This window comes from Novosphingobium cyanobacteriorum, from assembly GCF_029436685.1.
In the GTDB taxonomy this organism is placed as follows: domain Bacteria; phylum Pseudomonadota; class Alphaproteobacteria; order Sphingomonadales; family Sphingomonadaceae; genus Novosphingobium; species Novosphingobium cyanobacteriorum.
Window position 1 is genome coordinate 1 of record NZ_JAROCY010000019.1, and the last position, 57,671, is coordinate 57,671.

A 57,671-nucleotide genomic window follows, 5' to 3' on the forward strand; every position below is an offset into this window, starting at 1 on the left:
GTAATTGTCGCTCGACGGTTGCTCCTCGCAACAGCAAATGGTAGCCAGAATTCACCAACCGGCGCGGCCACCTATCGGCCATCAAAATTGACGCCGACCGGACACCGTAATCGTCGCGCTACACGAAATGGCAACGGCGTATTGGACCGATTGGGCCGACAAAGTTAACTCAGCCCTTGAAGGTGCCTGCTTCTACCTTGGAAAGGGACACCACAACGATGCGGCCTTCACGCTCCATCAGGCCGCAGAAAGGGCCTACATCTGCTTTCTTTTGGTGCGCAGCCAGTACGTACCGCGTTCCCATAACCTGAAGTTCCTGCGCTCGCTGGCCGAGGACAAGGAACCGGCGCTGATCGACTGCTGGCCGCGAGCGACCAAGCTCGACCGGCGACGGTTCGAACTCGTCAAGCGTGCCTATGTCGAAGCGCGATACTCTGCGAGCTTCGTGATCAGCCTTGATGATCTGCAGGCTATCCGCACCGCAGTGTGTCATCTGCGCGATACCGTGAACAGCGTGTCGCGTGCGTGGATCGATGCCCTGAAGCGCTCTGCTGAGACCTGATCCTGGGTCAGGGCCGTCATACCCGAAAGAACCGGCCCAGCCATCGCCATCGCTTGACCCATCCGGCTGCACCTGGTGCGCCTCGGACACCGCCGTCGCGTCAACAAAGAGCAGGGCGATCGTGGCGCGGCGATCCTAAGGTCGACCGTGCCGCTTATGACGGTGGCCTTGCTCGGCAAAGCCCGTGCCCTGGCCATAGGAATGGCGGTTCCCGGCCGCGAGCACCCGTCACACCGGCGCTGCGCAACAAGGCGTGTCGACGGAAGCGCAACCTGGCATAGCAAGCCCGGCCCTGGCATGTTCGGGCCGAACCGTCCTCAGTGATGGCCGACCCGCGAGAGCTGAACCCCTTCAGTGTCTACAGGAACAGCGGGTGGTCATTCCAATGCGCCGGAACGTAGGATTCTGGCGAGCTGGGGGACACTTCGAGAGCGTGCGCTGAAACATCCCCGACATCAGCCAGATGCGCCGCTTCGTGATCAGCGGATGGCCCCGACAAGTGGAGTTCACCATGGTCGCTCGGCGCTGCGGGGAAATGAAAGGCATTGCTGTGGTCGGCCCCTCCTGCATCGGGCGACGAAGCTGGCGGATCTCCGATCAGGAAGTTTCCATAGAAGCCCGATCCACTCGACGTGGTTGTGACGGTCATGCTGGCCGTGAGATTGAGTGTGTTGGCCGCAAACAGCGGTGCCGTCAGCGAACCCAGATCGACCGCATTGTTCGTGAAGTAGGACACTGCGGCCGTAGCCGAGGCGAAGTTCTGGTTCACCAGCGTCGTGCCGTTCGCACTGATCGTCAACGTTACGCCCGTAACGCCGGAGCCGAACGATTGACCGCCGTAGAAGCCGATCAGCAGGTGTTCCTTGGCCGCGAGCTGGTTGAGATCGACCACCAGATTGAAACTCTGCGTCGTCGTCTCGGTGCCGCTTGCCAACGCAGAATGTCGCGCGCCCAACTCGCCAATCGCGAAATAGCTTGGCGATGCCGTCGCGAACGCTGTCTTGATGCTCGCGTTGGCATCGAGGATTGCGGAAACATTGGCCGCAGTGGGATTGCCTGCAATATGCGAGACCGATTGCGAGGCAGTATCCATGGCACTTGTCGCAACGCCGATGCTGGTCTTGGCGACAGCAGTCACCGTGCTGAGCGTATTGCCGCCGCCATAGAGCGATGCCGAGGCCGCTGCGGAAACATCGCGAACCAGCGAGCCTGCGAGCAGGTGCGCGTCGGCATTTGCAGATGCGCTGCCCGACTTGCCGGTCGCGCTGGCGCTTGCCGTCCCAATGCTGGATCCGGTACCAGTGCCGCCATGGCCAGCTGCCGAGGCAGTAGACGAGGTTGCGGCAATGCCCGTCGCGCTGGCAGTACCAGTCGAGCCGCCACCGGCGCCGGTCGATCCGCTGCCGGCGCTGCCGCCATATGCCGTCGCGCTGATGCTCACCGATCCTGTGCCTGTCACTGTGTCGGCGGCATTGGCAGAGCCCCCTCGGCCGCCCGCTCCGTTCGAGGCCGCGCCCCCCGATCCCCCTTGCGCATAGACGGCGGTACTGATGCTGGCGCTGGCATGAGGAGAGGCCCTGTCATCGAAAACGAGCGTCGAGGTGGCGTCGCCACCAATTCCACCCTTGCCCGTGCTGGCACTGCCGCCGTTGCCGCCATAGGCAGTCTGGGAAAGGCTCAGCGCACCCGAATTGGTTGCACCGCTTACGGCATCTACCAGGCTTGAAGCCGCGCCCGAACCTGCCGAGCCGCCGTTGAAACCATTGCCACCGCTACCGCTGTACTGGTTGGCAACGACCGAGACACTGCCATTGCCCTCCGAGCTTGCCTGCGAAGTGGTGGCTTGGGCCGACCCGCCGTTTCCTGCAACCTTGCCGGCGCCGTTGGCGTTGCCTCCATTGCCGCCGGTCGATTGCGCCAGGACGCTGACCGACTGGCTGGACCCTGTCGTGCTCGTGCTCACAGCCTGGGCACTCGCTGCACCACCTGCCCCACCCTTGCCGGTACCAGCGCCATCGACGCCGCCACCCGCGCCGCCAGCGGCATAGCTGTAGACTGCCAGGGCCTTGGTCCCTGTAACGGTAATGTCAGAATCGGCGGCTCCTCCAGTCTTGCCATTCGCTCCGCCATTGGCACTGCCGCCTGCGCCACCCGCGGCGCTCGACTGTGCGAGGATGCTTGCCGACTTGTTCGTGTTCAGGTTGTCATTGAATGCGAGCGACGAACTGGCTGCACCGGCCTTGCCTGCAAGCGAGGCAGCCGTTCCGTTGCTGATGGATCCACCACTCCCAGCCCTGGAAGTCTGATAGAGAGACAGGGATCCGGCCTTGGTCGATCCCGAGACCGCATCGGTTAGTGAGCTTGCAGCGCCATTGCCCGCATTGGCGCCATTGTAGCCGGTGCCGCCATTGCCGCCGGCCTGGGTGAGATTGACCGAGGCCGAGCCATTGCCATTGCTTGATACCGAACCGCTTGATCCACTGGCGAGCCCGCCGCTGCCGGCAGTCTTGCCGTTGCCATCGGCATATCCGCCGCTGCCAGCCGCAGCAGACAAAGTGTTGCTGGCCGATTGTCCGCCCAGCGTTGTCGAGATCACCGCCCCCGTGACGCTGGCAGTTCCACCGTTGCCCCCCGCGCCTGAGCCGCTTCCGCCTACGTTGCCCCCGGCCCCGCCGTTCGCCGAAACAGTTTGGCTTACCGCCTGCGTTCCCGTGACCGACGACGAAGCCACAGCCGAACCTCCAGAGGTCGCGTTGCCGCCGGCGGTATTGCCCCCGCCATTGCCGCCGGTGGCAGAGACGGTCGCTGCGACAGTGGCACTCTTGGTGGAGTTCAGGGTGTCCTTGAAGACAAGGGTCGAACTGGCAGCACCTGCCACCCCGCTCGTGCCTCCGCTCGAAGTGCCGCCCGCACCGCCCTGCGCAGCCTGCGCCAGGTTTATCGAACCACCATTGGTCGATCCCGTAACTGCATTAGCCAGGGTGCTCGCACCACCCGCCCCCCCGTGGGCGCCATTGCTGCCCGAGCCACCGCTGCCGCCATACTGATTGGCCGTGGCATAAACCGTTCCGTTGCCGGAACTGGACGCGGATGCACTGGTGCCGGTTTCGCTCGCGCCCTTGCCAGCACTCTTGCCGACACCATCGGCGCTTCCGCCGTTGCCGCCGCTGGCGCTCGCGGTTGCCGAAATCGACTGGCTGGACAAGGTTTTGCTGGTAGCGCTGACCGAAGCCGTTGCCGTTCCCCCGGCGCCGGCAATTCCACCCCCCGTTCCCGAAACAGCGCCGCCGTTTCCGCCACTGGCACTGGCATAGGCTGTGACGGTCTTGGCGCCGGTCACGACATTGCTGCTGGTCGCGCTCCCGCCTGCACGCCCGTTTGCGCCATTGCTCGCACCTCCACCCGTTCCGCCGTTCGCGGAAACGGAGACTGAAAGACTGTTCGATTTCTGCGCATTGAGGGTGTCGTCGAAGACCAGCGACGAGGCAGCAACCCCGCCAGTCCCGGGGGTGGCAGCGGCCGTTCCGCTGCTCGTTCCACCGCCACTGCCCCCATTGGCGGTCTGCGCCAGCGACAGCGATCCATTGTTGGTCGAGCCCGAAACAGCATTAGCGAGCATGCTTGATGCCCCGTTACCGCCTTTCGCGCCATTGTAGCCAGTTCCTCCACCGCCACCGTTCTGCGTGACGCTCGCCGAAGCCGCACCATTGCCGGCAGTCGTGGCGCTCGCGCTGGCAAGGCTTGCGATACCGCCCTTGCCCCCAGACTTGCCGACCCCGTCGGCATAGCCGCCGGCCCCGCCATAGGCATTCGCGGATGCGGTCACGCTTTCGCTCGACGCTGTCGTCGAAACCGCTGTCGCGCTCGCCGTCGCCGTGCCCCCGGTGCCGCCGGTGCCGGATCCGCCTTGGGATGTCGAGCCGCCCGCTGCCCCTGTCGCGCTCGCGGTCACGCTGAGCGCATGGGTAACCGTAACTGTAGCGTTTGACAGGCCGCCTCCGCCAGTCTTGCCTGAAACGCCATTGGTGCCCGAACCGCCTGTGCCGCCGTTCCCGGTTACCGACACTTGCACGTTATTGCTCTTTTTGGCGTTCAAAGTATCGTCGAACACTAGGATCGATGTACCCTTACCGCCGGATCCGGCAACGCCGCCGGAACTGCTCCCGCCCGTGCCACCCTGCGCAAACTGGTTAAGGACCAGCGTGCCGGCATTGGTGGAGCCTGAAACGGCACTGTCCGACGTACTCGCGCCCCCATTGGCAGCCGCGGCGCCGTTGCTGCCACTACCGCCATTGCCACCATACTGCGACAAGCTTGCGGTTGCTGTTCCATTGCCTGCGCTCGTCGCTGTGGCTGCGGAACGTACTGCGACAGCGGCCTTGCCTCCAACTTTGCCCAGACCGTCGGCACTTCCGCCGCTGCCGCCATAAGCGTAGGCGGTGGCGGAGACGCTGTCATTGCCCAGGGTTGTCGAATTGGCAGTTGCCTTGGACACAGCCTTTCCGCCGACACCGCCCAGTCCTAGGCCCGAGCCGTTTACTGCCCCACCGGCCCCCCCCGACGAAGAAGCCGATACCGAGACGCCACGGGCTCCTGTGATGACATCCGTCGTGGCGCTGGCTCCGCCTGAACCGCCGTTGCCGCCGTTGGTCGCCGTGCCGCCATTTCCGCCCGTTGCGCTCGTACTGACATTGAGTGCTTTGCTCTTGGTCGCGCTGCTCGTGTCGTTGAAAGCCAGATTGGAGGTCGCGTTTCCGCCTGCCCCGGTCAACGCTCCATTCGAGCCGCCGCCGGCGCCACCACTTGCATTCTGAGTGAGTGCAAGCGTGCCAGCATTGGACGAGCCAGACACGGCATTGACGAGGACGCTTCCGCCTCCCTTTCCTCCGCTCGCGCCGTTGTATCCGTACCCGCCGCTGCCGCTACTCTGGACAACCGTAGCTTGCACAGCTCCGTTGCCTGCCGAACTGGCAAATGCGGTAGACCCCTTGGCAACGCCGCCGTCGCCAGCAATCTTGCCGACCCCGTCGCCATACCCCCCGCCGCCAGCGCTGGCTGATGCACTCGAGGTGACCGCCTCGGCGCCGCTCGCACTGCTGGAGGCGCTGCTTGTCGCTTTTGCAGCGCCACCGGCTCCGCCATGCGCGGCGCCGGATCCGGTGGCGTTGCCTCCGGTGCCTCCGCTCGCGGTGACGGTCTGGGAAAGGCCATGGACAACGCTGGTAGAGCCATTTGCGCTGGCATTGCCGGCTGCGGCGCCAGCTGCGCCATTGCTTCCCGACCCGCCGCTTCCTCCAGTGGCAATGACCTGGACATTGACCTGGTTGCTTGCCTGCGGGTTCGCCGCATCCTGAAACGTCAGGTTTGATAACGAGTTACCCCCGACACCTGCTATCGTAGTTGAACTTCCACCGCTGCCGCCAATTCCATATTGGTAAAGCTGCAGTGTGCCGCCCTTGGTAAAGCCTGAAACAGCATCAACAAGCGTGCTGCTTGCCCCTGCGCCGCCCTTTGCCCCGTTGTATCCCGTGCCACCACCGCCGCCATACTGGCTGACCGAGGCATAAACGGTACCATTGCCAAGGCTTGTTGCACGGGCCGTTGCGCCACTGGCAATGCCGCCATTTCCGGCAAGACTACCATTCGCGTCCGCCGAACCCCCGGCCCCACCATAGGCGGTCGCAGTCGCACTCACCGTCTGCGAGCTTGCGGTCAATGAGTTGGCGGTCGCGGAAGAACTTGCCGTCCCGCCATTCCCGGAGGTCAGTCCGGATCCGCTGGTGCTCCCGCCGTTTCCGCCCGCCGCCTGACTGTTGATCGCAACCGCAGCCGACCCGGTGATCGTCGCCGCCGAATTGCCCGCCCCGCCGGAACTGCCGTTGGTGCCGGTACCCGCTCCGCCAGTTCCCCCGCTGGCGTAATTGGTGAGGTTGATCGAGGCACTCTTGGTAGGGCTAAGGGTGTCGTCAAGCGTCAGTTTCGCCGTGGCCGCTCCGCTGCTGCCCACCGCGCCGCCATTGCTGCCGCCCGCACTACCACCCCGGGCATCCTGGTAGAGGTTCAGTGTGCCGCCACTGGTCTTGCCACTGGCAAAGTTGTTGATGGTGCTCGACGCCCCATTGCCGCCTGCGGCGCCGGAGTAGCCATAGCCACCCGATCCGCCGTATTGATAGACATTCGCCTGAGCCGTGCCATTGCCGGCCGTGACGGCACTGGCCTTGGCAGCGCTAGCTACCCCACCGCTGCCGGCCGTATGGCCTGCATCTACCGCATAGCCGCCATTTCCACCCGAAGTCGATGCCTGCGCGGTTACCGCGTCCGAAGTCGCCGCCGTGTTGGTGGCATTGGCGGTGCCCGAGGCAGTACCGCCGCTTCCGCCGTTGTTCCCGGTCCCGTTGGGTGTACCGCCCCCGCCCGAACCACTGCTGCCGCCTGCCCCACCATTGCTTGTGACATAGCTAGCAGCTGCACCCGCCCGTGACGTGCTGGCCGTCGCTGTTGCGCCTCCACCGGAGGCGCCGACACCGCCGTTTCCGCCTGCGCCACTGTTGTTGCCCGCGCCGCTGCCGCCCGATCCGCCCGCACCGCCGTATGCATTGGCAGTATTGTTGGCATCGGCCGGCGTCGAGGTGACTGCAGACGCCGTGCCGCCGGCAGATCCGGATCCTCCCGATGCGCCGGCGGTTGCCCCGCCGCTCCCGTTCGAGCCATTGCTGCCGTTTATCGTGACTGTGGCCATGGTCCATCTCCTGGCGGCGGGCTTGATGCGCCGCTGAGGGTCCGTTCCGACTTGGATCGAACCCATTTTGAATAAGAGAGGGATTTATTCAGACCCGATGCCCGTGCGCTTCCTCCCGGAAGAAGCGTCCGATAAGACCGCGCTCGCTTCGATGTGGCGGGTTTGGAGAGAAACTAGCCGGATTTTGGACTGGCGCAAGATCGTTCTCGCCAGCTTGGGGGACCATCTTCAAGACTTGGAAGATAGCTACCTGCTTGCTCGCAATGTCGTTGGCGATCCAAGCTCGACGTCTAGTTATTGAATTATAATACTTTTTGCGTTTTCGGCCTTCGACACAAGTTTCCAGCCTGAGACCACTCGACGAATAATGACGGTTTCACTTTTGGAGATTCCTCGCGGCGACCCCGCGTATGACCACTTGCACCCTCGATCATGTTCTCGCGACCGATGCAGCGAGGAAAGCCGCGATTGTGTGGGCCGTGCGGGGTCAAAGGTTCCCGTTGCCGCGGCAGAGCACAAGTCTTGTAGCCTGCTTCCATGCTCGAAGTGCCCGCGGCGAGAGGATGAAGACCAATGGAAATTGGCGATGTGCTCCTCGTACAGCGCCAGATATTGCTGGGCCATGTCTTGCTACAGTCACACGACAAGAGCCCGCCAGGGCCTTGTGCGGATCTTGATTCTGCCGATCGTGATGGGTCATTTGCACGCGCTGCGTTGCAGGATGAAACCAGCTGGCAAGTCGCGCTTGAAGCCGTTGCCGTCGGGGTCGTTGTCCTGGTGCCTTATCTCTATCCCGCCATTCATCTCTGGCATTGAATCCATCGGGCGGGCCCGCCGACATGATTGCCCTCGGGCAGCAAGTCGCAAGATGCGACAAGACACGCTTGCGCCCAAGGGCCAGGCGCACAAAAGGGCTTCGACGTCAGCGGTCTGCGCGAAAGCCAAGGCCCGGGATATTGTGCGAGCCCCGAGCAAGCACTGACATATCACCGGCCTTTCAGGATTTTGCGAGCAGCTTTTCCATGATGGCGCGCACTTCCGTCGCCATGTCGGGCCGCTCAAGCGCCAGCGCCAGCGTGGCCTCGACAAAGCCGGTCTTGCTGCCGCAGTCGAAGCGGCGGCCGGCAAAGGTGACCGCGTGGAACGGCTGTTGCCCGATCATCCGCGCCATTGCGTCAGTCAGCTGGATTTCTCCGCCGGCGCCCTTCCCCTGGTTTTCCAGGGTGCGCATCACTTCAGGCTGCAGGATATAGCGGCCCGAGATGATCAGGTTCGATGGCGCATCCTCGCGCTTCGGCTTTTCGACAAGGCCGGTCACTTCGGTGAGCGTATCAGACACCTTCGCGCCCGGCGCGATCACGCCATAGCTGGACACTTCCTCTTCCGGCACTTCCAGCACCGAGATCAGGTTGCCGCCCACTTCGTTGTAGGCATCGACCATCTGCTTCATGCAGCCGGGGCTGCCGACCATCATCTCGTCAGGCAGGAAAATGGCGAAGGGTTCATCCCCCACCACGGCACGGGCGCACCACACCGCATGGCCCAGGCCCATCGGCACCTGCTGGCGCACGGTGACGAGGTTGCCCGGCTGGATGCGGGTGGGATCGAGCACCGACAGGTCCTTGCCCCGGCCACCCATGGTCGCTTCGAGTTCAAAAGCGGTATCGAAATGCTCGACGATCGCGGTCTTGCCGCGGCCGGTCACGAAGATCAGCTGTTCAATGCCCGCCTCGCGCGCCTCATCGACCGCGTACTGGATCAGCGGGCGGTCGATGACGGGGAGCATTTCCTTCGGAATCGCCTTTGTGGCGGGGAGGAAGCGGGTGCCAAGGCCGGCGACGGGGAACACGGCCTTGCGGATCGGTTTGCGTGGTGATGCTGTGATCATGCCTAACCTCTAATCTGGCTATCTATACCGAACGATTAAGAGCGCATCAGACTGGCAACGATAGTTGACCTTCTCGTCTCGGGAGCAACCCTTTCACACATCAATGTGGCATTGGCCACGTAATGAGCTCTGCTATACACTCGCCACGTTTCTTTCCTAGCAGCCTTGGGGTTCTGCCATGCTTTTTGCAGTCGACGCCTCTTCCAGCAAATGGCCAGACATATTCGCAGTGATTTCGCGTGTGGCCAACCTTCGTCGCTCGCATTTGCTGCACGTTGCCTTGCGGGTTCCCCCGTCTTTGATGCGCGAAAGCCTGCGCCTTCGCGATGAACTGGACCTCGATGACTGTCTTGATCTGACTGACGCCCTGTCAGAACTCCCTGAGGGCATCCTGCCGCAAACCGCAGCCAGTTTTGTCAGAATAGTGATTTGAGCAGCCCCAATGGCATGAGTTCTATCGCCAGGCGGCCCCGCTCTGGGCCAACACCAAAAGGGGCCGCGATTGCCTCGCGACCCCATTGGCATTCCGACCGAAAAACGATCAGGCGGTCTGGTAGTAGGCCGAGTACTCGGCCGAATAGTAGGCGCCGCCAGCCGCTTCGGACTTGGGATCTACCATCGAGAAGACCCCTCCGACGATCGGCGCATTATCCTGCAGGAGGATGTCGAGCGTGTTGCGAACGGCATTGCGCGGGGTCTTGTCCCAGCGCACGACCATGAGCACTGCATCGGCAACCGAGGCAATCGCCCGGGCATCGGCCACGCCAAGGAGCGGTGGAGTGTCAAAGATGATGCGGTCGTAACTGTCGCGGATCTTGTCGAGCAGTGCGGCAAGACGGTCTCTGCTGAACACGTCGCTCTGGACAAATGCGGAGCTTGAAACCGGAAGGATGTCGAGGTTCTCGACCGTGTCCTTCTGCACCGCGCTCGCCCAGTCCGCGCCTTCGCCAAGGACTTCTACCAGACCCGTGGTCGGCTGGGTCGGCAAAAGACTGAGAAGCCCCGCACGACGCGAGTCCGCATCGATGATCAGCGTCCGGTCGCCCGACATGGCCATCATTCGCGCAAGTGACAGGGCCGTTGTGGTCTTGCCTTCGCCAGGAAGCGAAGAAACCAGCGCAACGACCTTGAAGGGCTTGCCGCTACTGATCGTCAGCGTGTTACGGATCGAGCGGAAAGCCTCGGCATAGGCCGTGAACGGAGCGTCCACGATCGAATCCGCTGGCGACTTGCGCGCGCCGGGACGACGGCTGACCGGAATCGAGGCCAGGAGAGGCAGGCCGATCCGTTCGAGCTGCTTGCGCGTGCGTACGCCGGAAGCCAGGACTTCGAGAAGTCCGACCGCCCCTGCGCCAAGCAGCAGCGCCAGCATGAACCCACCCAGAAGCAGAAGCGGCTTGTTGGGCGACGCCGGATCCATCGGCTGGATTGCAGGCTCGATCACCTGCGCCTGGGAAAGTGGGGCCGCGGCGATCTGGTTGGTGCGTTGCGCCAGCTCAGCTGCCTGGTTGTAGGCAAGGTGGGCCGCCTCGGCAGCGCGTTGGTAGCTCAGGGCCGCGACCGAGGCACGCGTTTCGGACGCCTGTGTTCCGCGCAAGCCATTGAGATCCGAGCGCAGGCTCGAAGCCCGTGCAGATGCGGCGACAGCTTCGCTGCGCAGGCTGCCGACGATGCGATTGGCTTCATCGTGGATCTGCTGGTCGATCGAGGCCAGCTGTTCCTTGATCTTGAGCGATTCCGGGTGGCGCGGACCGTACTTGGTGTTGATCTCGCCATACTGGGTCATCAGGACTGCGCGTTGCGAGCGCAGGTTCGAAATGACTTGTGAATCCAGCACGGCCGAAACCGCCGTCAAACCGCCGCGCGCAATCTGCTGCTGCGCAACGGCGAGCTTCGAACGCGCCGCCGCAGCTTCGGATTCAGCGGTCGCGACCTGACCGGCAAGCGGTGAGATCTGCTGCTGGGTTACCGAAAGGCTGCCTTCGTCGGCGATCCCGTTGGCCGCACGGTACTGGGCGAGGCGCTCGTCGGCTTGCTGGGCGACGGCGGCCAGCTCGTCGAGACGCTTCTGGATCATCGCAGACTGGCGGGTTGCAGTCCCGGTGCGGCGGCTGACACTTTGTTCGATGTAGGACGCGGCAAGCGCATTGGCGATGCGCGCAGCCTTCACAGGATCCTTCGAACGGAATTTGAGATCAACCACATAAGTTGACTTCTCTCGACCAACCGAGACGTTCGAAGCCACCTCGTCCGCGACCTCGTCGACGCGCTGGTCAATCTGGGCCTTGGTTGGATTGGCCGGCATGGGATCGAGGTGTTTGGTGAACTCCTCGTCGTTGGCAAGGCCGAGCTTGCGTACGACATCCGCCGCAAGCTCATGCGATTTCATGATGCTGGCTTCGGTCTCCACGATCGACTGGTCCGGCATGTTCGAACCTGTCGTGGGCTGCCCCACGAGCATGTTCTGCGACGGCTCGACCCGCAACCGCAAGGTCGCGTCGTACTTGGGCGGGATCAGGAATGTGGCAGTGACCGCCAGCGCCATGACCAGCAGCACGATGACGGCCAGGACAAGCCAGTGCCGCCTGAAGGCGTTCCAAATTTCCCTGATGCCAGCGCCAAGACCTTCGGTGTCTTGGGGGAGTACCTGAGAGCCTGCTGGCTCTGTTGCGAGGGTTGTCACTGTAGAATGCTCCCCGTGAAGCTTAGCGCTGGAATATGATGCCGATCGTCGCGCGGCGTTCGGAAATGTTCGAATTGATGCCCGGCACCGTGCTGCTGCGCTTGGAGTATCGCACATCGGCCGTAAGACCGATTGAACGGCCCAACATGTACTTTCCACCAGCTTGCGACCGGAAAATCTTTACAGTTCCAGGCAGGGCAAAATAATCGTCGACCTGATACTCAGCTTCCGCGCTCAGGATCAGGCTGCGCAGCAGCTCATGGTCGAGCCGAAGCGAACCTACATTGGCTAAGAAGGCGCTGCTGGTCAGGATGTTGGCATCCCTGATCTCGCGCTTGAGGTTCAAGGTAACCGTGGTCAGCTGCGTCGGAAAATATTCGATCTTGCCGGCCACCGACAGGCCCCAGACGTTCTGGTAGCGGTTCTCGGTGAAATCCCGGTGTATGTAACCGACCGCTAGACTGCCCCGAAAGGGCGCGGCCAGATCGAACGATACGCCGCCCATCGCTTTCCATTCGTGGGAATCGCGGTTCGGGATGCCAGGCCGGAGGTCGGACGCGTAGTTGATGTTGGAATAAGTCGCCTCCGCGTAGAGGCTGGTATCGGGCGTCAAGGCATGCTCGGCGTGCACGACCCCTTCGGTGATGGTCCGATCGCGGAAATCCTGGTCAATCAGTGTACCCGAGAAAAGCCGCACGTTCATGAAATTGAGGCGTGTATAATTCGCGGCAACCATTACCCGTGACTTGGCGAACTCGTACTTGCCCAACAGCCTGACGTTGCTCTGCTGAAACGGCGCAGGGGTACGCGCATCAATAATGGCGACGCTGGAGAAGCGCGATTCGTACTGGCGCGAGGTCCGGCCGCTCAGCGTTACGCTGAAATCGGGTGTCGCATCGTAGCGACCCTGCCCGGATAGATACCAGCCATCCTCATTGCGGACCTTATTGCTGAAATAGCGGATAAGGTTGGCTCCGCTATCGAGGCGAAGCTCGTGGACCGACCAGTTCGAGCGGACCGTCAGGCGCGGCCTGACCGTGACATAGCCATCATCCTTGCGCTCGGTCTGCGTGAGGAGGGCGTTGTTGGTCTCGCCGAGACCGAATTGGACCGAAGGAAGAGCGGTGAAGCCGCCTACATGGATTCCCAGGGGATCTAGCTCAGGTCGCTCACGCTCCATGACACTGATGTTGCGGCCACGGTCGTAGCTTGGCGGGATCGTGGAATCGAGGAGCGGCTCACCCACTTGCTGGGCGTGCGCGGCAACAGGAGCCAGTGCGGCACCCAGTGCTTGCCCCAAGATCACATAGCGAAGAGAAACCAAGTACCAACCCCCCAATTTGCCGGCCGCGTGATCAGAGCGGATCGCAGTTATCGGCTATTCCTGATGGTCCGCAGCGTGACGACCCGCGCCAGCCACGATGCGTCGAGCCGACCGTTGTCAGAAGTACCGCTCGAGAACACGCACCGTGTCGCCCGGATTGATCTTGAGGTCAGGAGTCAAGGGATAGACCCTTTCCTCTGTTTCTCCAGCACGCTTGATGAGCACCTTGCGCTTGTTCGCGCGATAGGTGTAGCCTTCGGCGGTCGCCACCGCCTCCATGACGGTGAGGTTGTTCGAATAGGGATAAGTGCCCGGCTTTGACACTTCGCCCAGGATGAAGAAGGGACGATAGGTCAGCACGTCGAGGCTCACGCGGGGGTCGCGCAGATAGCCATCGGCATAGCGGTTGCGCACATCCACCGCGACGTCGGCGGGAGTCCGCCCCTTGACCGGCACGGCGCCGATCAGTGGAAGCGACAGCGACCCGTCATCACTGACGAGGAATTCACCCGACAGGTTCTCCTCATTGTAGACAATGATGCGAACCTTGTCGCCAGTTCCCAGTCTGTATGCATCATCGGCAACAGCGAGAGGCGCCGGGGGCGACGACGCCGCTTCCGGCACACTCTGGGCACAGGACGGAAGGCCAGAGACTGCAACAAGGCATGCAGTGAGCAGCAAGACGGTCTTTTTCACGGTTACCTCATCTATCCTGGCTTTGGACCATAGCCCAAGAATTTCACAGCAACAATGCTACGGACATCTATCCGAGAGCAGCGATCCTTGCAGTCGGTCGCCCACAATTCCATGTCGCACGTGCGACGGCCATGCCGTGGCATCGTTAACAAGCCATGACGGCATCGGCTGCCGGCGTCGACCTGTCAGGTAAGACCAGCCCATCAGAAGAACCGTCGCCGTGCCTTGGCCGTCGCATCGGGGTCGATCACATAAGGGAAACGGACGTAGTAGAATTTGAGCCAGACCCATGAGCCGTTCGAAAGCTTCCGCGGGAACCAGGCAAAGCGGCGAACCTTGTCGCCCGACGGATACGTCGGGGATTTGACGCGCGGTCGCTGGTTTCCCGAGCCATTGCTCATGCGTTTCGTCCTTTATTGGGCCCGGCAGAACCGGAAAAATCGATCAATACAGAGTAGCACCAGTCTCGAGACACCGGAGCAATCTTCCGGCCTATGGTGGCACCAGTCTGCCGCGATTGCGAGTATGAAGTTTTATCGTATCCGGGCGCGTTGCCGGAGTGCAACACGTATTGAACTTCGGCTGCTCAACCTCGGAACACCCTGCGATAGGCTGCGATCAGATGATCGATCTGGTGCGCCCAGCTCAGTTCATTCTCGACCCTGCGCCGACCGTATTCTCCCATCGCCGTGCGTCGCTCCGGATCCTCGAGAAGCTCGATCAGCTTGTCCGCCAGATCGACTGGATCATTGGCTCGCGCATAAAGTGACGCATCCTGGGCGCTGAACCTGCCTTCGGTAACGTCAAACTGTACCATCGGCTTGCCCAGAGCCATATACTCCATGATCTTGTTCATGGTCGACTTGTCGTTCATGGCATTGACCCTGTCGGGATTGACCCCGACGTCCATGGTCGAAAGCACCTCGAAGAGGATTTGGTCGGCGGCCCTACCTGTAAAGGTAATGTAGTCCGCAAGGCCTCTACCTGCCACCAGATCCTTGAGGCTCTGCAGGCTCGGCCCGCCACCGACCAGACAGAACTGGATATCGCGCCGGCAAAGCTTGTGCACGATGTGGTCGGCCGCATCGACCAATAGGTCAATACCCTCCTGTTCACCCATGACCCCCACATAACCGACCAGGAATCTGCGTCCATTGTTCCAGGTCGGAACCGGGGCCACGGCCTTGAGGCGAGACAGGTCCGGGCCCGAGCGGACAACGAACACGTCCTTGTCTTTCATCCCGCCACGATCGAGTGCGATCTGGCGATAGGAGTGGTTCGTCGCAATTGACACCGTCGCACAGCGGAAAGTGAGCTTTTCGAAAAACACCATCAGCTTCCAAAAGAAGCCGCGACGGTTGAACTTGGCTTCGTAGAGTTCCGGGTTGATGTCGTGATGGTCGAACAGGAACTTGACGCCAAACAGGCGAAACTGCAGCGCCACGAGGAAGATCAGATCCGGCGGGTTGCAGCCATGGATTACATGGAAGCCGCGCGTGAAGAAGATCTTCCACGCCAGAACCGATTCCCAGAAGAGTGCCGCGGCATACTCGCCAAGGTATCCCAAGGCCGAGTTGGCTTCGATCGGCAGGCGGTGCCGGTAGATGTGCACGCCCTCGAGGCATTCATAGGACTTTTCATAGCCCTTGCCAGTCGGACATATGATCGACACCTGCGCCCCGGCCGCACGGAGGGTCCGCGCTTCCTGCCACACACGCCGGTCGAATGGCAGCGGCAGGTTCTCGACAATGATGAGAACCTTGCGCCCGGCAAGGGGCTGACCCTCGATATGGGTCGGGAATTCCTGGTTCACCGGTTGTCGAATCCCTGCGGAAGATGCCATTGCTGTCATGGGAATACCTCTCAGGGAATGGCGCTGACATCGATCGTCGTATCGGTGCGCAATGTCAGCGATCTTGCCAACCGGTTTGTCGCAACGACGAGATCGTAGGTATTGGCCTCGGCGACCTCCTTGGTGACAAGCAAGCTGTCAATCGTCGGGAGGAAGGCATAGGCATAGCCCAGATTCTGGCCGACGAGCTTTTCAGGCGTCAGGCATGGATCATAAATCTCAAGCTTGTAGCCGGCGTCGAGGAACTTGCGCGCCAAGTCGACCGCCGGGCTTTCACGCAAGTCATCGGTGTCCGCCTTGAAAGCAAGGCCTACCAACAGAACGCGCGCGCCCGGCGTCAGCGAACGCGTGAGCCGATCGAACTGGTAATGCTTGTGGGCCTCGTTGCTGCGCAGGAGTGAATCGACGAGCGGCGTATTGGCACCAAGATCTGAGGAGATGTACTGCAATGCCCTGACATCCTTGGGCAGGCACGAACCGCCGAAAGGACCACCCGGGCGCATGTAGTAGGGCGAGATGTTGAGTTTTGTATCGGACACGAAGATATCGTGCACGGTGGTCGCGCTGATTCCGAGCGACTGACAGACTCGCCCGACTTCGTTGGCGAAGGCGACCTTGACGGCGTGCCAGCTGTTGTCGACGAACTTGGTGATCTCTGCTTCGCGGAAGGGCACGCGAAAAACCTGTGCCTCGATCCCTTCGTGCAGCTTCTCCATGTTGGCGCTGGCCGCGCCCGACGCGGTACCGATCACGATCTTGGGTGGATTGAAGTAATCATGGACCGCGCTTGCTTCGCGCAGGAATTCCGGGTTGTAGACCAGTTCGACCTGCTCGCGCATCCTGTCTCCGAGCGCGCCAGCGAAAATCGGGGCGATCATCTGGTCCATCGTGCCGGGACGCATGGTCGAGCGGTAGGCTACTGTAAGAGGACGGTCCCGCGGATCCCCAAGGGCAGCCGCGATCTGCCTGGTTACCTGTACGATGTAACTCATGTTGTGCGCGCCATCGACGCCACTGGGGGTTCCGACGCAGACGATCGCGAGGTCGCAGTCGCCCAGCTGGCCGGTCACGTCGGTGCTCGCCTTGATTCGGCCCTCGGCATGAGCCTGAGACATCATCTCGTCGATGCCGGGCTCCCGGATTGGCGAGAGGCCTTGGCGGACTTGCGCAACCTTGCTTTCGCTGACGTCGATCCCGACGACATCGTGTCCCTGCGAAGCGATGCACGCCACAGCGGTACATCCGACGTAACCCAACCCGAGCACAGCAACCTTCATCGTTCCCCTTTCGATGCCGCCTCGCAGCGCAAGTCCTTGTGCAATGCAATATGCACGGATAATCTGCTGGTTGTAAAGCCAGCCGTCACCCTTGGAACCGGCTTTGCGGCGATCAATTCAATCTGCCACAGGTCAGCCACGCGCCAACCCAGGCTACAGCTACGCCAATTCGGTAAATTTCTGGTTTCCTGTCCTGCACCATTGGCAACAAGACATGGGGCAGCGAGCCTCGAAGGCTCCAGCGCTCCAATTGAAAGACGGTCGAAAGTCGCTCGAAGATCATAGCAGGCGAAACATTCCACCACAAAAATTGAGCGCAATCTTTCGCTGATGCGAGAGATTGCGCTCAGTAAGAGTATTTGTGCAGGCTGTGAACGCCTCCCCAAAAGGATGGTTCCATGCCAGCCAAAAGTAAAATCAGCTCAACGGAACCGTCCGAGGTAACGAGCTGGGACGCACGCTCCGCCATCCTCGATCCGCCATCAGGCGAAGATGTAGTCGCCTTTATCGAGGTTGAACACGTTATCGATCTGGATTGTCGCCATGAGCGCGCCGTTGGAGCTGTGAATCTCATAGAAATCCGAGCCATCAAGCTGCTCGAGCGTGCTCCCAGCAGCAAAGCCGACGAACTTGAGAAAATCGCCCCCCGAGAGGCCCGCGCCAGCAAAATCGGTGATCCCGTCGCCATCTGCCTCGCCGAAGCGCAGGACGAACGTGTCGTCGCCTGCTCCACCAATCAAAGTGTCCGCTCCGCCAGCCCCATCGATGATATTGTCGCCCTTGTTGCCAAGAATGACATTGCCGAGCTCATTGCCAGTGCCATCAACCGAGAAAGTGCCACTCAATGTCAGGTTCTCAACATTGTCACCGAGCGTGTAGCTGAACTTGGAACTGACGCGGTCAGTTCCCTCGCCTGCTTTCTCGATGACGACGTCGGCCGGGTCATCGAGGTAGTAGATATCGCTTCCGGCACCGCCGGCCATGATGTCGGCTCCTCCGCCGCCATAAAGCTTGTCGCTGCCTGATCCGCCGTAGAGGAAATCGTCGAGGGTTCCGCCCTTCAACGTATCATTGCCGCTTCCCCCGTCGATGACCGTCCTGACCCCGGCCTGGAACGCGTCAATCCTGTCAGAGCCACTAGTGCCACTCACCGTCAGCTCCCCCATGGCCAGCGCCGTGTCGGCCAGGCTGCCGCTAACCGTCAGGCGATTGGCCGTGATCACGGCATGTTCCACATTGGCCAGGCCGAATGCAACGTCGGGGAGCGCCAGCAGCGAAGAGCCCGTTGAAGACGCAGGCAGGCTGAACACAGCGTCGCTGCCGTCAGCGCCGAGCTCGACAGTCGTCGCAGCCAGCGTGAAAGTGTCATCGCCGGCGAGGCCATCAACCCGATCGTAAGTCAGATCGGGTTCATACGTGAAGTAGTCGGCTCCGGCCGTTCCGCTCTTGGTATCACCGACCGTGACATTGTCGATGGTGACGGTGAAACTTGCAACCAGGACATTGCCCGCCGAATCGGTCGCCTGGACCTTGATCTGGTGGCTGGCCTGCAACTCGTAGTCGACGGGCCCGACCAGCACGATATCCGATCCATCCAGCGCGAAGCGTCCGCCCGCACTGTCGAGGAGCTTGAAAGTGCTCGAATCGTTCGCATCGGGATCGACAGCTGTCAACGTGCCGACCACGGTGCCACGGGCCGCAGTCTCCTCGATGTCGAGCTGGCTGGCGAGAATGCGGGTCGGGGCGAGGTTGCCTGCAGCGGACGAATTGAATTGATAATCGCCGCTGCCCAGATTTTTGACGTTGGAAATCTGGATCGTTTCGCTGAAGCCGCCATGGGCCGCATCGGCGGTGATGGTATAGTAGTCGCTGTTATCGACCTGAGTCAGGGTCGCACTATTGCCGTAGCCGATGAAGACGAGGCGGTCCCCGCCGGCTACGCCCGCTCCAGTGAAGCCTGTCACCTTGTCGCCATGGGCCTGGCCTGCCTGGAACAAGAAGACGTCATCACCACCACCCCCGCTAAGGACATCCGCACCGGCTCCTCCATCGAGGGTGTCATTGCCACTGCCACCGCTGATCGCATTGGCCAGCGCATTGCCAGTGCCCGTAAAATTGCCGCTGCCGCCGTATGAGAGATTCTCGACATTGCCTGACAGAGCGTAGCGATCGATCAGGACGCGAACCACATCTCTGCCCTCGCCGCCATTCTCGATGACCACGTCGCCGGCGTTTTCGACGACGTAGGAATCATCGCCGGTTCCGCCCTTCATGATATCGGCGCCGGTGCCACCGTCGAGCTTGTCGTTGCCCGCGCCACCCACCAGGGTATCCTGGTCTTCCTCGCCCATCAGGAGGTCGTCACCGGCTCCGCCGTCGAGAACATCGTTGCCGATATCGCCCTTGAGCAGGTCGGCACCATCGCCCCCGAACAGGCTGTCATTGCCCTCGTGACCACGCAGAGTATCGTCTCCGGCATAGCCGTACTCGACGTCGTCCCCCTCGCCGCCGTTCAGGGTATCTTCGCCAAGGCCGGCCTTGAGCACGTCGTTGCCGGCACCGCCCGACAGGGTGTTGCCGAAATTGCCACCGGTGATCAGGTTGTCCTCGGAGTTTCCCGCGCCGTTGAAAGCGCCCGAACCCGTATAGACGAGGTTTTCGAGGTTCAGTCCGAGCGTGTAGCTGGCATTGGCCGTCTTGACGACGTCGATGCCCTTGTCGCCACCCTCGCTGATAGTCTCGTCGCCGCTGGTAACAATATAGGTGTCGTCGCCAAAGCCCCCGTCAAGACGGTCGGTACCGCTGCCGATCAGAGTGTCGTTGCCCACGCCGCCGTAAAGCTCGTCGTACCCGGCGGCGCCATCAAGCGTGTCGTTAAGGATCGTGCCGTAAAGCATGTCGTCACCCGAAGTGCCGACCGTATTGAACGGCAGGCCCTTCTCGACGGTATTCTCGCTGGCATAGACCCGGACATAGTCGATCTGCATCTGCGCCGGAAACGGCGTCGTGCTGTCGGGATCGCCGGCCCAAGGGCTTCCGCCTCCAAGGTTCAGCAGCATGTACATCGGCTTGTCGAGGCCGGCCGGGGTCGGGAGCGTGCGCACCGGCACGCCGTCGATGTACCAGGTCAGGAAGTCGGGCTCCCAGTCGAGGCCATACGTGTGGAATTCGGTCGTCGCGGTCGGAATCGTGAAGAGACCCGCCGTGGACATTTCGCCCGAGTGCACGCCGCCGATCACGTGGGTCGGGTCCTTGCCGCGCTGCTCAACGATGTCGAGCTCGGGTGGCCAGGTTCCATCCATCGGCAGCAGCCAGAAGGCGTCGTGAAGGCCCTGCCCTGCGGCGAGTTTCACGCGCGCTTCGAAGTAGCCGTAGGTCTGGTGAAAACTGCCGATACTGTCAATGTTGCCCGAGGTGTAGTCGTATCCGTAGATCTTCGCTGAGTCTTCTGGCGTCACCTTGTTCATGCTGATCGTGAGTACGCCATCCTTCAACGAGAAAGGATTGATCCCGATCGGCTGACCATAAGTGCCCGTGTCTTCAGGATAGGTGAAATACTGTACCGAGCCATGATCGACTGTCGTATGCCCGGCGAGGCCCGTCCTTGGGAAGAGCGGGTACCAGTTCTCGGTGCTGCCCGTTCCGAGGTTCAGCTTGAAGGTGTTGAATTCATCGGCAAAGACATTCTTGTACAGCTTGACCGGGTTGGAATAGACAAACGAAGACGAGGTCAGGCTGGTGACCAGCGTGTTCTGGAAAATCACCTTGTTAGCGGGATCGATGGTCAGGACCGTATCCGCTCCTACCTGCTTCAAGGCAGAGCGGATCTGCCAATAGGCGGTAAACTTGCCAAAGGCCTGCAGGTTGACCTTGTCGCCTGCGGAAAAGTCGGTGATCGTGTCGATCCCCTGGACGAAAAAGGTGTCATTGCCACCACCGCCCGTCAGTTCGTCGTTCCCTGCCCCACCATCGATGACGTTCTTGCCGACGCCGCCGACAATGATGTTGTCGAGGTCGTTGCCGATAGCGCTGTTCGGCCCCTTGCCCATGAGAGTGAGGTTCTCGACATCGTCGGGCAAGGCATAGGTCCAGTAGGCCTTGACGCTGTCGATGCCCTCGCCCGTATCTTCAAGGATGCGCACCTTGGTCGAAAATACGGTGTAGGTATCGTCACCGGCACCGCCCACGAGAGTCCCGAGACCCGTACCCGGCTTGCCATAGGCGATCAGCGCGTCATTGCCCGATGTTCCCTTGAGCAACTGACCGTCGGTCGTTGCGGCAAAGGTGGTTGTCGGCGAGCCAGAAACCGGAAGTGCCACGATCGTCCCTCACAAGCCCAGGAGTCCTCGCCCGATCGCGTCGCAACCTCCCGGTCAGGGCTGCGCCCGCAGGCAGTTTTCCACAAGTCTACCGGCACAGTGCCGATACCCGTTCGAAAGGATGCCCTGGACAGAGCGACACTCTGCCCTGGCACCTTGAGGCTATGCAAAAGGCCCGAAACCCGCAGATTACGGGACCTCCCTATGGTTAACGTTTCATTGCACGGCAAGTGTTAACAAGCGGTTTCCCCCAACTAAGGTGAAGGTATCGACGCAGATTTCGTCGGCGGTGGCCGCTCGACGAACCTCAACAATCGCTCCGCCAGCGCGATAAACAGTCCGCGTGACGTCGGCGCTGACAGAAGGGCAACAACTTGTTGATACGCTACACGATCAGTCAGTAGCGCAGCTTGGACCGGATGGATCGCTGACCTTGCTTAAATCACGATGAAATCACTCAGGCTGAGGGCAGGCAGGTTGGCAAAATCGCCAACATGGCTCGCTCCGCGCCAGCCGACCCCGTCAGGATCGAACCACAGTGCGCCGCTCGAGGTATTGTACATCAGGGTCGGTGCGTTGCTGGTTGGGGTCGGGCGCGTACCCGAGACGAAGGAAAAGCTGCTGAGGCTCGCGACGCCATAGTCGGAGCCGGACAATACGACTTTGTCGATACCATGCTCGAAGTCCATGATCGTATCAGACGCGGCCGACGGGGCGTCAAATACGAATTTGTCCGCGCCAGAGCCACCCGTCAGCTTGTCATAGCCAGCGCCGCCAGTGAGCACATCATTGCCCCATCCCCCGAAAAGGCGGTCGTTGTTGTTCCCACCGAAAAGCTGGTCCCAACCGGTTCCGCCGTACAATGTATCTGTGCCGCCTAGCCCGTACAGCAAATCATTCCCGCTGCCACCGGACAAGGTGTTGACGCTGTCACTTCCAGTTATCTTGTCTGCAAATGCGCTACCGGTCAGGTTCTCGATCTGCTTGTAGACATCGCCCTTGGCGTCGCCGGTATTGGCCGAAGGGTTGATCAGGCTGGCCGTCAGGCCGCCTGACGCATTGGCATAGCTTGCCGTATCATTGCCCGCCCCGCCCATCAGAATGTCAGCGCCTGCACCTCCCGCGAGCACGTCGTTGCCGTCGTTGCCTGTCAGCGTATCGGCAACGGTACTGCCAATCAGAAGATCCGAGCTATCTGTGCCAAGGAGCATAGCCGAGGTCGTCGTGCCAATCTGCAATGCATAACCGATAAGGTCCGAAAATGCTGCAGGGAGCTCCTTAGTGCCGATATCGGTCGAGGTGATCGTCCCGGCCTTGTCGAGACCCGTCGACGAGACGAACAGCGAGGTCGACAGGTTGGCGCTCGTCATTGTGCTCGCAGTAACGCCTTCGAGCCGGGCCATGGTCACGTAATTGTCGACGCCACCATCCAGGTCGACCTGGAACAGGGTATCGGCCCCCGACTGGACAAAGCGGACATGGCCCAAGGTCGACTTCCAGCCGTAGTGGAAGAACATCTGCGACACATCGATGACATCGCCCCCAGCCCCGGCCTGGAAGTCCTTGATGACATCGCCCGCCTCGTTCACGTTGCGATAGGCGAAGCGGTCGCTGCTCGAGCCGCCGTAGAGCGTATCGCCTCCCTGCCCACCCCAGATCAGGTCCTTGCCGCCATTGCCATAAATGACATCGTCCCCGAGCGCGCCGAGCAGGCGATCGCCTATACTGCTGCCGACGATCTTTTCGTCGGTGGCAAAGGCGCCGACCTTGACGGTCGTGTCGGTAATCGAGGTCGAGGGATCGGTCGGCGAAATGGTGATCTTGTTCGAAAGAACTTCGAAATAGCTGTTGTCGATGGAATTGTCGGTGGCGTTGTTCTGCTTGAAATAGGCAAAACCGTAGTGTTCCTTGAGGTAGACATCCGAGACAGAAATGCGCTTGCCGTCCCCTTCGCCATACTCGAAGAATAGGATTCCTCGCTCGTTGCCCGAACCGCTGACATTGGCAAAAGTGTTGTCAACTCCGCGCCCGCCCATCACACCGTAGCTGTCAAAGACAAGGCTGTCGGTCGTGACATTGTAACGGCCCTCGCTGTGCCACGAAAAGGCAAAGGATGTCGTTTCTACGGCGACCACGTTGGAGACGGTCATCCCGAAATCGGCACCGTACTTCGACGGGTTGACGTGTGTCGCCCACAGGCCGACGGCATTGTCATCGGTCGCATGGCGCACCTTCTCGGCGTAGAAGCCATCGACCGTGGTACCAGTCGAACTCGCCGAGTGGACGCCGTAGCCGAAGTGGCCGTTGGCTGGATCATCCGTAAGATTGATCGCTGCGGACTGCGTGACCTTCCCGTTGACGCAATCGACGAAATTGATGCCCATCGAGTTGCCATCGCGGACCACGACCTTGTCGATGGTGGCATCGACCGTGCTGCGCAGGTCGATCAGATTGTTGGTCCAGGTTGGGTGGCTCTGGTCGCCACGCACCGTGCCGTTCGTGACCACAGCCTTGCCGCTCTCGTAGGCCGAAGCGCGCACATTGGTCTTGTAAAGCGCGGCGTAGTGAAGATCACCTTCGAGCGTGAGGGTATTGCCGTTGACGGCAACGACCTTCATCGCCTGGCCAAGCCTTGTTGCCGCGCCCTGGTCGTCGGGAATCTCGTCATCGGAATAGATCTTGACGAAGTCACCGACCTTGACATTCGAAGCTCCGGAATACGCCACCGTGACCTGTCCGCCCGATAGGCTCCCGATCTTGGCGGAAACGCCATCGACGTGGCCACCCTGAACGCTCAGAACAGTTGCGTCACCGGCCTGTTGCAGGGTTGCACCGTTGAGGTCGACGGTCACCGACCGGTTGCTCACATCGAGCGAAAGCCCCTCTCGGACTTGAATAACGGCGTCCTTGGGCAGGATGATCGTGTCACCATCCCTGGCTTTGTCGAATGCAGCCTGAATTGTGGATTCAGTCGCGCCCGCAGGGAGCGTGATGGTGGTTCCGGCCATAAGGTGTACGATCCGATTTTTTGTAGTTTTCTAGTATGCAGGATGCGTCTTGTGCGCTGCACCGTTAACTATCATTGCGGATTCCCTTACGGCAAGTTCGGCCCGCCGCGCCCAAATCACCGGCTATCGCAGGAATGGCCATAATCGGGTGAAACGAATTAGAAGGGGCTCGTCGGAGGCCTTGCATATGCTATGCTGCAGTGCGAAAGATCACGGCGCAACGAGGACGCTCTAGCCAATGAATCCAGGAGCCATATGCTCAACGCAATCCCGCAGCCGCCGATCGCTTGCGGATGTGCCGACCGTCACAGAACGCTTTCATTCTTGGGGCTACGCTATGACTGGAACGGAACAACCGATGCGGGTTTGTGGATAACGGATAATTAACCATATCATGTAAGATCGGGTTGGCCAGGAACCGTCTTCTGGCTCAACGCTGGTCGAAGCGCGAAACGAAGCTGCTGATGGCTGCTTCGAAGATACGAATGTGCAATGGCACGGCTCGGCGGCGACAGGGGTATGGAATGTTGGGGCTCATGAGCGACCAGGCGACGTTCAACGGTATGACGAGCGCGAGTACCGCGTCGACGCGCAAGGGTCACAGCAAGGCACTGCTGCGTGCGCGGCTCGCATTTGCGCTATTGCCGCTGGATTTTCTGGCGATCGCGATCGGTTTTTCGGCAAGCAGCCTGACCCGCTTCGGCACGTCCTGGTCAAATGACTCAAGCGTACTCGTCATCGCCACACTGCTGCTTTACCTGATCTGTGGTTCGGCCATGCGCGCCTACTCTGGCATGGTGCTCGTTTCCCACACCTACACCGTCAGCCGCTCGATCGGCGCGCTCGCGATCGCTTCGGTGACGCTTGCCACCCTGCTGTTCCTGCTGAAGGCCGGTGAGCGCTTTTCGCGCATCGAAGTCGCCATAGGCATGCTGTACGCCGCCCTGGCCCTGGTTGTGATCCGGCTTCTCTACGTGCGCTACAGCCGGGTACGCCTTGAAGGCGCACTCTATTCCGAACTCGTCTTGCGTGACGGCGTGTTGGGATCGCCGCAGCGCGCCGTTCCGGCCATCGACGTCGCAGCCTACTTCAACGTCGACTGCCCTGGTCCCGAAGACTATGACCGCCTGGCGCAGGTTCTGGGGCAAGTCGATCGCGTGATCGTCGAGTGCCCTGCCGAGCGTCGCGCAGCCTGGGCTCATGTGCTCAAAGGCATGAATGTCCACGCCGAGGTCGTCGCGCCTGAACTGTCGGACTTTCATCCTATGGGCATCGGCCGCTTCGCCAACAGTCCGACGCTTGTGATCGCCCAAGGCCCCCTGGGCCTGCGCGACCGGTTGATGAAGCGCCTGTTCGACACCGTGTTTTCAGGTCTGGCGGTGCTGTTCTTTTCACCACTGCTGATTTTTGTCGCGCTCGCGATCAAGCTCGACAGCGAAGGCCCGGTGTTCTTCCGCCAGCCACGCATCGGCCGGCAGAACCGAATCTTCTATGTCTTCAAGTTCCGTTCGATGCACGTCAACCAACTCGACCACGGGGGGACCAGATCCACCCAGCGGGGCGATCCGCGTGTGACGCGGGTTGGCCGTATCATCCGCGCAACCAGCATCGACGAGCTGCCGCAGCTGTTCAATGTCCTGAAGGGCGACATGAGCGTCGTGGGCCCTCGCCCACATGCCATCCATTCGACAGCCGAAGACCTGCTTTTCTGGGACATCGATTCCCGCTATTGGCAGCGCCACGCCTGCAAGCCCGGCATTACCGGCCTCGCGCAGGTCAAGGGCTTTCGCGGCGCGACCAACTACAAGCGCGACTTGACCGACCGCGTCACCGCAGATCTGGAATACCTGGCGCGGTGGACGCTGTGGAACGATATCCTCATCATCATGCGCACCTTCGCGGTGCTGGTCCATAAGAACGCGTATTGACAGAATGCAAGCAAGCTGACGCCGAAGTTGCGCGCTGAAGAATCGTCGCGACAATTGCGGCAAACTGTCCTTGATCGTGTGCTGCCGATCTGCCGAATGTATGTACTGCTCGGACAGTATTGACGTCGACCCGACAGGCAGCCCGGGACTTTCATGAATCCGGTTGCGCTACCGCACTGCAACATGCTTAATGGCTTTTCCGGTCGAAGCGGCTTCACGCTTTGATTCTGGTTGGTCGGATTATGCGGTGGGGGACGACACGGATGCGGTGGCTGCGCTGGGTCTTGGTGATTTGCCTGGCGATGACGGCGGCGTCATGCGCAACTCCTGACGTGCTTCCTCGCGGAGAAAGTGCCTACGAGCTGATGCCGACGCCCGAGGCGCACGTCCCTGTGCAGGACTACCGGATAGGTCCGCTGGATACGGTTTCGATCACGGTATTCCAGGAGCCGGATCTCAGCGTCAAGGATGTCGTAGTTGAGGCATCCGGCACACTCTCCCTGCCCCTTCTCGGCAAAACGCAGGTCGCCGGACTTACCACGTCGGAGTTGGCGGCTGACCTCCAGGCCAAGTATGGTGCCCGGTACGTACGTAATCCCCAGGTGAATGTCACCATCACCAATCCTGTCTCGCAGCAGGTGACCGTGGAGGGCAACGTCATTCAACCGGGCAGCTATCCGGTTGCAGGCCGTATGACCCTGCTTCGCGCGCTTGCATCGGCGCGCGGTCCTACCCGCATGGCAGCCTTGGACGAAGTGGTCGTGTTCCGGGTTGTGAACGGTCAGCGCATGGGCGCCCTGTTCGACGTGAATGCCATTCGCAAGGGTCGGGCGCCTGATCCTCAGATCATGGGCGATGACATGGTCATCGTGGGCTTCAACGCAGTGAAGGGCGCCTATCGCGACTTCCTGCAGACCGCTCCGGTCTTCGCTATCTTCAGGAATTTTTGACGTGGACGCCACGACACAGGGAAAAGGCGCTGGACTAAACCGGGGTGTGGCCCCGGACAGCTATCTCGAATACGACGATAGCGGCGACATCAGTTTCGCCGATATCCAGCGCAGGCTTTTCTGGCTGGCCGATGCACTTTGGCGTGGTCGCTGGATAGTCTTGGCCATCGTGGCCGCCGCTCTCGCCCTGGGCATGATCGGGACCTTGCTGATAACTCCGCGCTATACCTCGACCGGCAGCGTGCAGATTGATCAGCAGACCGAGCGCGTTTTGGGCACCGAGGATCAGGAGCCGGCGCAGGCTTACCAGGACGCCGATCGGTTCCTGCAGACCAATGTCGAAGTCCTCCAGAGCCGTGCCACGGCCATCAGGGTGGCGCAGTCCCTCAACCTGTTTGCGGGCGACACATTCATCGACACCATGGGTGAGCGCGTAACGGTGCGCGATGGGGAGGACCCGCAACTTGTCCACCGTGACAAGGTGCTGGATCTGCTGCACGATAACCTGAAAGTCGACCTCCCGGTCAACTCCCGCATCGCAAACATCAGCTTCACTAGCCCTGACCCTAAGCTTTCCGCGCGGATCGCCAATGCCTTTGCCGACAACTTCATCACCGGCAATCTGCAGCGCAAGTTCAACAGCACGTCCTACGCACGCACGTTTCTCGAGAAACAGCTGGTACCTGCACGCGAGCGCCTGGAGACGTCCGAACGGGCACTGATCGCCTATGCGAGAAGCGCCGGCCTCATCGATATCCAGGGGGCCGATGGGCAGAAGGATCAGGGAAGTTCCAATTCCACCACCCTGTCGAGCCTGGTGGAACTGAACAACGCCCTCTCGAACGCGACGGCCAATCGCATCGCCACAGAGGAGAGACTGCGCGTGGCGCTTGGCACACCTTCAGGCGCCCTGCCCGAAGTATACAGCAATCTCGGGCTGCAGAACCTTGTCAACGCGCGCGCACTCAAGAACGCGGAGCTTCAGGACGAACTCAAACGGCACAAGGAGGATTATCCCAGTGTCGTGCAGGCACGTGCCCAGATCGCTGAACTTGACCGGCAGATCCATCAAAGTGACAGCAACATCCGTCGCTCGCTCAGGGACCAGTTTGAAACCGCGCGCCGCCAGGAACAGGCGCTTTCGTCCCAAGTCGATGCGATCAAGGCCGCCGCGCTCGCGGAAAAGGACCGATCGGTCCAATACAATACGCTGCGCAGGGACCTTGATTCGAACCGCGCCATGTATGAAGCGCTGCTTCAGCGCTACAAGGAAGTCAGCGCGGCGTCTGGCATTGCTGCAAACAATATATCGGTGGTTGATCGGGCAGACCCAAGCCTCAAGCCAACGTCACCCAAACTTATCCTGAACCTTGCCATCGCGGCCATACTCGGCTTGCTTCTGGCATCTGCAACCGTGATAGCTCGCGAACTCTTCGATGACCGCATCCAGGACAGTCTCGATGCCGAGCGCAAGTTTGGCATCCCGACCATCGGGCTGATTCCACAGTTCGGTGCGGAATCCTCGGCCAGCCAGGAGCTTGGCCGCGCTCGGTCCGCGGTAAGCGAAGCCTATCAGTCGGCGGCCACGGCGGTCCTGCTCAGCAGCGCTACCGTCACGCCCAAGGTGCTGATGGTGACGAGCTCGCAGCCCGGAGAAGGCAAGTCTTCGAGCACAATCGGCCTCGCAAGCGCCTTCGCCCGCCTCAACAAGAAAACCCTGCTGATCGAATGCGATCTGCGTAGACCGTCCCTGCAAAGTCGGCTTGCCGGCATCGGAAGCGATTCCTCGGGACCCGGGCTGTGCGAGTATCTGGCACGGCAGGCGAGCAGTCCAAAAGTGTACCATCATGAGCTTCTTCGCTTTGACTATGTTCTTGCCGGCGTGACGCCACCAGACCCTGTCCAACTCCTTGGCTCCCCTTTGCTGGCGGAACTGGTCCGCGAATATGGCAAGAAGTATGACCAGATTGTGCTCGATGGCCCGCCAGTCCTGGGTCTGGCCGATACACCAATCCTTGCCTCCAACAGTGATGGTGTCCTGTTTGTCGTAGAGGCCAACCGATCGCACCGCGGTCGGGCAAAAACTGCCCTAGCCCGTGCACGTCGCTTCGACGCTCCGCTGATTGGTACAATCGTGACCAAGATGCGGGTGAGCGTCTGGTCCGGCTATGGTTATGACGTCGAATACTACAGCTACGCCTGAGCAATCCGGACGAAGCAATCGGGGGTTCGGTGCTTTTGCACTCCGGGTCGCTGCAACCGTTGGCATCGCGTGTGGAGCAGTTCTTGTAGTACGCTACTGGAGCGACTATTACGCGCAGCAGGATCCAAGCTGTCGTGACGAGCCGGCACCCTTTGCATTTCAGGCCCAGACACTCGCGGAAATCGCCATGCAATGTCTCGGCGACGGGGAAATCCGCAAAGCGCAAGATCTTGCATTGACCGCATTGAAGCGGCAACCGATGAACCAAATGGCTATGGCTGTTCTGGGCTCGGCCGAAGACCTCAAGGGGGACCGGCAGAAGGCCGATGCCTGGTTCAGGAGCGCAAGCGCCCTTGGACATCGGGACTACACAGTTGAGACATACTGGGCTCAGCGATCGCTTGAACGTGGCGACCTGGTAGGAGCAGCCGCACACATCGATGCCCTCTTGAGAGCCGGATGGAAAGGCGATCCGGTCAAGGACCTGGCTCTACAGCTGGAGAATATCCCCGCCGGACGCATGCAGCTTGTGAGAGTCATGATCCCAACCTCTCCTTGGGCGGTCGGGTATCTTTCGACCGTTTCGGACTTAACGCCATCGCAACTAGCCGCCCGCCGCGATACCCTGCTGCTCATCGCGGATGTGCCGGCTGCGCTGATCGAATCCGAAAAGCTGCGCCTGGCTGTGCCAACGATCGAAGCTTTGTACCGCGCCAAGCGATTCGAAGAAGCACTCTCGCTTCGCAACAAGTTTCCACCGTTCGGGCCACCTGCAGGAATTCGCGATCCCCTCTTCAAGGGATTGGCCAGTGAACCAACCGGACCGTTCGACTGGAAGCGTGGCAATGACGCTGGGCTAGATTTGCAGGTTGGCAAGGGTTCTGCCGGACAATCTGGCTTGATCCTGAGCGCCGTCGACCCAGGGCGCTATATCGTCGCTACTCAAACAGTGCGATTGTTGCCGGGTACGCATCAGCTAGTTTTGGCAGGTCGGAGCCCATCGGACGCCAAAGCCGTGCTCGTGGTCAAGATGGAGGGACTGGAGAACGGCGAAAAGCTGAACCCATTATCCATGCGGGCACCAAACGAAGATGCTCCAAGCAAGGCCGGATTCGCAGTTTCAGGGAAAGACCGCTACTTCAGGATGGTCCTGTCTGTCGAATGGAGTGATGGCGACGCCACACCAGTCGAGGTCTCATCTATTTCCGAGAATGTTCAATGAAGGAAATGCTTGCTGCGAATTGCAGGCTTGCTGCATCAGCCTTGCTGATGGTCTCGGCTTTGGCAATCGGAGGAAGCGCCAGCAGGCCTGACTTTGAACTGGCGCTGACAGCCTTGGCATTAGCCTGCCTGTTGACTGATCTTTGGCTTGTACATCCCATCCAGCGTAACAGCATTATTAAGTGGATCATCCTGCTCGTCGCGATAGTACCGATGCTGCAATTGATACCATTGCCCGAGTTTCTATGGACGACCCTGCCCCAAGCGGAAGTTGCACGCAATTTGCCCCTCGGTGCGCCGGATGCTACCTTCCGGAAAACACTGACGATCAATCCAGACAGCACGCTGTATTCGTTTCTGGTCACAATTCCGGCACTTGTTGCGCTTTGGATGGCATCGGGCCTTTCTCGACGTGATCAGACCATCCTCCTGGGCCTCTTCGTTATTGGTGTGATATCCTCGGCCATTCTGGGAATTTTTCAGTCGGCGGGTGGCATGTCGATGCAGATATACCAAGATTCGCACAGGGGCGTGGCAACCGGCCTCTTTGCCAGTCGAAACCATTTTGTTGATCTGTTGATTTTGGGTGTACCGGTTGTATTTTATTTGTCCCTATCTTACAAAATAGCCGAGAACCGCTCACTCATTATAGCCGCTCTTTGCTCAATGAGCTTAATTCTCTTTGCTTCCGTTATTGGTTCGGCTTCCAGAACAGGGCTGATACTATTTGCATCTACTTTCTTGGTCTGCACAATCCTATATATTGAGCCATCTACGCGCTTGAGATTTTCGTTTTTATCGCTTGCCGCGATCGCATTTTTAGGTTCAGCGCTTTATTTGGCGCCAAAAACTGGGTACATCAAGGTTATCTCCGATCGCCTATCGACGGAGGGAGAGGCTCGTTGGGAGATTTGGCGCAACAGCTTGGAAGCCGCCAAGATGTTTTTACCTTGGGGTTCTGGATCGGGCACGTTTACGCAGGCGTACATGATCACGGAGCCTCTGAAAAGTATGCGTTTTAGTTATATCAACGCAGCACATAACGAGTACTTGCAGTTCTTTCTTGAAAATGGCTATATATTCATTGCCCAATTAATGATATTAGCCCTGATATTTCTCAAAATAATTGCCAGACGTGATACAAGTCGGCAGGTCTTACTACTGGCCGTCTGCTTCAGCGCAATTATCGTTCATAGCCTTGATGATTATCCATTTCGAGTCTTGGCTCTGAATATTCCGTTTAGTATCTTAGTAGGATGCATTTTAGGTAAACTAGACACCTGCAAAAACCGGGCATTTCAGGGCTGATTGCGGCGCCTGCGAGTGATTCTGGGCTACCCGGCGTTTGCAGGCGCGTTGCCGCTCCGTTCCCGATGGCATTCTGGGTGATACGCCCCCGTTCCCCGAGGCTACAGGCAGAGTCATCCTATGCTTTGGCTTCGTTCGGGGAAGATCAGACTGTTGAAGATTTAGGCCAGATAACAAGGGTGAATTTCGCTTCGGCACGGGCCAGGCCGATTGTGCTGCACCAGGATCTGCAGACGTTGCTTGGTTGCCATATGCAGGCTTTCGAGGCGTTGGATGGCGTGTCCATCGAGATTAGCTATGACAGGATGGTAAGCGTCCGGCCTCGGTCGTGTTGTCAAGTTGATGCGCCATCGCGATGAAGGTAAGCATACACCGTGACGTGACCCCCTGATTTTCCTCCAAGCTTGATTAGAGTCCGGCCATTGGATTGACCCTGTCCCGGATTTGCCGCCGGCCAGAACGAGAGATCCGGCACTTCATCGGCCGGGGTTAACCCCGGGCGATGAAGCAAATTCGGCAGGCGTCATGAACCCCAGGGATGTGTGAGGTCGGGTCTCGTTGAAGTCCGTCCGCCACGCCTCGATCTTGGTCCTGGCATCGTCCAATGACAAGAACCAATGCGTGTTGAGGCACTCGTCGCGCAGGCGCCCGTTGAAGGACTCGACGAACGCATTGTCGGTGGGCTTGCCTGGCCTGCTGAAGTCCAGCGTGACCCGGTTGATATAGGCCCAGTGGTCGAGCGCCCGAGAGATAAATTCGGGGCCATTGTCCACCCTGATCTTCGCTGGCGGCTCACCCCGCTCGAACAGCAGGCGATCCATGACGTCGACCACCTGCTCGCCCTTGATCCCCTGATCGACGTGGATCGCCAGGCACTCGCGGGTGTAGGCGTCCACAACCGTCAGGGCACGGAACCGCTTGCCGTTGAACAGGGCATCGGACACGAAGTCCATTGCCCAGACATCATTGGGACACGAGGGCACCGGCCGCTCCACCCGGCGGGCAGCCATGACATGCCTGCGCGGCCGTTTTGCCCGCAAATTCAGCCCTTCCAGACGGTACAGGCGATGCACCCGCTTCACATTCACCGGCCAACCCTCCCGCCGGAGCAGCACGTGAATGCGGCGATAGCCATAGCGCACGCGTACCGCCGCGATCTCTTTAATCCTGTTTCGGAGTGGCGCCTGGTCGCCTCGGACCGACCTGTAGCGATGGGTCTTGCGATCGAACCTGAGAACGGCGCAGCTGCGCCGCTCACTCACCCGATAGCGATCCTGCACCCAGTGGACGATCTCGCGGAGTCGGCCAGGCGCTACACTTTTTTTGCCAGAACTTCTTGGAGCATGGCCTTATCCAGTGACAGGTCCGCCACAAGCCGTTTGAGCTTTTGGTTCTCTTCCTCGAGCTGGCGCATCTTGCGCAGCTCCGATGGGCCCAACCCGCCGTACAGCTGCTTCCACCGGTAGTACGTCGCTTCCGACACACCCATCTTACGGCAGACCTCGGCGACCGGTGTTCCAACCTCAGCCTGGCGCAGCGCAAACGCGATCTGCTCGCTGTCAACGCCGACCGAAGATTCCCCAGAAGTGCCGATGTAGAATTCCCCAGTTCGGGATTTGGGTGATCAGCCGTAGCGGTGATCGATGGGTCGCTCCTTTGGTGGCCGTCCACGCCGGCGTGGCGGGGGCGGCGGTGTAATTGTGGCGATAGTCCTGGTGTGTTCGGGGATGAGATCGGTGTGGGCGCGCAGCCGGTAACTGGCGCCCTCGATCTGGATGACGATGGCGTGGTGCAGCAGGCGATCCAACAGGGCGGTGGCGACGACGGGGTCGCCGAAGACGTCGCCCCATTCGGCGAAGCCTCGGTTGGATGTGAGGATCATCGCGCCCTTTTCGTAGCGTGAGTTGACGAGCTGGAAGAACAGGTTGGCGCCACCTGGGGTGACCGGCAGGTACCCTATCTCGTCGACGATCAGGAGGCTGTTGCGGTTGAAGAAGCGTAGCCGCTCAGGGAGCCTGCCATCACGTTCGGCGCGCTCCAGCATGTCGATCACTTCGGCCAGGCTGGCCCTGTAGACGCGCTTGCCGGCGCGAACGGCTTCGACGCCAAGCGCCGTTGCCAGATGGGATTTGCCTGTTCCTGGCAGCCCCACCAGATGGACGACCTCGCCGCGTTCGATGAAGTCGAGCTGGGCGAGCGCGATAATCCGGCTTCGATCAAGCGAAGGCGGGAACGAGAAGTCGAAGCCCTCGATCGTCTTCATGGGCACGAGACGGGAGGTCTTGACACCCATGGTGAAGCGCCGGCTTTCGCGGTTGCCGTGCTCGTGAGAGAGCAGAATGTCGATGGCTTCAAGAGCGGTCATCTCGCCGCGCTCGAGGCAGCGCATAGTATGGTCCAAGGCTTCGAGGGCGCGAGGCATCCTGAGGCCGACCAGGCTTGCGCGAATACTGTCGATGATTTCGGTCATGGCCGCACCTCCATACCGGCCAGGCGCCTGCCGACGGCTTCATAGATGCTGAGGGAGCGACGCCCGATCTCCCGGCCCGTGGCAGGAGCTGGCGCTTTTTGCTGGATCTGGGCGAGTTTGCGATGAACGGGATCGACACGGCGCTGATTACGCCCCTCGAGCACGGGATGTACCGCGATCAGCTTGCGGTCCTCGAAGATCCTGATCTCGCGCGGATGGTTCTGGACTTCCACGACGCGCTTTCTCGTTGCGTCGGGCACCGAGTAGAGATTGCCGCCGACCGATACCATGCCTTCATGGCTGACCCGCCGTTCGACAGTCAGAACCGCATTGTAGGCCGCAGAAGGCAAGGCGGTAAGCGCCGCCCCTTCCTCGGCGAAGTGCTCGGCAACGATGCATCCCGTCGTTGCGTGACGACGCACGTTGGCAACCGTGTCGAGCCAGTTGCGGAACTGGCCATTGAGGTCCTCGGCATTGCGGAAGGTCCGGCCCAGGAAGAAGTCCTGGCGGATGTAGCGGAAGGGGCGCTCGACTTTGCCCTTGGTCTTGGCGCGATATGGCCGGCAGGCGCGCGGTAGAGCGCCATAATGGTCGAGCAGCGCCACCAGCGACCGGTTATAGATGACAACGCCTTCAGCATCCTCGTCGATGACTGCGGTCTTCATCCGGTCGTAGAGGACTTCGCGCGGAGCGCCGCCCATGGCATCGAAGGCCTCGATGTGGCAGCGCATCACCGTCTGCAGGTCCTGGGTCGGGCAGAACCTGCCCCATAACCACCGACTATGGCCAAGCACCATCGAGAACAGCCAGAACACCTTCACTGCTCCGGGCTCATCGGTGAACTCGACGCGGAACTGAGCAAAGTCGACCTGGGCCTGCCGGCCGGCAGTGGTCTCGAACCGGCGTTCGAACGGCTTGATGCGGACAGGTCGATTGGCGCGCAGGTAGTCGGTCACGGCACTGTAGCCGCCGCCATACCCCATCGCCTTGATCTCTCGCAGAAGCCGTTTGCCCGACAAGTCCGGGTAAAGCGTGATCCGCTCCAGAAGGTAGGGCTCGAAAGCAGCGAGTTGTCGCGGACGTTGGGGCCGCGGCTTGTACGTCGGCGGCTTGATACCCTCCGCCAGGTCCTTTCGCACCGTCTTGCGATCGAGACCGGTCTTGCGGGCGATCGCGGACACCGACAGCCCCTGCCGGCGCAGATCATGGATCATGACAATTTCCTCAAGTCTGACCACCCAACCGCTCCCGCCAATTCCGCGGGGCCATCGAGTAGCATGTGAAGATCGATGCCAATTCGCTCCGGGGTTAACCCCGGAGCAAATTGGCGCTGACCTCAAACTGGGGAATTTTCATTCGGCACTTTTGGGGAGAATACAGCCGGCACCGACACTCGCCTGTGAACTTCGACTTCTTCATGCAAAATCTCCAGCTTCCGTCAGCTTCGATTTTGCCAGATTTCTCTCATTCTCACTGGAGGCATTTTCCGGGACAGGGTCAAATAATCACAACCGCCGCGGCTCTAATCAGGGCCCGATGAAAGTCACGTGGCAGGTCAGTCACGTCGATTATGTCGACGGATGTGTTTTCCGTAAAAATATATGCAAAGGCCGACAATAAACATTACCGGTATCTCTCGAGATCCATAGTTGATCATCGCAGAGACCTCCTTTTCGCCCACCTTCTGCAAATTTATTCCTAAAATAAAAATTGACCAAGGGCTTGAGCCAGCAGGTCCACTTAGCAATTCCATTATACCAAACACTATAAAAATGATAACTCCGGGAAAAAATATCACTGCATAAATGTCCCCAAATGCAGCAGAGCTAGCAATAAGTCCTATAACTGGTCTAGCAATCGAACCATTCGCTCTGACGCCATAGTGCCAAGCTATGATGTCTGGCGACGCTATTCCGGTCTTGTGAATTAGGAATCCCGGAATGTATGCCTCAGGCACATCTGCCAGTGATGAAAACCCTAAAGTTCCCCTAGCCGGCAAGGACCGTACAACTTGATCAATGGGCATAAGTAGACAAAACCTATCTGCATTTACGGTGCTAGGAAACAAATACGATTGATTTTTTCCGTAGCTGTACTCGTATCCTTTAGCAACATTTGCAGACTTGTCCCACAAAACGTAGAGATTGTAGTGGCTATCATTCAGGGTATTGGTGGCAACTTGATATATCTCCAATGGAGCGTACGAACGTAACTGCGGCCTCATAACTTGTATTAAGGGTGCGACTACCATGGTAAGAGCGATGCACAGACAAGTTAAAGAGAGGTACGTTGCAAAACGGACTGGCCTACCCTTAATAAGAACGATGCTCAATAAGATAACTAATAGGCTATCAACCGCCGGCTTCTTAATATTGCTAAGAAGTGCTAGGGTGACGACAGATATGAACATAAAGGCCAGCAAAACTGCATGCTTAGGCTCATTGGGTCGCGTGCGCCAGAGGTAGGCCTGGAAAGATACTCCAAGTATTATTAAAATACTCAGAGTGCCAAATCCGCCAAAACCATCTGTAATCTGTCCAGATTCGGCTCGAGGCCTTAAAATATTATGAGCAATCTGAGCGAGCATTCCGATTAAAAAGATGATAATTGAAAGATCTTTCAATATCAATGGAGATGTGGTCAACTGAGTCAGTTGCAGTGGTGCAGATTTAGAGTGAATGAATGTACGAGCTAATAGATAACCTAAAAATCCTGACAGAATTCCCAGTAGAAGATAGCTTGCTGATATGCTGGGTTGGACTAGATTTTGATCTATTGGCTGTCCGAGAAAAGTTTTAATAACTAAAGCTGCAGTTGAATTGTAGGTAGTGAATACAACCCATAAAATGTCACTTGTAGTTATTGTTCTAAAGGCGAGAGGAAATATCGAAAGTGCTGATGTAATAGCCATAACCACCAGCACGTACGTGCTAGCCCCGTAAAATAACTGTAATAATGTAAATATCAACAATGCTGTTATCCAAATAAAGGATAATATCATTGAAACATTGCTGTTTATCTTCATAAATCCGCCGATTATTTTGAAAATTACAATCCTGGGTTTGTGCTTACCGTCGGTCTAATCTTAATGGCCGCTTCGATCCACTCATGATCCTGAAGGACTTGCGCGCCATAGATAAGTGCGAGGAATGCTGATCGCGTATCCAGACCTTTAAGTCTTCCGTCGCGTCCAGTTTCAATGCCAACACGCGTGCTATCGGCTAGCGAAACGGTTCCATCGCTCTTAATGCGGGCAATCCACCAGTCGCCGGCTTTGCGGATCATGCGCTTAAGCTCGTTAATGAGTGTGCTATTGTCGCATACGCTCAGAAATCTTAAGGCGAAAAGGATGCCCACCATCTGATATGAGACATCGAACCCAGTTTGGCCAGCTTTAGGGCCAATAAGCTTCATTTCTGGATTTATTCCATTAGGCAACTGCTGCTTCATTCCGCGGCAAGCCCAACGCACGGCTACTTTCATGATATCTGGATCGGAGAGCGCGACTGATGATTGCGCCAATGCAGCCGCCTGAAGGTAATATCGATGAGTTAGGCCGTAGTTTGACCGCAGGCCTTCTGCTTCTGACGCAATAAGCCAATCGGTTCCGCGCTGGAGAGCTGAGCGAGAGGCGGGCGAACTCCCTATTCGATCCACGTTGGTGGCACGTGCCAACGCTTCGATAAAGAATGATGACGAATGAAAATCAGCGCCTGAGCTAGGGAAGCGCCCGCTGGCTTGCTGCTGGTCGCACCCCCATTTGAGTACTCGCCAACCGATCTCCTTCCAATCAGCCCTGCCCGAGAGGACGCCGTGGAAAATCCAGTCGCCACCTGTCCGTTGCTCCTCGATCTTCCACATTCCAGATCGATTGCGACCAACAGCTCCGCTCGGTCCTACATCCCTACCTCCTGGGAACCGAAAAATACGTTCCATCAGGAGTGGGTGCCGAGACCATTTTAGCAATGTTGCCTCGGAGGGTGCTCTACAAGTTCCTGAAGGTGGATCAAGCAATGCCAGTATAGTCTGTACTATAGCATTTCTACGGTCCAACATACAACGTCTCAGAGCTCCATGTTTGTCGGACTTGGGCGACGCTATGCGCTTGTGAATGAGCCTGAGGGCATGTTTCCTCGGGTGACATTGGTTGCGCTTTGCCTAACCTCTAAGTGTGCTAATGTCACGAAAATAGCAGATGACGTGACCTGAGAGGTGGCCTGGAGAATCTGCACAGCGTGATAAGTGGATTTTCTGCCTGACGGCGGCCAGTGTGGCGGCATGACAGGAGACGAGATGAGCAGACGACCCCGCCGGAACCACAGTCCGGCGTTCAAGGCGAAGGTGGCGCTGGCCGCCGTGAAGGGTGAGAAGACGCTGGCCGAGCTGGCGCAGTTGTTCGACGTACACCCGAACCAGATCACGACGTGGCGCACGCAGTTGCTGGAAGGGGCGGCCGGAGTTTTCGGCGCAGACAGCGCCGCGGAAGCGGCCGAGCCGGCGGTCGACGTGAAGACACTGCACGCCAAGATCGGCGAGTTGACGCTGGCGAACGATTTTTTGGCCAGCGCGCTCGGCAAGGCAGGACTGTTGCCGAGCGCAAAACGATGATCGACCGTTCGCACAGCCTGCCTGTGGCGCGGCAGGCACGGGAACTGGGGATCAGCCGGGGCAGCGTCTACTATCTGCCCCGGCCGGTGCCGGAGACCGATCTGGCGATCATGCGGCGGATCGACGAGTTGCATCTGGAGGTTCCCTTCGCGGGCAGCCGGATGCTGCGCGATCTGCTACGGCAGGACGGCATCGAGATCGGCCGTTGCCACGTTGCGACACTGATGAAGCGGATGGCGATCGAGGCGCTCGACCGCCGTCCGAACACCTCGAAGCCGGCGCCGGGGCACAAGATCTACCCCTATCTGCTGCGCAAGCTGCCGATCGTGCGGCCCAATCAGGTCTGGGCGACGGATATCAGCTACATCCCGATGGCAAAGGGCTTCGTCTATCTCGTCGCCATCGTAGACTGGTTCAGCCGGAAGGTGCTCGCTCACCGGGTGTCGATCACGATGGAAGCCGACTTCTGCGTCGAGGCGCTTGAGGAAGCGCTGGCCCGCTACGGCAAGCCGGAGATTTTCAACACCGACCAAGGCAGCCAGTTCACGTCGCTCGCCTTCACCAGCGTGCTCCTGCGCGAAAAGATCGCCATCAGCATGGATGGTCGGGGTGCCTGGCGCGACAACGTCGTGGTCGAGCGACTGTGGCGTTCCGTTAAATACGAGGAGGTCTACCTGCACGCCTACGGCACGGTCAGCGAAGCGCGGGCTTCGATCCGCCGTTACCTGGGCTTCTACAACGCGAGGCGCCCCCATTCGAGCCTCGGTGCAAAGACCCCGGATCAGGCATATTTTGACAACCTGCCCGTGGCGATGGCAGCATGATTTCGGCCGCCGATATTGGGCCTCTCTCCGGTCGGGCTACGCCCGCCCTGCGTGACGCCCAATATCGGCAATTCAGGAAAGCAACCTGGCGGACGATCCACTTATCGAGCTCCGATCTCTGTTCAGACCAACCCGGCCACTTCTCTGCACTGCTACCCAACCTTGGACCGCTCGGGTCTAGAGTTTCCCGCCTGATCCGGGTCCGGAGGGCTGGTGGCTCCGGTCGGGTTTGCCAGCATGATCGGGGGGATATTCCCGATCGCGCTGTGCGGTCGCTCTTCGTTGTAGTGTCTACGCCAGCGGTGCAGCTTCTCGCAAGCGTCTTCCAGTGACAGGAACCAGTGCGTGTTCACGCATTCGCTGCGTAGCTTGCTGTTGAACGCCTCGATGAAGGCGTTGTCCGTCGGCTTGCCAGGCCGCGAGAAGTCGAGCGTCACACCCCTCTGATAAGCCCATAGATCCATGTCTCGCGAGACGAACTCGCTGCCATTGTCCACCCTGATGGTCTTCGGATAGCCAACCTTGCGGCAGGTCCGATCGAGCGTGGCCACGACGTCCTCGCCGCGGTAGCTGAACCGCGCGTCGATCACCGGCGAGAACCGGCTGAACGTGTCGACCACGGTCAGGATCCGCAGCTTGCGGCCCGTCGCAAGCTGATCATGGGCGAAGTCCATGGCCCACACATCGTTGTGACGGACCGCCGGTGCGCGATCCTCCCGCAGCTTCGCCTTCACCCGCCGCTTGGGCGTCTTGTTGCGCAGCTGCAGACCCAACTCCCTGTAAAGCCTGTAAACCTTCTTGGCGTTCACAACCCAGCCTTCTCGGCGAAGGATGTGATAGACGCGGCGGTAGCCGTAGCGGACGTGTGTCTCGCAGATGGCTTTGATCCGCTTCTTGATCGCGGCCGGATCGGTGCGACGGGACTTGTAGTGGTAGCTCGAGGTGTCGAACGGCAGGACCTTGCAAGCCCTCCGGATTGACACGCCCCAGTCCGCCAGCATCCCGCCGACCAGCTCACGCTTCCGATCCGGCCTCAGAGCTTTCGGCGCACGATATCCTGCAGCATCTCCCGGTCGAGCGTCAGGTCAGCCACGATCCTCTTGAGGCGGCCATTTTCCTCCTCCAGTTCACGCAGCCGCCGCATCTCCGTCGGCAACAACCCTGCGTATTTCTTCTTCCAGTTGAAGTAGGTCGCCTGGCTGATCCCAGCCTTCCGGCAGACCTCCGCAACCGGTGTTCCTTCCTCGCCCTGCTTGATGACAAACGCCTTCTGCGCGTCCGTAAATTTCGATGCCTTCATGCCACGCCTCCTTGCCCAGCCAAGGAAATCTGAGGCCGAAAACTCTAGCTCAAAACGATCCAGTTTTCAGGTGGCAGAGCACCTCGTTGACGCTGACGGTCGTCCCGTCGCCCTGCGACTGACCGGCGGCCAGGTCCACGACAGAAAGGAAGCCGATGCCCTGCTGGAGGCCATGCCGGAGGGGGCAACCCTGCTCGGTGACAAGGGATACGACAGCAACGCCATCCGTGAAGCTGCCGCCGACAAGAACGCTTGGGCCAACATTCCATCGCGGTCCAACCGCAAGCAACGGTTCGCCTTCTCTGGCTGGCTTTATCGGCAGCGCAATCTCGTCGAACGCTTCTTCAACCGTATCAAGCACTTCCGGGGCATCGCCACTCGCTATTACAAATGCCCCGAAAACTACCTCGCCGCAGCCAAACTCATCTGCGCCCGCATCTGGTGCTCAGCAAAATGAGTCTACGCCCAAATTAACTCGACGCGCTGCTGCCTTGGAACTGGTGCCAATCAGCGCGCAATTGCCGCCTGATCGAAACACGCTCCAGCCTTCGGCGTATACTAACTATATTCAAGAGGCTGATTGGGTTTGGATCCTAGCGTAAGCATCGGCCATACTTTGCCCTGCAGACCCCCACGTATACTTCTCGACGATCGCCCGCCCACGCTCACCAATCAACCCAAGTTCCGCCTCGGGCATCCCAGCAAGCTCTTCAAGAGTGCACGCTAGTGCATTGATATCATTGGAGGCGACAAGACGACCTGCGTCTTTCTCTCGCAACTCCTGCCAAGGCGTCTCCTCTGTTGTTACCACTGGGACACTACACGCCAGCGCTTCAGCGATGGCGATACCAAAATTCTCAAAGAAGCTGGGGAGGCAAAAGATATCAGCTGCGGCAAAGGCTGATCGCTTTCGTTCCCCTGCAACGTGTCCCAACCAATGCACAGACGATTTGAACTCGACAGGTACTAGGGCCTCAAGTTCACGCTGGTAACTAGCTTCTTCAGGTTGACCTGCCATAATCAAGTTCCAACCCCTATGCGCCAACCCAGCTGTCAACCACGCACGGATAACTCCTTCTGGGTTCTTCCGAGGATGGAGACGTGATAGAAAGAGAATGACCCTAACATCGGGATCGATCCCAAGTCTTCGCTTCGCGTCAGGCGCTGACTCTAACATTGCACCCAACGTGAGATCGACGCCATTGGGGACAAGGGCGACGCGATCAAGTCCCACAAACTGCCCGAGTGCTTCCAGCTCCTTCTGATCGGTAGCATGAAGCAAACTAGCATACCGTAATACGCCGCGGATGAAGCATGTCATGAAGACCGACTTCAGCATCCGGCTCTTCTTCAAAGATTCGGCATATAGCTCGGAGCGGGGAGATATGACCAAGGGAATAGACCTGCGACGAGCTGCGCGATGTGCCGCTATTGTCGGGTGACCCCAGACGCTATGCACATGCACGATTCCGGCGCCACTATCACTAATGACCTTATCCAGCAGACCAGCCAGCTCGAAGGAACCATAGCCGATCGGTGTCCCCGCTGGGAGGGCCTTGAACCACGGCTCATTGGCCTTTTCGATCAAAGAATTTCGCGCATCCGAACGATCGACGCTCACGAAAATCGGATCAAAGCCAAGAGGCTTCATCGCCAAGGCCAGCGACGGCACCGAGACTGCTGGACCGCCGTAGCTCGTGTCCAACGAGGGCACTACATGAACAACCTTCAAAACACCATCCTGAGTTAGTGGCAGCCGAACCGCTGTACTACCTGCGAGGGACCACAAGCCAACGATCGGATTCATTGACAAACTAGCCTGACAGTGCACTCATCAGGCGATCGAAGTTTACTCTGAAGTTATCATGCGAATAGCGGCTGAGGACCTTCTTCCTCCCTTTTTCCGCCATGCTCGTCGATAGATCCCTATCGAGCAACAGGCGCGAGAGCGCACCAGCCAAGGCATCGGTGTCTTGAGGATCAACGGTAATCCCGTCGACTCCGTCTTCGATCACTTCTGCCGCCGCGCCGAACTGCGAACCGACAACGGGCAATCCTCTCAGCCAAGCTTCTAGAAAGACGATCCCAAAACCTTCCTTAGATGAAGGGAGAGCGAACACGGCCGCTTGCCGAAACAGATCGGCCAATACAGAATCCGAAACAGACCCAAGGAATTCAACATTGTCACTGACTCCACAGGAATCTGCGACCCCCCTCAATTCCGGCAAGAGTTCACCATCACCAACTACAACCAGCCGAGAATCGGGCACATTCTCCAGGACCTTGGGCAAAGATTTGATCAGCTTATCTATATGCTTGCCACGCTCGGTTATAGCCAAGCGGGATACAGCAAGAATGATAGGGCTGCTTCGCTTGGCATTCTCTCGATCCGTGACATCTACCGCGTTAGGAAACAGACTGAATTGTTCCAATTTCAGTCCAAAAGCCCGCGCCATGAGCCCTTGAGAATAAACGCTTACAATGGCAATTTTATCGATCGCCGCGCGGAGTGCCGATGGCTCCCACCGTCGAGGTCTTCGATAAGAAGGATCACCCCATACCTCAACGCCGTGAGCAAACAGAACGGTACGCCGACTGGGTCGCAAAGCGCGAAACAAAACTGCCAGTGGAAGCAGATTGATATGCCCCAAAACAAGAATGTCAGTCTTGGGCAAACTGCGGATGAATTGCGTCACAAACAACCATCTGCTTCCAGCACAACCAACAAAAGACCCCGCCGGCAACCCATAATGATCTGGAACGCACTTCCAATCACCTAGCATGATCACCTTCGACCCGCAGTGGCCTTCATTCAGCACGTCAATAACGCGCCGATTGAAACGCTGAATCCCACCATGTGCACCAAACGCACCTAACCCAATGAAGGTAACATTAAGGCGCCTCCTATTCGGCTCGTCCATGTAGAACCCCCTTTGCCAATGCGGAATGCAAGACTCGGAAACAAACCATGACCATCCCGACATTCACCGCAACCAGTATTGCAGCGACCCCGTTGATTCCGAATTTTGGCGCTGCCGCAAAAGACATCAGCATGCCCAGCAAGCTTAATAGAGCCAAGATGTAGGTCACCAGTACGTGCCTATTTATCGATGAAAGCGGAGTAAATAAAGATGTCCAGATCATCTCCAAAGCCACAGCGCAAAGCATCAGTTCCGCAAAAGGATGTACAAACTCAACCTTCCCGTGAGTGAATAATTTCAAAACCAAAGGCCCTAATAGGACCATCGATAGAGAATAGAATCCCACCAAGGACACTGCTACTATCGCATGAAACTTATATAGATTGAAAAACGAACGCGTATCACCGTTACCAGCGAGAGATGAGTACTCCGCAACAAACGCGTTATTGAACATATTTGCAGCGGAAGTACCAACTCGTACGAGTGTTCTTGTGGTGGAAAAAACCACTACCATTAACGGCCCCTTGACCGCGCCCAAGAGCACCACAGGCCCTTGTATCAGTACGGCCTGGCTAATCGGCACCAACATGTAGGCCAAAGCTGGCTTCGCCAACCTTCTAACCTCCTGCAAGCTCGCAGACCTCGTGCCCAGCTTAAGCCACGGAGATAGTCGTTTCATCTGCACATAGGATATTGCGATGAATGTGACTCTAGAAGCCAAGCCGAAAAAAGCAATTACGGCGAAATTATGCGAGAAAATCGCCGCCACCCCGTAGGCAACACTCTCTGCCAGACGAGAGGTTGCTGCAAGAACAGCCTCCGTCGCAGGTCTATTCTCGCAACGCACCCCGGCGCAAATAAGAAGGAAATATTGATATAGAATAACATTGACCACCATTTCAAATGTGGCAATCTTTATTTCAGTTTCAGACGAAATGGAGATATTTAATGTTCGTGATAAGTCAAATGATAATATAGATAATATTATTGCCAATATCAAAAAAGGCATTATTACGTTTATTAGCGAAAATACGCTCTGAAATGTCTCGAGGGCTATATCTTTTCGACCCGATGAGACCGCAATCGTCATCTCGTTTTTTGCTACGAACGTGAAACCGAAGTCGCTGAAAGTAAGAAATGTCGGAACCGCTGCGAGAACCAACCACGCACCATACCGTTCCGGGCCCCAAACGCCCAACAGCAATGGCACCAAGGCAAGCTGGCAAACAATAGTGACCGCCTGGCTGTAGATCTGAGCCAGCAGGCTCCGTCCAAGGCGTTTGTTAGCTGCAAACCTGACCATGCCATCAACGCTCGTGATCAACTCGTGACGCGGCCGCACGTGGTTCGGAGGTCAACTCGGCAAGCGCGCGTTCAAATTCCTGCAAAATTGCTTGACGCCCCCAGCGCTCCACTGCCCGTTTGCGGGCCGCTCGCCCGGCGTGAATGCGCCATTCCTCGGCGTCGAGCAGCTGACCTATAGCGGACGCAAAGCTTCCAGACTCTCCAGGGGGCGTGACAACACCACAGTCTCCCACCTCGTTCGCCAATCCCGTCCCTGGAGCTGCGGTCGCAACAATCGGCCGGCCAGACGCTAGCATATTGGTCAGTTTCGAAGGCAAGACCAAATCTGCAGCCTCAGCGATCTGAGGAAGGAGATGAACTGTGGCCATGGAGAGAAGTTCAGATAGCCGCTCGCGAGGTTGTAAATCATGAAATTGAATATTGTCAAGATCAGAAGATATATCTTCGAGCCTATGCCGATTAGTTCCGTTCCCGCAGACAATAAAAATGAGATCCTTCCTGGAAGATAACATTCTGGCGGCATCAACTACAATTTCAATACCCTGCTTATTTGCAATATTACCAGAGTAAAGCGCAACATACTTTCGATCAATGCCCCACTCATCAAAGTATAATGACCTGCGGTCAAGTGGAGCCACCTCTTCGAGGTTGGCCCAGTTGCGAAACTCTACAACACGATCCTGCTCAACTCCCTTCTCAAGAAGTCGCGCACACATTTGTGGAGAGATCGTGCTAATCTTATCGGCATGCATCATCCACTTTTCAAATTTCTTTGCAGCAGAACCAACCATTCCGTCCTCTAGCAACAGTCCGGTTGCGAAAGCCGCTTCAACTTCGAAATCCTGGACGTGGAGCCAAAGTTTGGCGCCTGCCCTCTGCGCCGCATCTCTAGCTGCCGTGACGGATATCAAGGATGGCGCAATGGCAATAACTACGTCTGGTTTTGACAATCGCGCTTCGGTTGCAACCGCGAGTCGCGCACTGGCTGCGAAGCTGGCGTGATGTGCAAGACGACGCCAACCATTCGGCCTTGCCGGAATATAGGTTGGCACTCGAACGACGCGAACCCCATTCTCGATTGATACACACCGACGACGGCTATCATAGCCTGGTTTCACCTTCCAATCCGGATAGTAGGGAGGGGCGCAAATTACGGTGACTGCATGGCCTTTCTCGACGAGAAACTCTGCCATCCCTGCTGTATACGGGCCAATACCGACCATTTCTGGAGCGTAGTTGATACCTACGACGAGGACGTTCATCTGGCCACTTTCGAGATTCTTGGCATGGCGCTCCGACGTTTGCCGCTTTCCAATCTGATCCAAGCAGTCGTGCTTGAGGGATCAGTTTTGTCCGTCACGCCAAGGTCGCTTGGTACCAGTCGTACGTTTCCTGTACACCACGATTAAGATTTATTTTGGGAGCCCAACCCATGGAAGTCAGTCTGCTAGAGTCCATTAGCTTTCGTGGCGTGCCATCAGGGCGCGTCGTATCGAAGCGTACCTGACCGGCAAATCCAGTGACCTGAGCGATCAGGGATGCCAACTCGGCGATCGTGACATCCTTCCCATATCCGACATTGATGTGACTGAGCATCGGAGTGGTATGAGCTTCATAAGTCTCCCGATCCAAGCCAAACACAAACAGGGAAGCGTCGGCCATGTCGTCGACGTGGAGGAACTCGCGCAAGGGGTTCCCCGTCCCCCAGATCACGACTTCCTTTGCGCCGGTCACTACCGCCTCGTGGAATCTCCGGATCAGTGCAGGCATTACATGACTGTTGTCAGGATGAAAGTTATCGCCTGGCCCGTATAAGTTGGTCGGCATCACGCTGCGATAATCAGTGCCGTACTGACGATTATAGCTCTCGCATAGCTTGATACCTGCAATCTTGGCGATGGCGTAAGGCTCATTGGTAGGTTCTAAAATACCCGTCAGGAGCGCCTGCTCGTCCATCGGCTGCGGCGCCGCCCGCGGATAAATGCAGGACGAGCCCAAAAACAACAGGCGCTGAACACCAGCCGCATAAGCTTGATGCACAACATTCGCTTCAATCATCAGATTTTCATAGATAAACTCGGCCGGATACGTGTTGTTGGCGTGGATGCCGCCGACCTTGGCGGCAGCAAGGACCACGCCGTCGACCTTCTCGGCAACGAAAAAGTTCCTGACAGCTGCCTGATCAGTAAGGTCGAGTTCAGAATGAGTTCGGGTGACGATGTCGACGCCTCTTTCCTCAAGCTTGCGGCTGATCGCGCCGCCCACCATGCCACGATGTCCTGCGACGTATACCCGCATTGAACTGCCTCACGACTCCAAGGAAACGGGCACGTGATACCCATGTGATCGAAGCAGAGCGTGCCGCTTCGCCACCTTGAGATCTTCTGCGACCATCTCAGCGCACATCTGCTGAACAGTGATTTCGGGAATCCAGCCCAACCTCTCTCGAGCATTGGTGGGATCACCAAGCAGCGTGTCCACTTCACTCGGACGGAAGTAGCGGGGATCTATCCGCACGATGACATCGCCAGTAGCAATACTGGGTGCCAGGTCACCTTTGACAGATTCGACGATGCCGACTTCGTCAACGCCATGGCCTTGGAAGCGCAGCGTGATTCCCAGCTGCTCGGCTGACCACGTGATAAACTCACGAACAGAGTATTGCACCCCCGTTGCGATGACGAAATCCTCCGGGTGATCCTGCTGGAGCATTAGCCACTGCATGCGGACATAGTCCTTGGCGTGCCCCCAGTCTCGCAGAGAGTCGATGTTGCCCATGAACAGGCAAGGTTCCAACCCTTGAGCAATGTTGGAAAGGCCTCGCGTGATTTTGCGCGTCACGAACGTCTCGCCTCTGCGCGGGCTCTCATGGTTGAAGAGAACACCATTGCAGGCGTAGATACCGTAGGCTTCACGGTAGTTCACCGTAATCCAGTAAGCATACAGCTTCGCTACGGCGTAGGGAGACCGGGGATAGAAAGGCGTCGTCTCGCGCTGGGGCGTCTCCTGAACCAAGCCATACAGTTCTGAAGTAGATGCCTGATAGAACCGCGTCTTTTTCTCCAGACCAAGAAACCGAATGGCCTCAAGCAAGCGCAGTGTGCCGATGGCGTCTACATCTGCCGTGTATTCTGGTGCTTCGAAGCTCACCGCTACATGACTTTGTGCACCAAGGTTATAGACCTCGTCGGGTTCGATCTCCTGAACCAGGCGCGTAAGGCATGACGTATCGGAGAGGTCGCCATAGTGCAGCTTGAGGTCAGGTGACGGTGAATGCGGATCCTGATAGATGTGGTCGATGCGCTGCGTGTTGAATTGAGATGCACGACGCTTGATGCCATGAACTTCGTAGCCCTTCTCAAGCAGGAATTCGGCGAGATACGAGCCGTCCTGGCCCGTAATCCCAGTAATGAGGGCGACCTTCTTCCCGCTCAATGTAAGTTCCTTCCACAGACAAACGTTTGGCCAACACCTGCGGGGTCTCGCTCTGCGGTCTGTCCCGGCTCAACCGCTGCACCTCGGCCCTTGGACGCCGCTGCTTGAAAGACTGCCAATCCCGCCGCCATGCTGCAAGGCAATATCGCACCTACAGCAAACTTTCTTTGTTTGAAAGCCCCACCGGCGCGAACTCGTCTTCATCTGCCAAGCTCTGGCTCCGCGCAGTTTTTGGTGCGCGCCAAACCCTAAATCGTTATTAATGCTGAATATTGTGATACATGGCGGCGCTGCCTCAAGGCGACATTCATACTGCGCGGCGTCGGGCAGCTTGTTGCAAAGCAACGAAGGAGTGTGCCAAATTGTGCAGATGCAGCATGCCCCCCTCCCCCGCGATCATTCTACCTGACATGGGGTATAACGGCCGACCATATCTATTATGTGTCAGCTCAGCTGGAGACATGCGCCTGTCACTAAAGATATCTCCGGGCGAAACTGGTAGGGGGTGACCGCACTTCTGCACGGTCACCCCCTACCGATACGGACACTTACAAGTTACCGAACGACATTGCGCCAGCGCGAAATCAGACGAAGAGATAGTCTCCTGCGACGAGATTGGTCACGCCGGTGATCTGAATGGTTTCGGTTTCGCCGATGTGGCCAGCGCCCCCGTGGATCACATAGATGTCCGAGCCCGCAGCATGGGTCAGCGTAGCGCCAGCGCCATAACCGCTGAACGTCAGCACGTCGCCGCCCGCTACGCCCGCACCAGTGAAGTCGGTCACGACATCGCCTGATGCCTCGCCCTGCCGGAAGGTGAAGGTGTCGTTGCCACTGCCGCCGGTCAGGATGTCAGCGCCTCCGCGGCCGTCGAGCACGTTGGCAGCCGAGTTGCCGATCAGCGTGTTGGCCAGCGCATTGCCTGTGCCGTTGACGGCCTTGCTCGAAGTTAGCTGCAGCGTCTCGGTGTTGTCGGACAGGGTGTAGGTGACCTTTGAGAGCACGCGGTCAGCACCCAAGCCTGCCGCTTCGATCACCACATCGTTGATGTCGTCAACCACGTAGGTGTCGTTGCCACCTAGACCGGCCATGGTGTCGGCTCCCGCCAGACCATCGAGACGGTCAGCCCCTGCCCCGCCAGTCAGGGTATTGGCCAGGGCATTGCCGGTGCCCTTGAAAGCCTTGGTGCCGCCGAAGACGAGGTTGTCGACGTTGCTGCCAAGCGTATAGCTCGTCAACATCGTCGACACGGTATCGATGCCGCCGTTGAGATCCTCGGTCACGCTGTCGCTGGTGCTGTCGACGTAATAAAAATCGTCGCCGGCACCACCGGTCATCGCATCATTTCCAGTGCCTCCATTGAGGATGTCCGAAGCGCTGCCACCCTTGAGGATGTCATTGCCGGCAGCGCCGACGAGATTGAGCTTCACGCCGGCAAGCGAACCGTCGAACGTGTTGGCGTTGCTGTTGCCGGTTACTGCAAGAACGCCGCTGGCAAGGCCCGTGCCGGCGAGGCTCGACCCCACCACCAGGCTGGTCGCCGACAAGGTGATCTTTTCAACCGAGCGTGCGAGAAAGTCAGCTGCGCCGTTGCTGTCGAGGTCGAGCGAGACAAAGTCGCCGGTGCCGGCCAGGGTCACCGCTGTCCCGGTGGCTATCAGTTCGTCGGTGCCTCCAGCCCCGTCGATGCGATCGAACGAAAGCCCCGTCTGGTACGTGAAGCTGTCGTTAGCCGACGTCAGTACCTTCTCGTCGCCCGAAACGGTATCGCTCACCGAAATGGTCAGCGTCTTCTCGATCTGGTGACCGACGCTGTCGGTTGCACGAACCTTGACCTGGAGGCTCGGGGTCGCCTCGAAATCGATCGGCCCTGCCACGACAAGGTCACTGCCGCTGAGGGCAAAACGCCCGCCGGCATCATCGGTCAGTTCGAAGGTGGCGACATCCCCGATGTCTGGATCGATCGTTGACAGGACGCCGACAATCGTTGCTCCCGCAGCATTCTCGGCGACGGTCGCTGCCGACAAAAGGATGTCGGTCGGGGCCGAATTGACAACACTCTCGTCGATGTCGGTCACCGTCACGGTGATCACCTGCTCGGTGACATGCAGTCCATCGGATACCTGGATGGTCACGCTGTATTCGGGACCATGCGGATCCTCGAAATCGGCAGGCGCGACAAACGCAAGCTTGTTGCCCTCGACGATCTGGAAGTAGCCCGCATCGCCCTCGCCGGCCTTTATCGCATAGGAAAGCGGCGTTCCGACAAGATCGGGATCGCTTGCCTGGATGCTCACCACCTGCGACTGCTTTTCCTCGATGGTGAAGCTGGCAGCAGAGGAGATCGTCGGTGCATTGTCGTTGGTGTCCGTGACGTCGATCGTCAGCGTCCGCTCCAGAACATTGCCACCGCCGTCGATGACCTGGATCACGATGTCATAGCTTGACTGGACCTCTCGATCGAGCGACGACGTCGTCACGAGTTGGGTGCCAATGAGCGCGAACTTCCCGTCGGCATCGCCAATCAGGCTATAGGTGAATTCCTCGTTAGGCGTCGCATCGACCGTCGACAGGAATCCAACCGTCGTGCCCGAGGCAAGGTTTTCGGCAATGACCTGATTGGTCAGGACAATGTCCGTCGGCGCCGCGTTGGGTGGCGTGATGAAAACATAGTCGCCCGAGGTGAGATTGGTGACGCCCACCAGGCGGATCGTTTCGGTGACACCGCCAAACGCAGGCCCCGCCTTGATAACGTAGCTGTCCGTCGCCCCGACCTGGGTGATGGTGGCCCCTGCCCCATAGCCGACAAGATAGAGGACATCGCCACCCGCGACTCCAGCACCGGTGAAGTCGGTCACGACGTCACCATTGGCTTCGCCGCGCTGCATCTGGAAGGTGTCGTTGCCGTCGCCTCCGGTCAGCGTATCGGCACCGCCACGCCCGTCCAGCACATTGGCGCCCGCATTGCCGATCAGGGTGTTCGCCCCGGCATTGCCAGATGCGTTGATTGCCTTCGTCGTCGTCAGTTGCAGCGTCTCGACGTTATCGGAAAGCGTGTAGCTCACCCGCGAAAGAACCCGGTCGTTGCCCTGATTCTGGCTTTCGATTACCACATCGGCGACATTGTCGACAACATAGGTGTCGCTGCCGCCGCCGCCCCGCATCACGTCGGCGCCGGCTTGACCATCGAGCCTGTCAGCCGCAAGCGAGCCGGTCAATACGTTGGCCAGCGCATTTCCGGTCCCGGTGAAGTTCGAGGTTCCGGTATAGATCAGGTTCTCGACATTGGCCCCAAGCGTATAGCTCGAAAGCGTCGTCCTGACCGTGTCGGTGCCTTCGCCGGCAAGCTCGACGACAATGTCGCCGGTGGAATCGACGACATAAGTGTCATCGCCTGTGCCCCCGGTGGCCGTGTCGTTGCCGACTCCGCCATTGAGCAGGTCGTCACCTTCGAAGCCGAACAGCTGGTCGTCACCACCCCGGCCATCGATACCATCGTTCTCGGACGAACCGTCGAGACGCTCACCCACGTCGGTGCCGATGACCGAGGAGACCGGGTCGGTCTGCTCGATGATGCGCAAGGGCTCGCTCACCGCACTGATGGCATAGCCCTGCTCGTTCACTTCCGCTGCCACGACAACGAGGACCCGACCGAGCGAGAGGGTTGCCGAAACCGTACCCTTGCCCGATGCGTCGAGCACGATTGTCTCGTAGGTGATGTCGGTCGCGCTGTTGCCGTCAAAGGGGTCATCGGACGAGACGCTCAGCATCGCTGTCGTCATCATCTGGACGCGCACCGTGGAACCCGGCGTGCCGGTCACCGTGATCGATGGATCGGCCGCAGGGAACGCGACATTGCCCGAGGTCTGCGACTGGAGCGAGACCACCGGCGCACTGTGAGGATTGGTTACCCCGCGCGATTCAGCCTGCGCGATACCCGAGCCGAACAGGTCACCTTGCGCCGTCGAGCCGTCGGCAAAGACATAGGTCACCTTGGCGCCGGCTAGCTCAGCACCCGATACGCCCCCCGGCGTGACTGTCTGGGTGAAGCCCAGCAACGAGTTCGGGTCGATATCGAACGAGAAGCTGGCGCGCTCGCCCGGGTTGAAATCGGTGAAGTCGATCGTGATCTGCTTGTAGCCGGTCGAAGCGCTGCCGTTCTGGTAAGTAGCCTTCGCCGTGAGCGATCCGACGACTGTGTTGAGCTGGAATGCCTTGCCGTTGTCGCCGCCTGCCGCATTGGGATCGAAGAAGGCGCCATCAGGCAGCACCGCATGATCGAGATCGATGACGACCTGCTTGAGATCCTTGCCCGAGGTAATCAGGTTGTCGATCCTGACTGTATCTGCCTGATAGGTGCTGACGTCGAGCGATCCGCCCGGCGTGAAAGTCAGCAGCGCGGCGCCGGCTCCGGCATCGGGCTTGGGCGTGCTCGTGATCGAAATCTGGTTCCAGGTCGTCGAGAACGGCGCCCCCGGACCATCGGAGGTGCCGATAATGCCAACCGCAAGCCCCGACGCGACCGGCCCCGAGGCGGAGTTGATCGTGTAATTGCCGCGAATGGCCGCCAGCAGCGAACCGGTCACGGTCACTGCCTCGCCTTCACCAGTGATCGTCGTTCCGATAGAATCCGGAGTGCTGCCGCGCACAATCGACCATGCCGGCGTGACGGTACCGGCTATGGGATCGACACGCAGCTCGAGCACGAAACCATCGGATGCAGATGTTTCCGGATAGTCACCACCGAATACCGGTGCGGAAATCACCTGATGCGATACGATCACGTCGTTGTTCTCGACGAGGATGTCGATCACCGGCTGGTTGGGGACCCCATCGACGGTCGCGGAACCGGCAACGATCTTGATATAATTGGCCTGGTCGCCCGTGCCGATGAAGAAACCGACGCTCTGGTTGTCGGTCGGAACCGTGTTGTCAAACGGACTGTTGACCTTGGTCTTGATGACGAAGCTGCCAACGTCCGAACCGATTTCAACGCCGAACTGGAAGGCGTCGGTCTGGTTGTTGGCCATGGGAGTGCCGTCGGCAATGTCCTGCATGAGGACACCGGCAGCCGCACCGCCCATGATCGTCTTGTTGGCGTCGTACTGGAGCTGGAAAGATTCCTGGCCATTCGTCATCACCCCGGTGAACCCGAGGTTGCCGATCCCGCCAGGGCCCGGGTGGGGCTCGTTCTGACTGAAGGTCCAGGTCAGGGTCGAGCCGCCTTCGAGAACCACCGACTGACCATTGGTCGGATCCACCCCGAACGGGTCGATCGCATTGTTCAACCCGTCGTTGTCGACGTCATTGCTGACCCCGTCGCCACCGCCGGATTCGTCCGGAACCAGGATCGTGATGCCGCCGCTATAGCTCCCGACCCAGATGGTGCCGGCAAAGGGGCTTCCCTGTGGGGCTGCATGGACATCGAGCGCCGCGCCATTGCCGAGAACACCGCCGGGGGTGAGGTTGGTCACGCCAATGACCGTCTTGCCATCGGGCGAAAGGTCGATGCGATAGATGCTGTCGTCGTTGAGCGAGGCCGCGATCAGGTCGCCCTGCATCGCTCCGCCGAACGCGGTTCCCTGGTAGTCGTCAATCCCGTTGACCGAGCCCGAGAAGAAGGTCAGTTCCCCGCGAAGATAAAGCGCGTTCTGCAGCGCAGCCGGAAGGAGATCGGCACGATTGGCGCCCGGCGGGAGATAGTAGCCCGCAACCGGCTGCGACATGCCCGCCGGGACAGGCGGCCAGTCGCTGGGAAGCGTGACGGGCGTGCCGTCGGGAAGGTAGAGGCCGGCACCGGTCGGGTTTGCCAGGGTCGGGTTGGCGTGCCCGCCGTAGTAGCCCGGCGTGATCAGATGAAGCGGCGCCTTGTTGATCGATCCGCTGCCGTCATTGGGGACATTCACGATATCCGCTGTCGGCGTCGTGCCGATCGTGCCGTCGGCCTGGCGGTAGAGCGGAGGCCCGCCCCATGACGGATTGCCCCCGTTATCGATCCCGTACAACTGGCCGTTGTCCGTCAGCACGATATCGTAGAGATTGCGGAAACCCGTCGCGTAGAGCTGGACCGGGCTGTCTGGGGTCAGCCGGGCCTGGTTGAGGCCATTGTTGCCACCGAACACTTCGGGCTGGCCTGCCGCAACGACATCGCCTGGCGCCGATCGGGTCGGGTCGTCCACTGTCGGCAGGACATATTTGTAGGTCTGCCCCCGGTAGGTCTTGCTCGGCATGGCCTCGATTGCCGCGACATCGATGTCGACGACCGAGGCAGCATAGGCATACTCCGAAAGATATCCGAACTCTTGGGAAGGCGCGCCGGCATTGGTGCCACCGCCCACTGCAAGCAGGATATGACCCGTGGTCGGGTCGAGCTGAAGCCCATTGACCGCGTGGTTTTCCTCGCTGCGCGGCAGCCCGTATACGAGGTCGACCTTGACCCAGTTGCCCGAGGCATCCTTCGACAGTTTCGACAAGGTGCCCGAATTGGTGTCGAGACCCGTGTCGCCCTTGCTGGTCCCCCCACCGATGCGCGGATCGCTCGAGCTGACGTAGATCACCGGATTGTCCGCGGTACCGGTAACCAGGAGACCGGTAACCTGGCGCGTGCCAAGCGCCGCGTTGAAAGTTCCGTCGTCGTTATGATTGGGAATGAAGCGGACGAGGCTGATCGTCTCCTTCGAAGTTACCGTGTAGTTTCCACCGGAGTCGACCGCAACCGTCGCGGCGATGATGACACCGTTATCCTGAGCGACATAGAGCTTGTTGTCGGGCCCGATCTGCAGGGACGTGGGATTGGCAACGGTAAGTCCGGTCAACTGCACCTGTTTGAAAGCAACCATCACGTCCTCATATTTCGCATCTGGGCCATGCGCCGGACGTTGTGGAGAAAATGCCTGCCTCCGACCTTTTGGTGGAATAGCGCAGAAACATTCACCTCGTGTGTCCCGACGAAGACACCTGTTGTTGTTAACGTCGCGACCGCAGACGATTCTTTTAAGTTAACAAGATCATAACTATGAGAGACTTCAAGTCAAAACCTCATTGCTCCAGAATGATGTCCCGTTACAGGACGTGCTTGGGAACGACTTGGAGCGAACGAAAAAGGGGCGCAGCTTTCGCTGCACCCCTTTCTTGAAAACGCGCCAGTGTATCAGGCAGACCTGCAATCAGACCGGGCTGATCGGTGCCTGCTTCGTGATGCGATAAACCAGCGAACCAAAGGTCTTTTGGTTCTGCGCCTGGCAGGTCGCCGAGCTTTCAGTCGGGCAATTCAGGCTGTTGTTGAAGATCTGCAGCAATTGCTTCGACGTCGCACGCTGCACGGCCGGCAGCAGTGCAGGATCGGTGCCAGCGGAATTCTTGATGCGGAAGTTCACCGAATTGACAATCTTGGTGATCTGCTTGCTGCAAGCAGCCTGATCCGATGCGCTCGAACCGCACGAAGACTTGATGGCGTTGATCTGGGCTACGGCCTTCTCGTTGGCGCGAACGATCGCCGAATAGTTCACCGCAGTGGTGGCGGCGATCGCGGATACGGGAAGGCTGAGAGCGGAAAGGGCCGCACCCACAGCGAGCAAGCGAGTCATATTCGGTCCTCCAATGAATTAAGGTTGATGCCGGATTAACAGAACGCCTCCCGTTTCGCAAGTGCGGAAAACGGCCAGCCCCGTCGAAAAACGTACATTCATTGCCTCAACACGGGACACTGCGCGCGAAGTCGGGGCGCTCCGGTGAGAAAGCCGATCCGGATTTGATCTTAATGAAGCGAAAGTCCATCGATGACATCGCAGCCATGACTGGCTTGGTGGACTTCCAGTTCGCAGAAACTCCAAGAAAAGAATCCTGATCACTACGAGGCAGTCAGGTCGCCTGACATGATGGTTGGATGAGCGCGACACTGATCTCCCCGTAAGCCCCGCCTCCCCTATTGACCTTTCCTTATGCCGGACAGGCCGATCGGGCACAGCCCGTCCGCGGCCTGTCGCGCTAGCCTGGCACCTGGGGGAATACCTGACCAGGGTCCCAGGGCCACCTTCGGAGCCGATTCGCTAGACCTGATGACTTCGCGCGGTTGCCTGCAAAGAAAATTTCCTTCGCAACTGGCCCAGCCCTACCAGACCTCACGATGCGCCGCTGAGCACGGCCGGTGACAGCATGCAGGCCGTCCCGCCGGATCGGCGCTCCCCGAGCCGGCGCGCCGGCTAGTCACTGAAATGGCACGGCTAATTTGCGACGAACCGAATTCGTTACTGTGGCGCTAACTGCGTTGCGCAATCTGCCGTCAATCGACCGGGCAGATAAGCAAGGCATCAGGCAGATAACGCCGGAGAGTGCGGAAAATAAATCTTACCAAAGCGCTAACTAGTTCTTTTGCAGATTTGATCAGGGGCGGGAGGTCATCTGATCCCACAACAAAAAACAGCAATGCAGCAACACTCAACAGAAACTGCGACGGGGTCGTAAGGCGCAAAAGGGAACGTGGACTATAACCACGAACCAGGCGCGTCTCAAAAAGCGATCCTTCTCGGCTAGCGAAGGTATCAAGAGATGGCGGACACCATTATTCAGCTTCGGGACGGATCGACCGAGGCAGACATCCAGGCGGCCCTCAAGGGCCTTCCCTCCGGAGGCACTCTCGTCCTCCCGGCCAATGCCACAATCCTCGTGACCCAAGGCCTGGACGTCGATGCCTCGAAGCGCGACATCACGATCGACCTGAACGGCTCGACGCTCAAGCAGGGCGGCGATACTTCGGTAATCTGGGTCAACGGGCGGATGACGACGCCGCTGTCGAGCGAAGTCGGTCACGATGCCTCGGGCCACGTGACGGTGACGTATGCCAATGCCTCC

Annotated in this window: 36 protein-coding genes (1 of these 36 running past the window's edge); 12 read left to right on the plus strand and 24 right to left on the minus strand. The window is 59.0% G+C overall.

Going from position 1 to position 57,671, the window contains the following annotated elements:
- Positions 1–127: 127 nt before the first annotated feature.
- A complete protein-coding gene (locus POM99_RS17310; RefSeq protein WP_277279740.1) occupies positions 128–562 on the plus strand; it encodes a HEPN domain-containing protein in 435 nt (144 codons plus the stop codon).
- Between the two features lie 358 nt (positions 563–920).
- Here the strand turns inward: POM99_RS17310 and POM99_RS17315 are convergent, their stop codons facing one another.
- Positions 921–7,301 (minus strand): beta strand repeat-containing protein, encoded by a 6,381-nt coding sequence (locus POM99_RS17315; protein ID WP_277279741.1) that lies wholly within the window; start codon positions 7,299–7,301, stop codon positions 921–923.
- Positions 7,302–7,874: 573 nt separating this feature from the next.
- On the opposite strand from POM99_RS17315, the gene POM99_RS17320 reads away from it, so the two are divergent.
- Positions 7,875–8,117 carry a hypothetical protein gene (locus POM99_RS17320; RefSeq protein WP_277279742.1) on the plus strand — a complete coding sequence of 81 codons (243 nt, stop codon included), beginning with the start codon at positions 7,875–7,877 and terminating at the stop codon, positions 8,115–8,117.
- A gap of 181 nt (positions 8,118–8,298) precedes the next feature.
- On the opposite strand, the gene galU is transcribed toward POM99_RS17320, so the two are convergent.
- A complete protein-coding gene (gene galU, locus POM99_RS17325) occupies positions 8,299–9,189 on the minus strand; it encodes a UTP--glucose-1-phosphate uridylyltransferase GalU (RefSeq protein WP_277279743.1) in 891 nt (296 codons plus the stop codon).
- 178 nt (positions 9,190–9,367) lie between these two features.
- Here galU and POM99_RS17330 point away from each other — a divergent pair, with 178 nt between their 5' ends.
- The gene (locus POM99_RS17330) at positions 9,368–9,622 is read left to right on the plus strand and encodes a hypothetical protein (RefSeq protein WP_277279744.1); all 255 of its coding nucleotides are present in this window, start codon (positions 9,368–9,370) and stop codon (positions 9,620–9,622) included.
- Positions 9,623–9,730: 108 nt separating this feature from the next.
- On the opposite strand, the gene POM99_RS17335 is transcribed toward POM99_RS17330, so the two are convergent.
- The 8 genes from POM99_RS17335 to POM99_RS17370 all read right to left on the minus strand — a co-directional run bounded on the left by POM99_RS17335 (position 9,731) and on the right by POM99_RS17370 (position 24,348).
- Positions 9,731–11,989: a GumC family protein gene (locus tag POM99_RS17335; RefSeq protein ID WP_277279745.1), complete on the minus strand. Its 2,259-nt coding sequence runs from the start codon at positions 11,987–11,989 to the stop codon at positions 9,731–9,733.
- Positions 11,895–13,196, minus strand: a complete 1,302-nt coding sequence (locus POM99_RS17340; protein ID WP_277279746.1) for an outer membrane beta-barrel protein — start codon at positions 13,194–13,196, stop codon at positions 11,895–11,897. The genes POM99_RS17335 and POM99_RS17340 overlap by 95 nt, the downstream gene beginning before the upstream one ends.
- Positions 13,197–13,313: 117 nt before the next feature.
- The gene (locus tag POM99_RS17345) at positions 13,314–13,892 is read right to left on the minus strand and encodes a polysaccharide biosynthesis/export family protein (RefSeq protein ID WP_277279747.1); all 579 of its coding nucleotides are present in this window, start codon (positions 13,890–13,892) and stop codon (positions 13,314–13,316) included.
- Between the two features lie 203 nt (positions 13,893–14,095).
- On the minus strand, positions 14,096–14,293 hold the full coding sequence (locus POM99_RS17350; RefSeq protein WP_277279748.1) for a hypothetical protein: 198 nt from the start codon (positions 14,291–14,293) through the stop codon (positions 14,096–14,098).
- A gap of 185 nt (positions 14,294–14,478) precedes the next feature.
- Positions 14,479–15,705 carry a glycosyltransferase family 4 protein gene (locus POM99_RS17355; RefSeq protein WP_277279749.1) on the minus strand — a complete coding sequence of 409 codons (1,227 nt, stop codon included), beginning with the start codon at positions 15,703–15,705 and terminating at the stop codon, positions 14,479–14,481.
- A 50-nt stretch (positions 15,706–15,755) separates the two neighbouring features.
- Positions 15,756–17,021, minus strand: a complete 1,266-nt coding sequence (locus POM99_RS17360) for a nucleotide sugar dehydrogenase (RefSeq protein WP_277279750.1) — start codon at positions 17,019–17,021, stop codon at positions 15,756–15,758.
- Positions 17,022–17,503: 482 nt separating this feature from the next.
- Positions 17,504–21,340 carry a family 16 glycosylhydrolase gene (locus POM99_RS17365; RefSeq protein WP_277279751.1) on the minus strand — a complete coding sequence of 1,279 codons (3,837 nt, stop codon included), beginning with the start codon at positions 21,338–21,340 and terminating at the stop codon, positions 17,504–17,506.
- A 437-nt stretch (positions 21,341–21,777) separates the two neighbouring features.
- Positions 21,778–24,348 (minus strand): calcium-binding protein, encoded by a 2,571-nt coding sequence (locus POM99_RS17370; protein ID WP_277279752.1) that lies wholly within the window; start codon positions 24,346–24,348, stop codon positions 21,778–21,780.
- Positions 24,349–24,884: 536 nt separating this feature from the next.
- Between POM99_RS17370 and POM99_RS17375 the strand changes: the two genes are divergently transcribed.
- From POM99_RS17375 to POM99_RS17400, 6 genes are all read left to right on the plus strand, one after another.
- Positions 24,885–26,276 carry an exopolysaccharide biosynthesis polyprenyl glycosylphosphotransferase gene (locus tag POM99_RS17375; RefSeq protein ID WP_277279753.1) on the plus strand — a complete coding sequence of 464 codons (1,392 nt, stop codon included), beginning with the start codon at positions 24,885–24,887 and terminating at the stop codon, positions 26,274–26,276.
- A 190-nt stretch (positions 26,277–26,466) separates the two neighbouring features.
- Positions 26,467–26,607, plus strand: coding sequence for a hypothetical protein (locus tag POM99_RS17380; protein ID WP_277279754.1), 141 nt, complete (start codon positions 26,467–26,469; stop codon positions 26,605–26,607).
- Between the two features lie 34 nt (positions 26,608–26,641).
- Positions 26,642–27,226, plus strand: coding sequence for a polysaccharide biosynthesis/export family protein (locus POM99_RS17385; RefSeq protein WP_277279755.1), 585 nt, complete (start codon positions 26,642–26,644; stop codon positions 27,224–27,226).
- Between the two features lies 1 nt (position 27,227).
- The gene (locus POM99_RS17390; protein ID WP_277279756.1) at positions 27,228–29,429 is read left to right on the plus strand and encodes a GumC family protein; all 2,202 of its coding nucleotides are present in this window, start codon (positions 27,228–27,230) and stop codon (positions 29,427–29,429) included.
- Positions 29,430–29,616: 187 nt separating this feature from the next.
- Positions 29,617–30,651 (plus strand): tetratricopeptide repeat protein, encoded by a 1,035-nt coding sequence (locus POM99_RS17395; RefSeq protein WP_277279757.1) that lies wholly within the window; start codon positions 29,617–29,619, stop codon positions 30,649–30,651.
- Positions 30,648–31,958, plus strand: a complete 1,311-nt coding sequence (locus tag POM99_RS17400; protein ID WP_277279758.1) for an O-antigen ligase family protein — start codon at positions 30,648–30,650, stop codon at positions 31,956–31,958. Before POM99_RS17395 ends, POM99_RS17400 begins: the two co-directional genes overlap by 4 nt.
- Positions 31,959–32,434: 476 nt before the next feature.
- Here POM99_RS17400 and POM99_RS17410 read toward each other — a convergent pair.
- From POM99_RS17410 to POM99_RS17430, 5 genes are all read right to left on the minus strand, one after another.
- A protein-coding gene (locus POM99_RS17410; protein ID WP_438823026.1) for an IS3 family transposase occupies positions 32,435–33,552 on the minus strand; the annotation gives its coding sequence in 2 pieces (ribosomal slippage) (positions 32,435–33,273 and positions 33,273–33,552; 1,119 coding nt in all).
- A 30-nt stretch (positions 33,553–33,582) separates the two neighbouring features.
- Complete coding sequence (istB, locus tag POM99_RS17415) at positions 33,583–34,428, minus strand: IS21-like element helper ATPase IstB (protein ID WP_277279759.1); 846 nt, start codon at positions 34,426–34,428, stop codon at positions 33,583–33,585.
- Positions 34,425–35,666, minus strand: coding sequence for an IS21 family transposase (gene istA, locus POM99_RS17420; RefSeq protein WP_277279760.1), 1,242 nt, complete (start codon positions 35,664–35,666; stop codon positions 34,425–34,427). Before istA ends, istB begins: the two co-directional genes overlap by 4 nt.
- 317 nt (positions 35,667–35,983) lie before the next feature.
- Complete coding sequence (locus tag POM99_RS17425; RefSeq protein ID WP_277279761.1) at positions 35,984–37,453, minus strand: hypothetical protein; 1,470 nt, start codon at positions 37,451–37,453, stop codon at positions 35,984–35,986.
- A gap of 23 nt (positions 37,454–37,476) precedes the next feature.
- Positions 37,477–38,364 carry a hypothetical protein gene (locus POM99_RS17430; RefSeq protein WP_277279762.1) on the minus strand — a complete coding sequence of 296 codons (888 nt, stop codon included), beginning with the start codon at positions 38,362–38,364 and terminating at the stop codon, positions 37,477–37,479.
- A 357-nt stretch (positions 38,365–38,721) separates the two neighbouring features.
- Between POM99_RS17430 and POM99_RS17435 the strand changes: the two genes are divergently transcribed.
- A protein-coding gene (locus tag POM99_RS17435; protein WP_277279763.1) for an IS3 family transposase occupies positions 38,722–39,860 on the plus strand; the annotation gives its coding sequence in 2 pieces (ribosomal slippage) (positions 38,722–38,989 and positions 38,989–39,860; 1,140 coding nt in all).
- Positions 39,861–40,012: 152 nt separating this feature from the next.
- Here the strand turns inward: POM99_RS17435 and POM99_RS17440 are convergent.
- Positions 40,013–41,160 (minus strand): IS3 family transposase gene (locus POM99_RS17440; protein ID WP_438823025.1). Its coding sequence is split into 2 segments (ribosomal slippage): positions 40,013–40,911 and positions 40,911–41,160, totalling 1,149 coding nucleotides; the frame shifts between segments, so codons are not numbered across the junction.
- Between POM99_RS17440 and POM99_RS17445 the strand changes: the two genes are divergently transcribed.
- The gene (locus POM99_RS17445; protein WP_277279765.1) at positions 41,159–41,617 is read left to right on the plus strand and encodes an IS5 family transposase; all 459 of its coding nucleotides are present in this window, start codon (positions 41,159–41,161) and stop codon (positions 41,615–41,617) included. The genes POM99_RS17440 and POM99_RS17445 overlap by 2 nt on opposite strands.
- Before the next feature lie 111 nt (positions 41,618–41,728).
- On the opposite strand, the gene POM99_RS17450 is transcribed toward POM99_RS17445, so the two are convergent.
- The 8 genes from POM99_RS17450 to POM99_RS17485 all read right to left on the minus strand — a co-directional run bounded on the left by POM99_RS17450 (position 41,729) and on the right by POM99_RS17485 (position 56,407).
- Positions 41,729–42,865 carry a glycosyltransferase gene (locus POM99_RS17450; protein ID WP_277279766.1) on the minus strand — a complete coding sequence of 379 codons (1,137 nt, stop codon included), beginning with the start codon at positions 42,863–42,865 and terminating at the stop codon, positions 41,729–41,731.
- Positions 42,866–42,974: 109 nt separating this feature from the next.
- The gene (locus tag POM99_RS17455) at positions 42,975–44,081 is read right to left on the minus strand and encodes a glycosyltransferase family 4 protein (RefSeq protein WP_277279767.1); all 1,107 of its coding nucleotides are present in this window, start codon (positions 44,079–44,081) and stop codon (positions 42,975–42,977) included.
- The gene (locus POM99_RS17460; protein ID WP_277279768.1) at positions 44,065–45,384 is read right to left on the minus strand and encodes a lipopolysaccharide biosynthesis protein; all 1,320 of its coding nucleotides are present in this window, start codon (positions 45,382–45,384) and stop codon (positions 44,065–44,067) included. The genes POM99_RS17455 and POM99_RS17460 overlap by 17 nt, the downstream gene beginning before the upstream one ends.
- A gap of 4 nt (positions 45,385–45,388) precedes the next feature.
- Positions 45,389–46,648: a WcaI family glycosyltransferase gene (locus POM99_RS17465; protein WP_277279769.1), complete on the minus strand. Its 1,260-nt coding sequence runs from the start codon at positions 46,646–46,648 to the stop codon at positions 45,389–45,391.
- A gap of 94 nt (positions 46,649–46,742) precedes the next feature.
- A complete protein-coding gene (gene fcl / locus POM99_RS17470; protein ID WP_277279770.1) occupies positions 46,743–47,684 on the minus strand; it encodes a GDP-L-fucose synthase in 942 nt (313 codons plus the stop codon).
- Between the two features lie 9 nt (positions 47,685–47,693).
- On the minus strand, positions 47,694–48,821 hold the full coding sequence (gmd, locus tag POM99_RS17475; protein WP_277279771.1) for a GDP-mannose 4,6-dehydratase: 1,128 nt from the start codon (positions 48,819–48,821) through the stop codon (positions 47,694–47,696).
- 584 nt (positions 48,822–49,405) lie between these two features.
- Positions 49,406–55,660 (minus strand): cadherin domain-containing protein, encoded by a 6,255-nt coding sequence (locus POM99_RS17480; protein WP_277279772.1) that lies wholly within the window; start codon positions 55,658–55,660, stop codon positions 49,406–49,408.
- Positions 55,661–55,987: 327 nt separating this feature from the next.
- Complete coding sequence (locus tag POM99_RS17485; RefSeq protein ID WP_277279773.1) at positions 55,988–56,407, minus strand: hypothetical protein; 420 nt, start codon at positions 56,405–56,407, stop codon at positions 55,988–55,990.
- Positions 56,408–57,368: 961 nt separating this feature from the next.
- Between POM99_RS17485 and POM99_RS17490 the strand changes: the two genes are divergently transcribed.
- Positions 57,369–57,671 carry the beginning of a calcium-binding protein gene (locus POM99_RS17490; RefSeq protein WP_277279774.1) on the plus strand. It continues 2,403 nt past the right edge of the window, so 303 of the gene's 2,706 nt are visible here — the first part of the coding sequence; it begins with the start codon at positions 57,369–57,371; its stop codon lies off the right edge, out of view.

Coding starts and splice junctions, on each gene's coding strand:
- POM99_RS17310 (WP_277279740.1), top strand. CDS start 128: ATGGCAACGGCGTATTGGACCGATTGGGCCGACAAAGTTAACTCAGCC.
- POM99_RS17315 (WP_277279741.1), bottom strand. CDS start 7,301: ATGGCCACAGTCACGATAAACGGCAGCAATGGCTCGAACGGGAGCGGC.
- POM99_RS17320 (WP_277279742.1), top strand. CDS start 7,875: ATGGAAATTGGCGATGTGCTCCTCGTACAGCGCCAGATATTGCTGGGC.
- galU (WP_277279743.1), bottom strand. CDS start 9,189: ATGATCACAGCATCACCACGCAAACCGATCCGCAAGGCCGTGTTCCCC.
- POM99_RS17330 (WP_277279744.1), top strand. CDS start 9,368: ATGCTTTTTGCAGTCGACGCCTCTTCCAGCAAATGGCCAGACATATTC.
- POM99_RS17335 (WP_277279745.1), bottom strand. CDS start 11,989: ATGTGCGATACTCCAAGCGCAGCAGCACGGTGCCGGGCATCAATTCGA.
- POM99_RS17350 (WP_277279748.1), bottom strand. CDS start 14,293: ATGAGCAATGGCTCGGGAAACCAGCGACCGCGCGTCAAATCCCCGACG.
- POM99_RS17360 (WP_277279750.1), bottom strand. CDS start 17,021: ATGAAGGTTGCTGTGCTCGGGTTGGGTTACGTCGGATGTACCGCTGTG.
- POM99_RS17370 (WP_277279752.1), bottom strand. CDS start 24,348: ATGGCCGGAACCACCATCACGCTCCCTGCGGGCGCGACTGAATCCACA.
- POM99_RS17375 (WP_277279753.1), top strand. CDS start 24,885: ATGAGCGACCAGGCGACGTTCAACGGTATGACGAGCGCGAGTACCGCG.
- POM99_RS17380 (WP_277279754.1), top strand. CDS start 26,467: ATGGCTTTTCCGGTCGAAGCGGCTTCACGCTTTGATTCTGGTTGGTCG.
- POM99_RS17385 (WP_277279755.1), top strand. CDS start 26,642: ATGCCGACGCCCGAGGCGCACGTCCCTGTGCAGGACTACCGGATAGGT.
- POM99_RS17395 (WP_277279757.1), top strand. CDS start 29,617: ATGCAATGTCTCGGCGACGGGGAAATCCGCAAAGCGCAAGATCTTGCA.
- POM99_RS17400 (WP_277279758.1), top strand. CDS start 30,648: ATGAAGGAAATGCTTGCTGCGAATTGCAGGCTTGCTGCATCAGCCTTG.
- istB (WP_277279759.1), bottom strand. CDS start 34,428: ATGACCGAAATCATCGACAGTATTCGCGCAAGCCTGGTCGGCCTCAGG.
- POM99_RS17425 (WP_277279761.1), bottom strand. CDS start 37,453: ATGAAGATAAACAGCAATGTTTCAATGATATTATCCTTTATTTGGATA.
- POM99_RS17430 (WP_277279762.1), bottom strand. CDS start 38,364: ATGGAACGTATTTTTCGGTTCCCAGGAGGTAGGGATGTAGGACCGAGC.
- POM99_RS17445 (WP_277279765.1), top strand. CDS start 41,159: ATGCCACGCCTCCTTGCCCAGCCAAGGAAATCTGAGGCCGAAAACTCT.
- POM99_RS17455 (WP_277279767.1), bottom strand. CDS start 44,081: ATGGACGAGCCGAATAGGAGGCGCCTTAATGTTACCTTCATTGGGTTA.
- POM99_RS17460 (WP_277279768.1), bottom strand. CDS start 45,384: ATGGTCAGGTTTGCAGCTAACAAACGCCTTGGACGGAGCCTGCTGGCT.
- POM99_RS17465 (WP_277279769.1), bottom strand. CDS start 46,648: ATGAACGTCCTCGTCGTAGGTATCAACTACGCTCCAGAAATGGTCGGT.
- fcl (WP_277279770.1), bottom strand. CDS start 47,684: ATGCGGGTATACGTCGCAGGACATCGTGGCATGGTGGGCGGCGCGATC.
- POM99_RS17480 (WP_277279772.1), bottom strand. CDS start 55,660: ATGGTTGCTTTCAAACAGGTGCAGTTGACCGGACTTACCGTTGCCAAT.
- POM99_RS17485 (WP_277279773.1), bottom strand. CDS start 56,407: ATGACTCGCTTGCTCGCTGTGGGTGCGGCCCTTTCCGCTCTCAGCCTT.